Source organism: Streptomyces sp. NPDC000410, from assembly GCF_040300305.1.
Taxonomy (GTDB): domain Bacteria; phylum Actinomycetota; class Actinomycetes; order Streptomycetales; family Streptomycetaceae; genus Streptomyces.
In genome coordinates this window covers 165,682-221,684 of sequence record NZ_JBEPDM010000006.1, presented here as the reverse complement: position 1 = coordinate 221,684, position 56,003 = coordinate 165,682, and the positions used below count along the sequence as shown (strand labels likewise).

At 71.1% G+C, this 56,003-nt stretch carries 51 protein-coding genes and 2 pseudogenes (2 of these 53 only partly in view); 25 read left to right on the top strand and 28 right to left on the bottom strand.

All coding sequences use genetic code 11. The features are described from left to right. The 9 genes from ABT342_RS10900 to ABT342_RS10860 form a co-directional block, all read right to left on the bottom strand. Positions 1–478, bottom strand: the 5' portion of a protein-coding gene (locus tag ABT342_RS10900) for a class I SAM-dependent methyltransferase (RefSeq protein WP_351570235.1). It extends 323 nt beyond the left edge of the window; the window shows 478 of its 801 coding nt (coding positions 1–478); its start codon is at positions 476–478; its stop codon lies off the left edge, out of view. A 42-nt stretch (positions 479–520) separates the two neighbouring features. Continuing rightward, entirely contained in the window at positions 521–1,420 is a 900-nt protein-coding gene (locus ABT342_RS10895; protein WP_351570232.1) for a helix-turn-helix domain-containing protein, read from the bottom strand. A gap of 103 nt (positions 1,421–1,523) precedes the next feature. Then, the gene (locus ABT342_RS10890) at positions 1,524–2,735 is read right to left on the bottom strand and encodes a prephenate dehydrogenase (protein WP_351570350.1); all 1,212 of its coding nucleotides are present in this window, start codon (positions 2,733–2,735) and stop codon (positions 1,524–1,526) included. After that, complete coding sequence (locus ABT342_RS10885; RefSeq protein ID WP_351570230.1) at positions 2,735–3,568, bottom strand: class II aldolase/adducin family protein; 834 nt, start codon at positions 3,566–3,568, stop codon at positions 2,735–2,737. Before ABT342_RS10885 ends, ABT342_RS10890 begins: the two co-directional genes overlap by 1 nt. 40 nt (positions 3,569–3,608) lie before the next feature. Then, positions 3,609–5,156 (bottom strand): FAD/NAD(P)-binding protein, encoded by a 1,548-nt coding sequence (locus ABT342_RS10880; RefSeq protein WP_351570227.1) that lies wholly within the window; start codon positions 5,154–5,156, stop codon positions 3,609–3,611. Between the two features lie 3 nt (positions 5,157–5,159). Continuing rightward, positions 5,160–5,708 (bottom strand): flavin reductase family protein, encoded by a 549-nt coding sequence (locus ABT342_RS10875; protein WP_351570225.1) that lies wholly within the window; start codon positions 5,706–5,708, stop codon positions 5,160–5,162. A gap of 186 nt (positions 5,709–5,894) precedes the next feature. Further along, positions 5,895–7,400 (bottom strand): MFS transporter, encoded by a 1,506-nt coding sequence (locus ABT342_RS10870; protein ID WP_351570223.1) that lies wholly within the window; start codon positions 7,398–7,400, stop codon positions 5,895–5,897. Positions 7,401–7,449: 49 nt separating this feature from the next. Then, positions 7,450–8,661, bottom strand: a complete 1,212-nt coding sequence (locus tag ABT342_RS10865; RefSeq protein WP_351570220.1) for an acyl-CoA dehydrogenase family protein — start codon at positions 8,659–8,661, stop codon at positions 7,450–7,452. Between the two features lie 288 nt (positions 8,662–8,949). Further along, entirely contained in the window at positions 8,950–9,714 is a 765-nt protein-coding gene (locus ABT342_RS10860) for an SDR family oxidoreductase (RefSeq protein WP_351570217.1), read from the bottom strand. Positions 9,715–9,910: 196 nt separating this feature from the next. Between ABT342_RS10860 and ABT342_RS10855 the strand changes: the two genes are divergently transcribed. Continuing rightward, entirely contained in the window at positions 9,911–12,247 is a 2,337-nt protein-coding gene (locus tag ABT342_RS10855) for a SpoIIE family protein phosphatase (RefSeq protein ID WP_351570215.1), read from the top strand. A 119-nt stretch (positions 12,248–12,366) separates the two neighbouring features. Next, positions 12,367–12,864, top strand: a complete 498-nt coding sequence (locus ABT342_RS10850; protein WP_351570213.1) for a phosphate-starvation-inducible PsiE family protein — start codon at positions 12,367–12,369, stop codon at positions 12,862–12,864. Positions 12,865–12,881: 17 nt separating this feature from the next. Here the strand turns inward: ABT342_RS10850 and ABT342_RS10845 are convergent, their stop codons facing one another. Continuing rightward, the gene (locus tag ABT342_RS10845; RefSeq protein WP_351570211.1) at positions 12,882–13,622 is read right to left on the bottom strand and encodes a potassium channel family protein; all 741 of its coding nucleotides are present in this window, start codon (positions 13,620–13,622) and stop codon (positions 12,882–12,884) included. Continuing rightward, positions 13,615–14,976 carry a TrkH family potassium uptake protein gene (locus tag ABT342_RS10840; RefSeq protein ID WP_351570208.1) on the bottom strand — a complete coding sequence of 454 codons (1,362 nt, stop codon included), beginning with the start codon at positions 14,974–14,976 and terminating at the stop codon, positions 13,615–13,617. The genes ABT342_RS10845 and ABT342_RS10840 overlap by 8 nt, the downstream gene beginning before the upstream one ends. Before the next feature lie 161 nt (positions 14,977–15,137). Here ABT342_RS10840 and ABT342_RS10835 point away from each other — a divergent pair, with 161 nt between their 5' ends. Then, positions 15,138–16,298: a PP2C family protein-serine/threonine phosphatase gene (locus ABT342_RS10835; protein ID WP_351570205.1), complete on the top strand. Its 1,161-nt coding sequence runs from the start codon at positions 15,138–15,140 to the stop codon at positions 16,296–16,298. On the opposite strand, the gene ABT342_RS10830 is transcribed toward ABT342_RS10835, so the two are convergent. Together ABT342_RS10830 and ABT342_RS10825 are read right to left on the bottom strand one after the other, a co-directional pair. After that, a complete protein-coding gene (locus ABT342_RS10830; RefSeq protein ID WP_351570202.1) occupies positions 16,295–17,539 on the bottom strand; it encodes a PP2C family protein-serine/threonine phosphatase in 1,245 nt (414 codons plus the stop codon). The genes ABT342_RS10835 and ABT342_RS10830 overlap by 4 nt on opposite strands. A gap of 209 nt (positions 17,540–17,748) precedes the next feature. Next, a complete protein-coding gene (locus ABT342_RS10825; RefSeq protein ID WP_351570199.1) occupies positions 17,749–17,910 on the bottom strand; it encodes a hydrophobic protein in 162 nt (53 codons plus the stop codon). 171 nt (positions 17,911–18,081) lie between these two features. Between ABT342_RS10825 and ABT342_RS10820 the strand changes: the two genes are divergently transcribed. Together ABT342_RS10820 and ABT342_RS10815 are read left to right on the top strand one after the other, a co-directional pair. Further along, positions 18,082–18,597: a hypothetical protein gene (locus ABT342_RS10820; protein WP_351570196.1), complete on the top strand. Its 516-nt coding sequence runs from the start codon at positions 18,082–18,084 to the stop codon at positions 18,595–18,597. Between the two features lie 184 nt (positions 18,598–18,781). Continuing rightward, the gene (locus tag ABT342_RS10815; RefSeq protein WP_351570193.1) at positions 18,782–19,066 is read left to right on the top strand and encodes a hypothetical protein; all 285 of its coding nucleotides are present in this window, start codon (positions 18,782–18,784) and stop codon (positions 19,064–19,066) included. 81 nt (positions 19,067–19,147) lie between these two features. Here ABT342_RS10815 and ABT342_RS10810 read toward each other — a convergent pair whose 3' ends face one another. Beyond that, complete coding sequence (locus ABT342_RS10810; RefSeq protein ID WP_351570190.1) at positions 19,148–19,768, bottom strand: L-threonylcarbamoyladenylate synthase; 621 nt, start codon at positions 19,766–19,768, stop codon at positions 19,148–19,150. Positions 19,769–19,835: 67 nt separating this feature from the next. Here ABT342_RS10810 and ABT342_RS10805 point away from each other — a divergent pair, with 67 nt between their 5' ends. Continuing rightward, positions 19,836–20,621: an aminotransferase class IV family protein gene (locus tag ABT342_RS10805; protein WP_351570187.1), complete on the top strand. Its 786-nt coding sequence runs from the start codon at positions 19,836–19,838 to the stop codon at positions 20,619–20,621. 133 nt (positions 20,622–20,754) lie between these two features. Continuing rightward, positions 20,755–22,608: a molecular chaperone HtpG gene (htpG, locus tag ABT342_RS10800; RefSeq protein WP_502965508.1), complete on the top strand. Its 1,854-nt coding sequence runs from the start codon at positions 20,755–20,757 to the stop codon at positions 22,606–22,608. 71 nt (positions 22,609–22,679) lie between these two features. Here the strand turns inward: htpG and ABT342_RS10795 are convergent, their stop codons facing one another. Continuing rightward, a complete protein-coding gene (locus tag ABT342_RS10795) occupies positions 22,680–23,372 on the bottom strand; it encodes a 4'-phosphopantetheinyl transferase family protein (RefSeq protein WP_351570181.1) in 693 nt (230 codons plus the stop codon). 21 nt (positions 23,373–23,393) lie between these two features. After that, entirely contained in the window at positions 23,394–24,170 is a 777-nt protein-coding gene (locus tag ABT342_RS10790; protein ID WP_351570178.1) for a thioesterase II family protein, read from the bottom strand. Between the two features lie 350 nt (positions 24,171–24,520). Here ABT342_RS10790 and ABT342_RS10785 point away from each other — a divergent pair, with 350 nt between their 5' ends. Continuing rightward, positions 24,521–25,378 carry a class I SAM-dependent methyltransferase gene (locus tag ABT342_RS10785; RefSeq protein ID WP_351570175.1) on the top strand — a complete coding sequence of 286 codons (858 nt, stop codon included), beginning with the start codon at positions 24,521–24,523 and terminating at the stop codon, positions 25,376–25,378. A 70-nt stretch (positions 25,379–25,448) separates the two neighbouring features. Then, positions 25,449–26,165 carry a hypothetical protein gene (locus ABT342_RS10780; protein ID WP_351570172.1) on the top strand — a complete coding sequence of 239 codons (717 nt, stop codon included), beginning with the start codon at positions 25,449–25,451 and terminating at the stop codon, positions 26,163–26,165. A gap of 38 nt (positions 26,166–26,203) precedes the next feature. On the opposite strand, the pseudogene pcaD reads toward ABT342_RS10780, so the two are convergent. The 6 genes and pseudogenes from pcaD to ABT342_RS10750 all read right to left on the bottom strand — a co-directional run. Further along, positions 26,204–26,974: pseudogene (gene pcaD / locus ABT342_RS10775) on the bottom strand (3-oxoadipate enol-lactonase); the annotation flags it as partial. Positions 26,975–26,992: 18 nt separating this feature from the next. Next, positions 26,993–28,423, bottom strand: a complete 1,431-nt coding sequence (gene pcaB / locus ABT342_RS10770) for a 3-carboxy-cis,cis-muconate cycloisomerase (protein ID WP_351570169.1) — start codon at positions 28,421–28,423, stop codon at positions 26,993–26,995. Next, the gene (gene pcaG, locus ABT342_RS10765; RefSeq protein WP_351570166.1) at positions 28,420–29,028 is read right to left on the bottom strand and encodes a protocatechuate 3,4-dioxygenase subunit alpha; all 609 of its coding nucleotides are present in this window, start codon (positions 29,026–29,028) and stop codon (positions 28,420–28,422) included. Before pcaG ends, pcaB begins: the two co-directional genes overlap by 4 nt. 1 nt (position 29,029) lies before the next feature. Then, complete coding sequence (gene pcaH, locus ABT342_RS10760; protein WP_351570163.1) at positions 29,030–29,803, bottom strand: protocatechuate 3,4-dioxygenase subunit beta; 774 nt, start codon at positions 29,801–29,803, stop codon at positions 29,030–29,032. Positions 29,804–29,843: 40 nt separating this feature from the next. Further along, positions 29,844–30,509 carry a CoA transferase subunit B gene (locus ABT342_RS10755; protein ID WP_351570160.1) on the bottom strand — a complete coding sequence of 222 codons (666 nt, stop codon included), beginning with the start codon at positions 30,507–30,509 and terminating at the stop codon, positions 29,844–29,846. After that, positions 30,506–31,258, bottom strand: a complete 753-nt coding sequence (locus tag ABT342_RS10750; protein ID WP_351570157.1) for a CoA transferase subunit A — start codon at positions 31,256–31,258, stop codon at positions 30,506–30,508. The genes ABT342_RS10755 and ABT342_RS10750 overlap by 4 nt, the downstream gene beginning before the upstream one ends. Before the next feature lie 130 nt (positions 31,259–31,388). On the opposite strand from ABT342_RS10750, the gene ABT342_RS10745 reads away from it, so the two are divergent. Beyond that, entirely contained in the window at positions 31,389–31,850 is a 462-nt protein-coding gene (locus tag ABT342_RS10745; RefSeq protein ID WP_351570154.1) for a MarR family winged helix-turn-helix transcriptional regulator, read from the top strand. Between the two features lie 145 nt (positions 31,851–31,995). Here the strand turns inward: ABT342_RS10745 and ABT342_RS10740 are convergent, their stop codons facing one another. Further along, a complete protein-coding gene (locus tag ABT342_RS10740; protein ID WP_351570151.1) occupies positions 31,996–33,612 on the bottom strand; it encodes an ADP-ribosyltransferase domain-containing protein in 1,617 nt (538 codons plus the stop codon). A 310-nt stretch (positions 33,613–33,922) separates the two neighbouring features. Here ABT342_RS10740 and ABT342_RS10735 point away from each other — a divergent pair, with 310 nt between their 5' ends. The 3 genes and pseudogenes from ABT342_RS10735 to ABT342_RS10725 all read left to right on the top strand — a co-directional run bounded on the left by ABT342_RS10735 (position 33,923) and on the right by ABT342_RS10725 (position 37,687). Continuing rightward, the gene (locus ABT342_RS10735) at positions 33,923–34,600 is read left to right on the top strand and encodes a macro domain-containing protein (RefSeq protein WP_351570147.1); all 678 of its coding nucleotides are present in this window, start codon (positions 33,923–33,925) and stop codon (positions 34,598–34,600) included. A 178-nt stretch (positions 34,601–34,778) separates the two neighbouring features. After that, positions 34,779–37,119 (top strand): annotated as a pseudogene (locus tag ABT342_RS10730) (molybdopterin cofactor-binding domain-containing protein). Between the two features lie 91 nt (positions 37,120–37,210). Continuing rightward, positions 37,211–37,687 (top strand): (2Fe-2S)-binding protein, encoded by a 477-nt coding sequence (locus ABT342_RS10725; protein WP_351570144.1) that lies wholly within the window; start codon positions 37,211–37,213, stop codon positions 37,685–37,687. Between the two features lie 31 nt (positions 37,688–37,718). On the opposite strand, the gene ABT342_RS10720 is transcribed toward ABT342_RS10725, so the two are convergent. Next, entirely contained in the window at positions 37,719–38,645 is a 927-nt protein-coding gene (locus tag ABT342_RS10720) for a helix-turn-helix domain-containing protein (protein WP_351570141.1), read from the bottom strand. A gap of 98 nt (positions 38,646–38,743) precedes the next feature. Here ABT342_RS10720 and ABT342_RS10715 point away from each other — a divergent pair, with 98 nt between their 5' ends. Next, positions 38,744–39,547, top strand: coding sequence for an NAD(P)H-dependent oxidoreductase (locus ABT342_RS10715; protein ID WP_351570138.1), 804 nt, complete (start codon positions 38,744–38,746; stop codon positions 39,545–39,547). Positions 39,548–39,689: 142 nt separating this feature from the next. Next, complete coding sequence (locus ABT342_RS10710) at positions 39,690–41,585, top strand: serine/threonine-protein kinase (protein ID WP_351570135.1); 1,896 nt, start codon at positions 39,690–39,692, stop codon at positions 41,583–41,585. A 149-nt stretch (positions 41,586–41,734) separates the two neighbouring features. Here the strand turns inward: ABT342_RS10710 and ABT342_RS10705 are convergent, their stop codons facing one another. Continuing rightward, positions 41,735–42,625 (bottom strand): S1 family peptidase, encoded by an 891-nt coding sequence (locus ABT342_RS10705; RefSeq protein WP_351570132.1) that lies wholly within the window; start codon positions 42,623–42,625, stop codon positions 41,735–41,737. Between the two features lie 211 nt (positions 42,626–42,836). Between ABT342_RS10705 and ABT342_RS10700 the strand changes: the two genes are divergently transcribed. The 4 genes from ABT342_RS10700 (at position 42,837) to ABT342_RS10685 (ending at position 45,740) form a co-directional block, all read left to right on the top strand. After that, positions 42,837–43,406, top strand: coding sequence for a TetR/AcrR family transcriptional regulator (locus ABT342_RS10700; RefSeq protein ID WP_351570129.1), 570 nt, complete (start codon positions 42,837–42,839; stop codon positions 43,404–43,406). Between the two features lie 51 nt (positions 43,407–43,457). After that, the gene (locus ABT342_RS10695) at positions 43,458–44,660 is read left to right on the top strand and encodes a GDSL-type esterase/lipase family protein (protein ID WP_351570126.1); all 1,203 of its coding nucleotides are present in this window, start codon (positions 43,458–43,460) and stop codon (positions 44,658–44,660) included. A 284-nt stretch (positions 44,661–44,944) separates the two neighbouring features. Further along, entirely contained in the window at positions 44,945–45,169 is a 225-nt protein-coding gene (locus ABT342_RS10690; protein ID WP_351570123.1) for a DUF5133 domain-containing protein, read from the top strand. A gap of 43 nt (positions 45,170–45,212) precedes the next feature. Then, complete coding sequence (locus tag ABT342_RS10685) at positions 45,213–45,740, top strand: nucleoside-triphosphatase (RefSeq protein ID WP_351570120.1); 528 nt, start codon at positions 45,213–45,215, stop codon at positions 45,738–45,740. Between the two features lie 142 nt (positions 45,741–45,882). Here ABT342_RS10685 and ABT342_RS10680 read toward each other — a convergent pair whose 3' ends face one another. After that, positions 45,883–46,236, bottom strand: coding sequence for an MmcQ/YjbR family DNA-binding protein (locus tag ABT342_RS10680; RefSeq protein ID WP_351570117.1), 354 nt, complete (start codon positions 46,234–46,236; stop codon positions 45,883–45,885). Positions 46,237–46,363: 127 nt separating this feature from the next. On the opposite strand from ABT342_RS10680, the gene ABT342_RS10675 reads away from it, so the two are divergent. The 3 genes from ABT342_RS10675 (at position 46,364) to ABT342_RS10665 (ending at position 51,718) form a co-directional block, all read left to right on the top strand. Continuing rightward, entirely contained in the window at positions 46,364–48,421 is a 2,058-nt protein-coding gene (locus ABT342_RS10675) for a DUF4139 domain-containing protein (protein ID WP_351570114.1), read from the top strand. An 8-nt stretch (positions 48,422–48,429) separates the two neighbouring features. Beyond that, the gene (locus ABT342_RS10670; RefSeq protein WP_351570111.1) at positions 48,430–50,019 is read left to right on the top strand and encodes a mucoidy inhibitor MuiA family protein; all 1,590 of its coding nucleotides are present in this window, start codon (positions 48,430–48,432) and stop codon (positions 50,017–50,019) included. 475 nt (positions 50,020–50,494) lie between these two features. After that, positions 50,495–51,718: a methyltransferase domain-containing protein gene (locus ABT342_RS10665; RefSeq protein WP_351570108.1), complete on the top strand. Its 1,224-nt coding sequence runs from the start codon at positions 50,495–50,497 to the stop codon at positions 51,716–51,718. 90 nt (positions 51,719–51,808) lie between these two features. Here the strand turns inward: ABT342_RS10665 and ABT342_RS10660 are convergent, their stop codons facing one another. Continuing rightward, positions 51,809–52,390, bottom strand: a complete 582-nt coding sequence (locus tag ABT342_RS10660; RefSeq protein ID WP_351570106.1) for a hypothetical protein — start codon at positions 52,388–52,390, stop codon at positions 51,809–51,811. A 334-nt stretch (positions 52,391–52,724) separates the two neighbouring features. Here ABT342_RS10660 and ABT342_RS10655 point away from each other — a divergent pair, with 334 nt between their 5' ends. The 3 genes from ABT342_RS10655 (at position 52,725) to ABT342_RS10645 (ending at position 55,834) form a co-directional block, all read left to right on the top strand. Beyond that, positions 52,725–53,522, top strand: a complete 798-nt coding sequence (locus tag ABT342_RS10655; RefSeq protein WP_351570103.1) for a VOC family protein — start codon at positions 52,725–52,727, stop codon at positions 53,520–53,522. Between the two features lie 244 nt (positions 53,523–53,766). Next, positions 53,767–54,147, top strand: coding sequence for a VOC family protein (locus ABT342_RS10650; RefSeq protein WP_338933101.1), 381 nt, complete (start codon positions 53,767–53,769; stop codon positions 54,145–54,147). Between the two features lie 292 nt (positions 54,148–54,439). Next, a complete protein-coding gene (locus tag ABT342_RS10645; protein WP_351570099.1) occupies positions 54,440–55,834 on the top strand; it encodes an MFS transporter in 1,395 nt (464 codons plus the stop codon). 141 nt (positions 55,835–55,975) lie between these two features. Here ABT342_RS10645 and ABT342_RS10640 read toward each other — a convergent pair whose 3' ends face one another. Continuing rightward, positions 55,976–56,003: the 3' end of a helix-turn-helix domain-containing protein gene (locus ABT342_RS10640; RefSeq protein ID WP_351570096.1), read on the bottom strand. It continues 1,886 nt past the right edge of the window; only the last 28 of its 1,914 coding nucleotides appear in the window; its start codon lies off the right edge, out of view; it ends in the stop codon at positions 55,976–55,978.

The following is a 56,003-nucleotide window of genomic DNA, read 5'->3' as shown; positions in this document are numbered from 1 at the left end:
TGAGCACGCCGTCGCCTCGATGGTGGCCGACCGTGTGCGGTTGATAGCTGTCCACGAAGTTCAGCAGGTGGCCGAACTCCAGGACGACGTGGCCGCCGGGCAGCAGGAGTTCCCGTATCTTCCTCAGCACCGGCCGCAGTTGCGCCCGCCGCAGGTAATTGAGCGTCATGAACAGGCTGTAGACGAGATCGAACCGTTCCTGCGTGGTGAAGTCCTCCACGCTGCCGTGGACATAGGAGATGCCCTCTCCGCCGGCACTCCGCGCGAAGTCGATGAAACTCCCGCTCCGGTCCACGCCCACGCCCGGGAATCCCCGCGCGCCCAGGGCCCGGAGGTTGGCGCCCGTACCGCAGCCGAGATCGAGCACGCGTCCGCCGACCGAGGCGTGCGCGGCGAGGAATTCCGTTTCCGCCGCGAGGTTCCGGAAGTCCTTGCGCATGACCTCGTAATATTTTCCCGGGAACTCAAAGCTTGTCATTGCGTCACCCTTTTCCCATGCATCACATAACTCCATGGCTCATTACCCCCGTTTTCGGAACTCCCGGGGCGTGATCCCGTACCGGTCCCGGAAGAGTCGACTGAAGTGGGAGGCTCCGTAGAATCCCGATCGCTCACCGATCAGGGCGATCGGCAGATGATCGAGCCCAGGGTCGGACAATTCTGCTTTACAACGGGCCAGCCGCTCGTCCCGAATCCACCGGGCCGGGCTGGTGCCGTACTCGTGGAATATCTTCTGCAAGTAGCGCAGCGAGACCTTGTAACGCCGTGCGACGGTCATCGGGGTGAGACCGGGATCGGCCAGCCGCTCACGGACGAAGGACTGCACGTTCAGCATCAACGCCTGTTTGCCCACATCGGATTCATCAGCCACCGACCGTATCCGCTCCGCGAAGAGAGCGGCCGCGAGGCCCGCGACGCTGTCACCGAGGAGATCGATCGCCGTTTCGACCTCCTCGCCGTGCCGTTCGAGGCCGACCAGGAGTCTGGACATCAGCGCCCCGAGCCCCTGGGACCCGTGCCAGGGCTTCGCGGTCAGCGGTTCGGTGCCCTGTGACGTGAGTCCGATCAAGCGGTGCGGCAGCAGCAGTGCCACCATGCGGAAACGCTCGGGCATGACGACCTTGTAGGGCCGCGTGCTGTCGTAGCAGATCAGCTGAGAACCGCGGGCCACTCCGTGCCGGCCGTCCTGGAACACCCAGGCCTCACCGGCCAGCAGCCGGCACACCCTCAGGTATTCGCCGTCGGTCCTCTCGATGAGCCGACCCGGTCGGATCATTTCCCGCGGCCCGCCTTCAAGAAGGCAGACGCGGACTTCACCGAATTGCCTGCTCGCTGTATTTCCTTCGAGATCCCCGTCGTGATCGCGAACGATTTGCAGGCCGCCGCGGGTCGGCACATCAATGACATCGGCATACGGCATCGACTCAATCCCGTCTATCAAAATCTCACGAGCGGCCCCGCCTCATCCGAAGGCGGACCCCTCACATCCGCCAGCCATAACAACACACCCCCATCCTCGTTTCCTAGACCGATCGGAAGCTCCGATTGCTGGTTTCCCATCCATCGTTGACTTTCGCCTTCACAGGTGTCCAGGAAGGTTTAGCCGCCGAAGTCGAACGAAGTTCGGCAGGTTCCTGTGATGAATGCGTCACTGTCCGTCGCACACTCCAGCCGTATTCCGTGAGCCGCTGGATCATGCGGACGGCCGGGCCCGGTGCGACCATGAGCTCGACCAGACCGCCGTGTTCGCCCGGTGAGTGGTCGATGGACACGTCCTCGACGTTGACGCCCAGCTCGGCCACCGTCGCCAGCAGCCGGGCCAGCTCGCCCGGCTGGTCGCCGATGAGGACCTGGACGGGCGTGCACGTGGCCGGCGGCTTCCCGGGCTTGCCCGGGACGCGGCCCCGGCCCTTGATGCCGCGCCGCAGGAGATCGGTGACGAAGGCCGTGCCCCGCGCCCGCTCGTCGGCGCCGCCGGCGGCCAGGCCGCGCAGCGCGGTCACCGCCGCCGTGATGTCCTCGGCCAGTTCCCCGAGGACATCGGCGATCGCCGTGGCGTTCGCCTCGAGGATGCCGGCCCACAGTCCGGGGTCGCCCCCGGCGATGCGGATGACGTCGCGCAGGCCCTGACCGGCGAGCCGGGGGGAGTCCTCCGGCATGTGCTGCAGCCGGGCCGCCATCAGGGCGGAGAGTACGTGCGGGGTGTGGGAGACCAGCGCCACCGCCCGGTCGTGGGCGCCGCTGTCCATGACCACCGGGACGGCACCGCACAACGCGACGAGTTCCAGCGCCCGGTTGAGGGTCTCCTTCGTGGTGTCCGCCGTGGGGGTGAGGACCCAGGACCGGTCCTCGAACAGCGTGGCCGAGGCGGCCAGCGGGCCGGAGACCTCGCGTCCCGCCATCGGGTGCCCGCCGATGTAGCAGGACGGGTCGGCGACCGTGCGGACGTCCCGCTCGGGCCCGGCCTTGACGCTGGCCACGTCCGTGTAGTGGCGGGCCAGCCCGTTCGCCTGCTGCTTGGCCAGGACCTCACCGATCAGGGCGGGCGGGACGGCCAGCACGGCCATGTCGACCGGGTCCGCGGGCGCGCCGACCGTACCCGCGCCGAGGGCGGCGGCCGTGCGGGCCGCCGACTCCTGAGCGTCGATCAGGTGGACGTGCACGCCCCGGCGGGAGAGGGCGAGGGCCACCGAGGTCCCGATCAGGCCGGTGCCCACGACGGCTGCCGTGCGGATCACCGGGCCACTCCGGAGGTCTGCTCGTCCAGCAGGTCGGGCTGCTCGGCGACGATCTCCTCCCAGAGCAGCTGGAAGCTGAACCAGCCGAGCTGCGCGTCGCCGAAGCCGTCGCCGGCCGCGGTGGCCTGCTCGTGCGTGAACGTCTTCGGAGTGCCGGCGGCCCGGGCGAGCAGCTGGACCTGGGCGCAGCTGTCGTAGGTGAAGAACCAGTGCACGGCCTCGTCCAGCGAGCCGCCGACCGTGATCAGCCCGTGGTGGCGCAGCAGGATGGCGCGGTTGTCGCCGAGCTGCTCCGCGATGTCCCGGCCCTGTTCGAGGGAGACGGAGGGGCCTTCGTACTCCTCGTAGAGGACCTGTCGGCCGTAGAAGGCGGCGGACTCCTGGTCGATGGGCTCCAGCAGCCGGCCGAGGGCGCCGAGGGCGCGCGAGTGTGCGGTGTGGCCGTGGGCCGCCGCGGTCGCACCGGGCTGGAGTTCATGGATCTGCGAGTGGATGACGAAGGCGCTGGGGTTGACCCGGTGCCTGCCGTGGACGACCCGGCCGGTGGAGTCCACGCAGATCAGATCGGCCACGCGGACGTGCTTGAAGGAGATTCCGAAGGGGTTGACCCAGAACTGGTCCGGATACTCCGGGTCGCGGACGGAGATGTGCCCGGATATCCCTTCTCCGAAGCCGTACTTGCCGAAGAGCCGCAGTGCCGCGGCGAGGCGCTGTTTACGGTGGCGCCGCGCCTCCTCGGGGTCGGCGAACGCCGGCTCACCGGGGATCGGCAGACCGGTCGCGGTGTCCGCGAGGTACTCGGCGCGCGGTGCGGGGGTCGTGATGCTCATGGTGGTTCCGTTCCTCTCGAGGTGTGGTCCGGACCGGTGTTCAGGCGGTCAGCAGGACCTCTTCGGATGCGGGGCGGGCGGTCCGCCCGGTCGCGGCGTGCCGGAGGATGGCGGCGACGATGTCCTCGCTGCGGTCCACCAGGGACGGGATGCCGAAGGTGAAGAAGAGCGCTCCGGCCGCGATGTTGCCGAGCCCGTACAGGCGCGGATCCGGTACGCCGTCGGCGGTCAGCCGGCTGGTGGACCGGACGAGGTCGAGGCCGCCGTGGGGATGACGGCTGGCGGCGCGGCCTCGTGTCAGTGAGGTCACCAGGGGCAGCGCCCCGGTCGGGATACGGCCTTCGGAGGCGTTCACGGCGTTGATCACCTTGTCCGGTCCGAGGGTCGTTCCGTCGGAGGTGACCACGTCGAAGCCGGCGTCCGCGCGTGCGGAGACGCGCTGCACTCCGGAGCGGATGACCAGCCGGCCCTCGTCGGCGAGGCCGAGCAGTACGGCCGCGCTGCTCGGTGGCATGGGGCAGCACAGGCTCATGATCGTGCGGTAGTGGTCACGGAGGATCAGCGCTCTGTCCCGTTCCCGTAGCAGGGGCCAGATGTCGGGGCCGGTCTCGGGCACCGCGCGCTGCAGGACGCGCAGCCCCAGATCCGCCGAGCCGACCGCGTCGAGCTGGCGCCGCAGCCGGTCCACCGGGGGCTCCTGGTCGGCGTGGAGGATCTCGGAGAGGACCGCGTCGACGTCGGCGCCCGCCTCCCGGAGCTCGGCCCGTACGAGCCCGGCGACGTCGTCGAGCGTGACGGTGCGCCGGCGGCGGGCGAGGGACCGCATCCGTGCCGGGGTGACGTGCCGCAATTCGAAGTGGGCCGGCCGTTGCCGGACGGCGGGCAGGACGCCGCGCCGGGAGAGCAGGCTGATCCGGCCCCGATGGCCCTGGGCGGCGAGCGCGAGGATGATGTCGACCGCGGTCAGGCCGCTGCCGATGACGGCTACGTGGTCCCGCTCCCGTATCTCCTGGAGCGTGCGCGACACCGGGTAGGGGTCCGCCACGAAACCCGGTGCCCGGGCGAGCCCGTAGACGTCCTTGGGGCTGTCGCCGCCCACGCACAGGACGACGTAGTCGAAGGCGCGTGCACTGCCGTTCCCGGTCCTCAGGAGCACCCGGTCGGCGGCTCTGCGTGCGGCGGTGACGGCCGCTCCGACGAGGTCGACCCGCCAGCCCTGTGCGCGCAGTTCGCCGAGTGCGGCGTGGGCGGCCTGCTCCAGGTACTCGCCGTACACGGTCCGGGGCGCGAACCGGGCTCCGGACCAGGGGTCGACGCCGTGTCCGGGAGCGCCTCCCACGAGGCGGTCCCGGGTGTCCAGCCAGCGCTCGAAGTGGCCGGTGTCGCCGACCCGTACGGACATGTCGTCGGGGGTGGCGTTGACCTTGATGGTCTCGGTGTCGGCCTGGTACGCGCGGCCTCGCCACAGGTGGGGCGACGGCTCGAAGACCGTGATGCTGCCCGGTTCGCCCTGTGCGCGGGCCAGCGCGTCGATCAGGCAGACCGCGGCCGCGCCGCCTCCGACGACACCGATCGATGGTCCGGTCATGTGTCAGTCACCCGTCGACGTGCGCATCCGGTGGAACCCGCCCTGCACGAAGATCAGGGGTGAGCCCGAGCCGCGTACACCGAGTCCGACCACGTCGCCGATGACCATGACGTGATCGCCGGTGACGAGGTGGTCCCGGTACCGGCACTCCATCCAGGCCAGGCCGTCGAGGAGCTGGGCGCCGGTCTGTGTGCCGGTCTCGGTGGGAAGGCCGCCCAGCGCCCGCCGCCTCTCCTGCTCGGGGCCGGCGAAGATCCGGGCCAGGTCCGCCGCGTCGGCGTCGAGGATGGACGTCGCCCACACCCGGGAATCCATCAGGTCCGCGAGGAATCCGGAGTCGCCGCGGATGCTCAGCGACACGAGCGGCGGATCCAGCGATACGGAGGTGAGGGAGTTCGCGGTGATGGCGTTGTGCCGTCGCCCCGAACTCGCGTCGAAGAAGGTGGTCACGATGCATACCCCGGTGGCGAAATTGCGCATGACCGTGCGCAGGTCGCTCTGTGCATTCACAGCGGCCGAAGTCCGGTCCGCTGTCGATGCCTCGCTCTTCATTGATCGGTCCTCTCCGGGAGCTTTTCCCCCACACTAGGCAGCATCAGCGCGTGGCATTTGCCGGGCCGCGCACAGCCATTGGCCCGTATACGCCTGACCGAGGAATTGACCCACAAAGAAGAAGACCGGGACCGATCCGCACCCGAAGGGGCGGATCGGTCCCGGTCGGTGGGACCGGCGAAGGTACTACCGGCGGCTCTTCAACGGCGTCACGGTCGCCGGGGCGCTCGGCCGCCGACGCCGCGCCGAGGCGCGCAGCGCGGCGACGAGCGTGGCGATCATGGTGATGACGGAGATCCCGGTCACCACATAGAGGCCGTTGTGATAGCCGGACAGCGTTTCGGCCGTGCTCGCTCCGCCGGTGTCGTCCACCGACATCGTCGCGGTCACCACGGCGAGCACGATGGCCGCACCGACCTGGTAACCGGTCTGGAGCACGCCCGCCGCCGCGCCCTGCTCCGATTCGTCCACACCCGTGGTCGCCTGGACGTTGGCGGCGGGGAAGGAGAAGGGGAAGGCGATACCGATGAGCAGAATGCTGGGCAGGATCACCCAGACGTAGGAGGACGTCTCGTCAATACGCAGGAAAAGAAGGTAGGAAGCGGTGTAGGCGACAAATCCTGCGAAGATCATCCACTGGATGCCGAAACGCGCGATGAGTTTTCCGGCCCGTGGTGCGATCGTCGCGATGAGCAGACCGATCGGCAGGAACGCCAGGGCCATTTCCAGTGGGGACCAATTCCGCAGGGACTGCAGATAAAGGCCGCCGATGAACTGGAAGCTCATGTACGTGCCGAGGATCGACGCGGCCACCAGGCTCGCCCCGACCAGTGCGCGGTTGCGCAGCAGGCCGAGCCGCAGCAGGGGGTGCGGCGTCCGGCGCTCGATGCCGACGAAGGCGGCGAGGAGTACCGCCGCGACGGCGAACAGCAGCAGGGTCCGCGGCGCGGCCCAGCCCTGGTTGGGCGCCTCGACGATGGCGTAGACGAGGATCAGCATCGCGGCGGTGACGGTGATGGCGCCGGCCACGTCGAGCTTGCGCTCGCCCCGGGCCGCCGCGTCGTCACGCGGCACCAGCGCCAGGGCACCGACGAACGCGATGAGCGCCACGGCGACCGGGAGCAGGAAGGTCCAGCGCCAGTTGATCTCGGTGAGCGCACCGCCGACGATGACACCGGTGGAGTACCCGGCCGCGCCGCAGGCGGTGTAGATGCCGAGCGCGCGGTTGCGCTGGGCGCCTTCGGGGAAGCTGGTGACGATGATCGAGAGGCTGGCCGGGGCGGTGAACGCCGCGCCGATACCCATCACGAACCGCGCCGCGATCACGATCAGGCCGTCATCGGTGAGGCCGCCGATGAGCGATCCGACGGCGAAGATCCCCACGCCGATCAGGAACATCCGGCGGCGGCCCAGCAGGTCCGCCATGCGTCCGCCGAGCAGCAGAAAGCCGCCGAATCCGAGGACGTAGGAGCTGACGACCCATTGGACCGACTCGGTGGTCATGCCGAGGTCCGCCTGGATCGGCGGTACGGCGATGCCGACCATGATGTTGTCGAGTGCGTCCAGGAAGAACGCGGCGCAGACACTGACGAGCAGTCCCCACTGGCGTAATCCCCAGGATGTCCGCGTTCCGTCCGCCTGCCTGTCGGCTTCGGTCACCGTCTCGGCTGTGACTTCGTTCGAAGTTGCCATCAACTTTCCTGTTTCCCTAGTCGCGTGCCGGTCGTTCAGGCTGCGTCGGTCAACCCCTGAGCCCGAGCGGGAACGGCGCCTGCGGCGTCCCGCCCAGCAGATGGGCTCCCGCGGACTGCACGATCTGTTCCTGCGCGAGAATGTGCTGGCACATGGTGTGGAGATCGCGAACCCAGCGATCCAGAGGGGATGTCCGGTAGATCGAGGCGGTGCCGACGAGGTCGGCGAGCCGGGTGACGATCGACCGGGCCGTACGGAAGGCGTTGACCCGGGCCAGGGCCGCCGAGACCTGCTGGTCGGGTGTCGGCCGGGCGCCGGACACCAGTCGGTCCCACAGTTCGTCGAGGGTTCCGTAGACGGCGTAGCGGGCGGCGGCGAGTTCCATCTCGGCCTCGCCGATGGCTGTCTGGACCCGGTAACTGTCCTGCCAGGCAAGGCCCGTGGTCTTCTCCACGCGGTCGGCCGCCAGCGCACGCACATGGTCGAGTGCCGCGCGCGCGACGCCGAGCGGTACGCCGGGGACATTGCTGAGGAAGGCGTCGGGGGCGGAGTACGGCCCCGAGCCGCGCGGCCGGGTGAAGTCGAACGACCGCTCCTCGGGCACGAACAGGTCGGTGGCCCGGTAGTCCATGCTGCCGCTGCCGGCCAGCCCGGTGGTGTGCCAGGTGTCGACGAGCTCGAAGTCCTCGCGACGGGCCATCATCAGCCGCCAGTTCACCGGCGCCCCGTCCGGACCCGGCTCGGGCTCGCCGTCCCTGTGGACGATGCAGCCGCCGACGACCCAGTCGGCGTGCGACACTCCGCTGCCGAACGGCCAGCGGCCGGTGACGCGGTAGCCGCCGGGCACCCGCTCGGCACGGCCGGTCGGGAAGATCAGGCCGGCGGTGATCGCGTCCTTGTCGGACCGCATCCCCTCGGCGACCCGCTCGTCCAGGTACCCCGCGTAGATCCAGGTGTCCATGCCGATCATCGCGCACCAGCCCGCGGCGGCGTCGCCGTACGAGAGCGACTCGATCACTTCGCACTGCTGCGCGAAGGTGAGTTCCGGCCCTCCCCAGGCCTTGGGCAGGGCCACCCGGAACGCGCCCGTGTCGCGCAGCAGCCGGGCGACGTCGTCGGGCAGGCGGCGGGTCCGCTCGATCTCCTCGGAGCGCTCGCGCAGCAGCGGGGCGGCCGCCCGGACGCGCGCCAGGATCTCTTCGGCGGTGACGGGGCCGTGGTCCTGCGCTGCCGTGATGTCCAAGGTCTCCGAAACGGTCACGGGAAGTTCTCCTCTACCTGTGCGGCCCATGGGACGCGGTGATGTGCGGTGCAGAGCCCTCCTGACGGGCGTTCTCACGGTATGAACAGGGCCGCCTCATCTCTCGCGTGAATACGCACGCGATCTGACACGTTCGCACCCGACGGACTAACCAACGTCAATGACGTTAGAGGTTAGCCGCCTTCGGGCGCAACCAGTCACATTCCCGTGACGGGTTAGAAGCGGCATGCGTGCGGGACCGGTCCGCATCGGACCGGTCCCTCGGTACCCGTGGCGCGTAAGGGGAGCTCAGCGGGTGGTGAAGCCGCCGTTCACGAAGAAGACCTGCCCGTTGGCCCACCAGCCGTCGGTCAGCAGGAACTTCACCCACGGCACGATGTACTCGATCTTCGTCAGATCGCCGTTCATCGACTGGGCCTTGAGATACGCGACCGAGTCGTCGGTCTCGGCCGGGTAGAAGAACGCCGTGTCCATGGGGCCCGGGGCGATCGCGTTGACGGAGATGTTCCGGCCGAACAGCTCCTTCGACAGCGCCCGGGTGAAGTCCTCGACCGGCGCCTTGCTGCCCGCGTAGACGGAGTACAGCGGGGTGTAGGCGGCGAGGAGCGAGGTGACGATGGTCAGGATCTTGCCGCCGTCCTCGATCCGCTTGGCGGCCTCCTTCATCACGAGGAACGCGGCTTTGGAATTGACCGCGAACATACGGTCGTACTCCTCGGGCGTGACCTCGGTGACGGGCTTCTTGATCACCATGCCGGCGGTGTTGACGCTCACGTCCAGCCGGCCGAAGCGGCCCACGACCTCGTCGAGTACGCGCTCGACCTGATCGGGCCGGGTGAGGTCGCCCTGGAGGGCGAACGCCTCACCTCCCGAGGAGGTGATGTCGCTGACCACCGACTCCGCCTTGGCAGCCGACGATTCGCTGTTGTAGTGCACGGCGACACGCGCGCCCTCGGCCGCGATGGTGCGGCTGATCAGCGCACCGAGGTTGCGCGATGCGCCGCCCACGAATGCCGCCTTGCCCTGCAGAGTGCTCTCCGGACGGCTTGCCATGGTGCGTTCCCTTTCGGTCGTAGGGGCGGACACCCCCTGAAGCCCCCGGGCACGCGCGCGCAAAGTCATCACCACGTTCGGGCAGCGCGGCGTGCCGCGCAACACGAGGCCTCCGAGTGGTGGGCTCGCCACCCTGAGGGAAACTGGGAACATGCGAGGCTGCGGCGCAGACGAGGCCGGCGGCTGGGCTCCGGTCGTGGTCGACGCACGGGGCGTGGTGACCGAATGGAGCCCCGAGGCCGAGCGGCTGCTCGGCCACCCGGCCGACCAGGTCCTCGGGCGCCCGGCGGCCCAGTTGCTGGCCGGGGCCCACGAGGTGGCCGAGGCGGCCTCCGCCGCCCCCGCTCCCGACGGCGCGGCGGTCCTCGTACGGCATCGCGACGGCCACCTGCTGCCCTGCCGGCTGGCGATCCGCCCCGAGGCCGCGAGCGGCACGCGGACGCGCTGGGAGGTGCTGCTCGCCCCGGCGGACACGGCGCCGCCGCAGCCGGAACTCGACCGGGCGCTCCTGGAGGCCCTGTTCACCCAGTCCCCCGTGGGCCTGTTCCTGCTCGATCCGGGTCTGCGTCTGGTCCGGTTCAACGCCGCCGGCGAAGGCATGCACGGCGTCTCGCCCACCGAGGCACTCGGGAAACGGCCCTCGGAGGCCTGGCCCGGCTTCAGCGCGGACGTGGCGGAACGCGTCATGGGGCAGGTGCTCGCCTCGGGCCTGCCGGTGCTCCGCTTCGAGAAGCGCGGACGGCCTCCGGGCGATCCCGGCCGCGAGCACGTCTACTCGGGCTCCGCCTTCCGCCTCGAGGACGACGACGGCCGGGTCCTGGGCGTCGCCGAAGCCGTCGTCGATGTCACCGACCTCCACCTGGCGCGGGAGCGGCTGGCCCTGCTCGCCGAAGGCGGTGCCCGGATCGGATCCACCCTCGATGTGATGCGTACGGCGCAGGAGTTGGCGGAGGTCGCGGTGGAGCGGCTGGCCGACAGCGTCGCGATCGAGGTCCTCGAGCCGGTCCTCGCCGGCGAGGACCTCTCCCCCGGCCCCGTACCCCCCGGGACCGTGCTGCGACGCGCGGCCTCCGGTTCCCGCCGCCGCGACGGACCGCCCGGCGCGATCGAGGTCGGTGAGGTGAGTACGTACCCACAGGCCGCCCCCGCCTCCGCGGTGCTCGCCGACCTCCGGCCGCGCCTGGTCGGCTCGCTGCGGGCCGACAGCGACTGGGTGACCCGCGACCCGGTCCGCGGCCCGCGGATGCTGGACGAGCGCGTGCACTCGCTCATGGTCGTCCCACTGGTGGCCCAGGACCGCGCCCTGGGACTCGTCACCTTCTACCGCTGGGGCGAGGGCGGGGCCTTCCGCCAGGACGATCTGACCCTGGCCGCGGAACTGACCCGCCGCACGGCCGTCTGCCTGGACAACGCGCACCGGTACCTGCGCGAGCGCAACGCCCTCGTGGCGCTCCAGCGCAGCCTGCTTCCCGGTGAACTGCCCCATCATCACGGGATGGAGGTGGCCCACGAGTACGTGCACGCCGGCGCCGGCGGCGACTGGGTCGACGTCATACCTCTGTCGGGCGCCCGGCTGGCGCTCGTGGCCGGCAGCGTACCCGGACGCGGTATCCGCACCGCCGCCGCCATGGGACGGCTCCGCGCGGCCGTGCACACGCTGTCGGACCTCGACCTGGAGCCCGACGAACTGCTCGCCCGGCTCGACGACCTGGTACGCCGGCTCGACGCGGGCGACCGCCCCGAGGGCACCGGGACGCCGTCCTCGGGCGGGGAGGCCGGGGCCACCTGCCTGTACCTGGTCTACGACCCCGTCTCCCAGCGCTGCTCCCTGGCCAGTGCCGGCCACCCCGGCCCGGCCGTCGCCCACCCGGACGGGACGGCGAGCATCCTCGACGTCCCCACCGCCGCCGCGCTCGGCCGCCCCGGACCGCCGTTCGGGAAGGCCGAGACCGTACTGCCCGAGAACTCGACGCTCGCGCTCTACACGCCCGGACTCCTCCAGGCCCGACCCGACGCCGCGGCAGGCGCCCTGCTCCCTGACCTCCTCGCCCGCGCCCCCGGCTCCGTCCGTGAGGCGTGCCGCATGCTGTCCGAGGCGCTGCTCCCCGCCGATCCGGGCGACGACGCCGCGGTGCTCGTGGCTCGTACGCACGCTCTCGGGCCCGGCCGGGTCGCGTCCTGGGACCTGCCGAGCGACCCGGCCGTCGTCTCCACGGCCCGCTCGCTCGTCACCCGGCAGCTCGCCCTGTGGGCCCTGGACGAGGCGTCGTTCGCCACCGAACTCATCGCCAGCGAGCTCGTCACCAACGCCATCCGCTACGCCAAGGCCCCGATACACCTACGCCTGATCCGCGACCAGGTCCTGACCTGCGAGGTCTCCGACGGCAGCAGCACGTCCCCCCGGCTGCGCCATGCCCGCACCACCGACGAGGGCGGCCGGGGGCTGCTGCTCGTCGCCCAGTGCTCCGAGCGCTGGGGGACCCGCTACACGCCGGACGGCAAGACCATCTGGGCCGAGCAGCACGTCAGCTGACACACGACCGGACGACTCCTGCGACGCCGGCGATCCGTGCGTCCCCAACGACCGCCCGACCGCCCGATCGGCGGATCGCGGCGAGCCGGGCCCCGAGCGGCCGACCTAGCATGCCGTATGTGCCGGCAAACCCGGGAAGATTCGAAGGCCCCCGCGTCCAGAGCCTGCTGAAGACGGCCGAGGACGTCATCCACGTGATCGTCGCGGTTCTCCTCGTCCTGCTCGCGGCGCTGCTGCTCGTCGGGGTCGTCAGCGATGTCGTGGACGCGATCAAGGGGCCGTACCAGGAACACACCATCGTGCTGTCCGCACTGGACAACAGCCTGGTCCTGTTCATCGTGGCGGAGCTCGTGCACACCGTCCGCCTCACCATCAGGGACCAGACGCTGAACGCCGAGCCGTTCCTCGTCGTCGGTCTGATCGCGGGCATCCGGAAGGTGCTCATCGTGACGGCCGAGACGGAGAGGTCCTTCACGTGGGCCGTCCAGGGAATCGAGCTGCTCGTCCTGGCGGCGCTGATCCTCGTGATGGCCGTGGCCGTGTACATGTGGCGGCGCTCGACGCGGCCCGGGGATTTCCTCCCCGCGCTCCCCGCGAAGGACGTGCGGCCCGGCTGACGGGCCCGCTGTCCGCGTCACACCAGCTCGGCGAAGGTCTCCACGGCCTGGGTCCGCCCGGTGACGATGATGATGTCGCCGAGCTCTACGACCGTCTCGGCCGTGGCGTACGTGAAGTCCTCGCCCGCTCGCTTGATGCCGACCACCGTGATGCCGTACCTCGCCCGGACCCTGAGCTCCCCCAGGGGACGTCCCGTCGCGGAAGCCGGCACGACGGTCTTGGCCAGGGCGTAGTCGTCGTCGAACTCGATGAAGTCGAGCATCCGCCCGGTGACCAGGTGGGCCACCCGCTCCCCCATGTCGTGCTCGGGCAGCACCACATGGTGCGCGCCGACCCGCTCCAGGATCCTGCCGTGCAGGCGGCTGTCCGCCTTGGCCCAGATGTGCGCGACGCCCACGTCGGCGAGGTTGGACGTGACGAGGATGCTGGCTTCCAGATCGTCGCCGATCCCCACGACGGCCCGGGGGAACTCGGCCACCCCGAGCTGCGCCAGCACCTCGGGGTCGGTGCAGTCGGCGGCGGCCACGTGTGTCAGTTCGTCCCGCATCCGCTGCACCAGGGTGGCGTCGGAATCCACCCCCAGCACGTCCCAGCCCCTGCGCATCAGTTCGGCGGCGAGGGAGCTCCCGAAACGCCCCAGCCCGATCACCGCGACCCGGTAGTCGGCCGGCCCGCCGGGGGTGCCGGGGGTGTCTTTGCGGGACGGACGGCGAAGGCGGCGCGTGCCGCGCCGCAGGTGTTCCACGTACCTAGCCAATGACGGGTCGCTCCTCGGGCAGCTGGTAGCGGCGGCCGCGCTCACGCAGCGCGAGCGCCGAGCCCAGGGTGATCGGGCCGATGCGGCCGATGAACATCAGGACGATCAGGACGAGTTGTCCGGCCACCGGCAGATCACCGGTGATGCCCGTGGTCAGCCCACAAGTGCCGAACGCCGAAGTCGTCTCGAAGAGCACCGCCTGCGGCGACGCGTCACTGATCGTCAGCAGAACGATGCTGGCGAGCATCACCGCGCCCACACCGAGCAGCGCGACGGTCAGCGCCTGGCGCACGACGTAGGGCGTGATCCGGCGTCCCATCACCTCCACCGCGGTGTCACCGCGCGCCTCGGCGATGATCGCCGCGGCCAGCACGGCGAACGTGGTGACCTTGATCCCGCCCGCGGTGCTCGCGCTGCCGCCGCCGATGAACATCAGCACGGTGGTCCCGAGCAGGGTCGCGGGCTCCATCTCGGCGACGTGCACGCTGTTGAAGCCCGCCGTGCGGGCGGTGACGGCGTTGAAGAAGCCGTTGGTGAGTTTGTCCGGCCAGTCGAGCGGTCCGAGCGTACCCGGGTTGGTCCACTCCAGCAGGCAGGTGAACACGCCTCCGGCGGCGAGCAGGAAAGCGGTGGTGAGGAGGGTGAGCCGGGTGTGGAGCGACCACCGGCGGGCCGACCGTACGAACGTGCTGGCGCGTCTGCTGCGCAGCAGTTCGAGCAGCACCGGGAACCCGATGCCGCCGAGGATGCAGGCCACGGCGATCGGCAGCATGACCCAGGCGTCGGAGGCGTAGCCGACGAGATTGTCGGGGCGCAGCCCGAAGCCGGCGTTGTTGAACGCCGAGACCGAGTGGAACAGCCCGTGGTACACCGCTTCCACGAGGGGCTGCCCGTAGCCGAGGCGGAAGCGCAGCGCCAGCCACGCGGCGATGGTGAGTTCCACCGCGGCGGTGATGCGGGCGACGCCGATCAGGATTCTGCGGACGTCTCCGATGCCGAGGCTCTGTGTCTCCTCCTGGGCGGTCAGCTGCATGCTCAGCCGGAGCCGGCCGGAGACGAGCAGCCCGAGGAGAGAGGCGAACGTCATGATGCCGAAACCGCCGAACTGGACCAGGCCCAGGACGACGATCTCGCCGAAGGTGCTCCAGTGGCTGCCGGTGTCGACGACGGACAGCCCGCCGGACATCGCGCCGGTCGCGGTGAACAGGGCGGTCTCGGCATTCGTCGCCTGTCCGCTCTGCGCCGACACGGGGAGGACGAGCAGCGCGGTGCCGAGCGCGATGACCACGGCGAACGCGCCGACCACCACCCGCGCGGGATGGGCCAGCAGCGCTGCCCACCGCGTGCGGTCCATACCGCGTCCCCGTCCCTTCGTCGCCGGCTCCGCCATCAAAATAGTGGCGATGGGCAACAAAGGCCGTGTACGACTCTTTTACGGCAACCCGCACGCCGGACCCGCGCCGGTCCGTCCCCGCCGGCGAGGCGCACAGCCACGGGGCGGTGTATCCAGTACTCATGGGATCTGTCCGGCCGCACCGAGGTGGTAGCTGGTCATGGGAGCCACGCCATGCCCTGCTGGCGGTCCCTCTCGCGCTGATCGCGATCGTCACCGTCGTCGACATCCTGGCGCCGCCCGAGGTCCATCTCGGCCCGTTCCTGGTCGCGGCTCCCGCCGTGACGGCGTCCTTCGCCGGGCCCCGGACGACCGCAATCATCGGTGCGATAGCCGTGCTCGCGCAGGCGGTGGTCGCCGTGGTGCGCACCAGCCTCACCGACCTGAATCACACCTTCCAGATCATCGCCCTGATCCTGATCTCGGTGGCCGTCACCTTCTTCGCCCATCTCCGGGACCGGCACGAGAGGGAGCTGTCCCAGCTGCGCTCCGTCGCCAGGGCGGCGCAGGAAGTGGTGCTGCGGCCGCTCCCCCGCAGGATCGGCACGCTGCGGATCGCCTCCGTCTACCTCGCCGCCGAAGCCGAGGCGCAGATCGGCGGCGACCTGTACGCCGCCGCCCGTACGGCCCGCGGCACCCGGCTCATCATCGGGGACGTACGCGGCAAGGGCCTGGAGGCGATCGGAGACGCCGCGCTCGTACTCGGTGCCTTCCGGGCCGCCGCCCACCGGCAGGCCGAGCTGCCGGCCCTGGTGGCCTATCTCGAGGGAACCGTTTCCTCGGACCTGGACGATCCCACGGTCTCCGGCCAGGACACGACGGAGGAGTACAGCGAGGGCTTCGTCACCGCGGCCGTTCTCGACGTGCCGGACGACGCCTCGGCCGTACAGGTGATCAACTGCGGGCACCCGCCGCCGCTGCTCCTGCGCGACGGCCACGTCACCGCACTCGAAGTGCGCCGCCCGGCACCGCCGCTGGGGCTCACCGGATTCGTCGACTCCGGCATCACGGCGGAAACCTTCGCCTTCGAGACCGACGACATCGTCCTGCTCTACACAGACGGCGTCATCGAGGCCCGCGACGGCAGCGGTGCCTTCTATCCCTTGATGGAACGGGTGACCACCTGGTCCTGCAAGAGCCCTCAGGCCCTCCTGCGCCATCTGTGCGACGACCTGCTGCGCCATGCCGGCGGGCATCTGGGCGACGACGCCGCGATGGTGGCGATCGAACGTGTGCCCGTGGGGCCGGATCCCGTCACGGCGGGAGGGCCGGACACCGCCTAGGGCTGCGGCGTGACGGCCCGCAGCGCGGCGCTGCGCGCGCCGCCCTGCCACTCGAGGAAGACGACGGTGGCGTCGTCGGACAGGCTGTCGCGGTGATGCTGCACGACGGCACGCATGAGGCGGCGCAGGGTCTCGGGCACGGGCAGCCCGTCGGCGTGATGGCGGACGATGAAGTCGACGAACTGGGCGAGGCCGAACTGCAGCCCTCCCGCGTCGCGGGCCTCGGTGATGCCATCGGTGTAGAGCAGCAGCCGGTCCTCGGGTTCCAGCTGCTCGTGGCAGAGGGTGAGGGGTACGTTCAGCTCGGTCCCCATGGGGTGCGAGGGCGGGCAGTCCAGGGTGGTGGTCCAGCGTCCGCCGCGGATGAGTACGGGCGGCAGGTGCCCGCAGTTGACCCAGGTGAGCCGGCCGCTGTGGGTGTCGAGATCGGCCAGGATCCCCGTGGTGTAGCGGGTGTGATCGAACTGCTTGAGCAAGGTGCTCTCGATCGCCCTGGCCGTAGTGACCAGGTCGTGGCCCTCGCGGCGGTGGGAGCGGCACGTCGCCACGGCGAGGTTCGCCGTGAGCCCCGCGGCACTGTCGTGGCCCATGGCATCGAAGATGGCCAGGTGGGCGATGTCGCCGGCGAGGGCGTAGTCGAAGGCGTCGCCCGCGACCTCGTAGGCGGGCTCCATCGCGGCGGCGATCACCACACGGTCGTTCGCGAAGGCCGGCGGGGGCATGAGCTTCCACTGCATCTCCGCGGCCACGTGCATGGGCTCGGTCCGCACCAGGCGGGCGTGTGAATCGCTGGACGAGCGCTTGCTGACGAGCAGCAGTCCGGTGAGCGACGCCAGATGTCCGAGTGCTTCGATCGCGTTCCCGTTCTCCTCCGCGTCATCGGCGAGGTCGGCGCGCAGCACACCCAGGCGCTCGATTCCGTGCAGCACCGGCACCCAGTACCGCCGGCGGTGGCCGTCGGTGCGGCGTGCCCCGGCGATCATCCGGGTCTCGCGGTACGCGGCCCCCGCCAGGGTGCCGTCGACGGAATACTCCTCGCCGCCCATGCCCGCGTCGGGCCCGCGGCCGGTCAGCTCCCGGAGCAGCTGCTGGCGCAGATCGACGAGGTACAGGCGGGCGTTCTCGAGCCCGGCCATGGCCGCGTGGTCGGCGATCACCGCCGGCAGCTGCTCGATGCCCGCCAGGTGTCCCGCCTCCAGCAGCCCTCCGAGCATCCGGGCAACACGTTCCGGACCGTCCATCGCACCCATCCGTCCCGCGGCAGGAAGGCCGAGTTCAGCGTATGACGGGCGGCGGAACCGGGCGAGCCGGCGCCAGGGCCTGTCCGGCGGATCAGATGGGATCCGCGAGCGCTCGCCGAAGCCGACGGACGGCCTGACCGGAAAGGGGGGGACGAGGCCGGCACAGCCGCCGGCACGGCCCGGGGGTTCACCGGATGCGACAGCAGTCGCTACCAGCGGTACCAGCGTCCCCCGCCGCCCGCCGGGCGGATGGCGAAGCCGAGCAGCCAGACGACCAGCAGGAGGATGGCGATCCACCACAGGACGTCGAGGGCGAAGCCCGCTCCGAAGAGGATCAGTACGAGAAGCAGTACGAGTAGCAGGGGAACCATCTGAATCAGCCTCCGTGGGGCGTGTGCCCTGGTTTGGCTCTGCCACACACCGGGAATCGGCCGTATCCGGCATGCGCGCGTGGGTCCGTTCGCGTGGCGGGGGCGATCAGCCAGGTGAAGCATGAGGTCGGGGTTCCCGCGTGCGGGAGCCCCGAGCGATCAGGAGGAGACATGCATGCCGAGGCCCTCACGATCTACCTGAACGACCACCTGGCGGGCGCCACGACGGGCGTGGAGCTGTCGCGGAGAATCGCGCGAGCGCACCGCTCGTCAGGGCGTGCCGCGACGCTGCGTTCCCTCGCCGAGGACATCTCCCAGGACCGCCAGACCCTCCTGGACCTCATGGACGCGCTGGACGTGACCCCGCAGCGGTACAAGATCTGCGCCGGCTGGATGGCCGAGAAGGCCGCCCGGCTCAAGCCCAACGGTCGTCTCCGCCACCGGTCGGGGCTGAGCTCGCTCATCGAACTGGAAACCCTGCGGATCGGTATCCAGGGCAAATTCCAGCTGTGGCGGGCGCTGATGCCCGTAGCCGCCGAGCTCGACCGCCTCGACACGGCCCGCCTGCGGAAACTCATGGACCGCGCCCGGGACCAGATGGCCACGGTCGACGCGCTGCACGGCGCCGCGGCCACGGCGGTCCTGAGCCCCAGGACCGCTCGGCCCGGCGCGCCGGTGCCCGGATAGCCGCCGCGCACCGGGCCGTGGTCCGACGCCGCGGTCCGCGGCCGGGTCCTGCGCCGTGGCCGCCGTTCGGCTCACGAAAGGCGTCCCTTCCCGTGAATGCCGGACACCTCGCGAGCGAGGTACGTGGCGCAGGGGTACGGCGTCTCGACAGAGGACGCACCCGGAACCCACGAGGAGATCGGCCATGTACGCAGCAATCCGGCGGTACGAAGGGGTGACCGATCCGGCCGAGGCGGCACGCCTCGTGAAAGAGGGGTTCGTGCCGCTCATGCGCCAGGTCCCCGGCTTCGTCGCCTACTACTGGATCGATGCCGGGGACGGCGTGATGGTCTCGACCAGCGTCTTCCAGGACCGCGGCGGCGCCGAGGAGTCGATCGCGCGGGCGTCGGACTTCGTACGGGACCATCTCGCGTCCCTGCTCCCCAACCCTCCCCAGGTCGTCGCCGGAGAAGTGGTGGCTTCCGCGTAGCACGGGGCGGACATCACGGACCGGGTGCGCGGACGGTCACTCCGTCACCGGCCCGCACCCGGGGCGTCGCACGCGGCGCGGCTACTCGAACCGCGCCGTGTCGCCCGCCCCTCGCCGTACGATCTCCGGGCCGCCGCCGGAGAAGTCGATGACCGTGGTCGGCTCGGTGCCGCAGTCACCCGAGTCGAGCACGAGGTCCACCACGTGGTCGAGCCGTTCCTTGATCTCCCAGCCCTGAGTCAACGGCTCGTCCTCGTCGGGCAGCAGCAGCGTGCTCGAGAGCAGCGGCTCGCCGAGCTCGGCGACCAGGGCCTGGGCGACGGCGTGGTCGGGGATCCGGACTCCGACGGTCTTCTTCTTCGGGTGCAGCAGCTGGCGCGGCACCTCCTTGGTCGCGGGGAGGATGAAGGTGTAGCTGCCCGGCGTCGCTGCCTTGACCGCGCGGAACACGTCGTTGTCGATCTGCACGAACTGGCCCAGCTGCGCGAAGTTCTGGCACACCAGGGTGAAGTGGTGACGGTCGTCGAGATTCCGGATCGACCGGATCCGCTCGATGCCGTCGCGGCTCCCCAGCTGGCATCCCAGTGCGAAGCAGGAGTCCGTCGGATACGCGACGAGCGCGCCGGATCGGATACTTTCCGCCACGGTGCCGATGGTGCGCGGCTGCGGATTCTCGGGGTGCACGTCGAAGTACTTCGCCATCCGCCGAGTCTAGCCTCCGGCCCGGCCCGTCCACGGGCCCTGAGCAGCGCGGTGTCACACTTGCCGCATGGCCACTGTCAACGGAGTGCCCGCGGCGATCGAGGACGTACAGGCGCTCGCCCTGACGAACTACGGACACTTCACGACCATGCGCGTGGAGAACGGGGCGGTGCGCGGGCTCTCGTTGCACCTCGACCGCCTGGTCCGGGACTGCGACACCGTGTTCGGGGCGGAGCTCGATCCCGACCGGGTCCTGCACTGCGTCCGGCGGGAAGTCGCCGGGCGCGCCGGTGTGTTCACCGTGCGCGTCACCGTCTTCGATCCGGCGCTGGACATGCTGAGACCCGCCCTGAAGGCCGACCCGCACATTCTCGTCACGACCCGTGCCGCGGGCGCGCTGTCGCCGCCCCCGTTCAAGGTGTCGTGCGTTCCCTTCCACCGCGACACCGCCGCGGTGAAGCATGTCGCGCTGTTCGGTCAGCTCAGGGTGCGGCGTCAGGCGCAACTCGCCGGTTTCGACGACGCCCTGCTCATCGAGCCCGACGGCCGGATCTCGGAGGGCACCACGTGGAACGTCGGCTTCGTCGACGAGGCCGGCACGGTGGTGTGGCCGGAGGCCGACGTGCTGCCGGGTGTGACCATGCGACTGCTCCAGGCGGCCCACGGGCCCAGTGCCACCCGCCCGGTGCGGTTCGGTGAACTCCCGTCCATGCAGGCCGCTTTCGCCACGAACACCTCGATCGGTGTCCGTACACTGAGCGCCGTCGACGAGGTGACGTTCCCGGTCGACGAGCCCGTGCTCGCCGCGCTGCGTGAGGCGTATGCGGCCGTTCCGCCCGAACGCCTTGGTTAGGATCCCGGCACCGCACCGCACCGCACCGCACCGGACTTGATGTCATCGGCAACTTCCTCCTGAAAGGCCGCATGTGACTACCCAGATCGAAACGTTCGAGTTTCAGGTCGAGGCGCGCCAGCTCCTGCAGTTGATGATCCACTCCATCTACTCGAACAAGGACGTGTTCCTGAGGGAGCTCATTTCCAACGCCAGTGACGCCTTGGACAAGTTGCGGCTGGAAGCGCTCCGTGACACGGACCTGGATGTGGACACCTCCGACCTCCACATCCGACTCGACGTCGACAAGGAGCGTCGCACGCTCACCGTGCGCGACAACGGCATCGGCATGTCGCACGACGACGTCGTACAGCTCATCGGCACGATCGCGAATTCCGGCACGGCGAAATTCCTCCAGGAATTGAAGGAGATGAAGGACGCCGCGCCGTCGCACGACCTCATCGGGCAGTTCGGCGTCGGTTTCTACTCGACCTTCATGGTGGCCGACGAGGTCACGCTGCTGACGCGCCGCGCGGGCGAGAACGAGGGCACGCGCTGGGTCTCCAGCGGCGCGGGCACGTACACGATCGAGCAGGTCGACGACGCTCCGCAGGGCACTGCCGTCACCCTGCGGCTCAAGCCGGAGGACACCGAGGACCATCTCTTCGACTACACGTCCCCCGCGAAGCTAAGAGAGATCGTCAAGCGGTACTCGGACTTCATCACCTGGCCGGTCAAGATGGCCGTCGAGCCCACGGGTGACGACTCCGACGGCACGCCCGGCGTCGATACGGTCAACTCGATGAAGGCGTTGTGGGCCCGGTCGAGGGACGAGGTCACCGACGACGAATACCACGAGTTCTACAAGCACATCAGCCACGACTGGAACGACCCTCTCGAAACCGTGCGCATGCAGGCGGAAGGGACGTTCGAGTATCAGGCCCTGCTGTTCGTCCCCTCGCAGGCGCCCCACGACCTGTTCACACGGGAGCGCAGGCGAGGTGTCCAGCTCTATGTGAAGCGCGTGTTCATCATGGACGACTGCGAAGCGCTCATGCCGGAATACCTGCGCTTCGTCAAGGGAGTCGTCGACGCCCAGGATCTGTCGCTGAACGTGTCGCGGGAAGCGCTCCAGCAGGATCGCCAGATCCAGCTGATGCGCCGGCGGCTGACGAAGAAGATGCTCTCGACGGTGAAGGACATGATGTCCGGCGACGCCGAGCGCTACGACACGTTCTGGAAGGCGTTCGGTCCCGTCCTCAAGGAAGGGCTCCTCAGCGACTCGGAGAACCGCGACGCGATCCTCGGTGTCTCCTCGTTCGCCTCGACCGCCGATCAGGAGAAGCCGACCACTCTGCGGCAGTACGTGGACCGGATGAAGGACGGCCAGGAGCACATCTACTACATGACGGGCGAGTCGCGCTCGATCATCGAGAGCTCGCCCCATATGGAAGCCTTCCGGGCCAAGGGGCTCGAGGTCCTGGTGCTCACCGATCCGGTCGACGAGGTCTGGGTCGGCCATGTCCCCGACTTCGACGGCAGGCAGCTGCGGTCGATCGCCAAGGGGGAGGTCGACCTCGCGACCGGGGACGAGAAGGAGAAGGACGGGACGGAGCGCGAGCAGCAGCGGCAGGATTTCGCCGCGCTGCTGGCGTGGATGACCGAGCAGCTCGGCGAGAACGTGAAGGAAGTACGGCTCTCTTCGCGGCTCACCGTCTCACCGGCCTGCATGGTCGCCGACACGCACGACGTCACCCCGGCGCTGGCGAACATGTACCGGGCCATGGGGCAGGAGGTGCCGCACTTCAAGCGCATCCTCGAGCTCAATCCCGCGCACCCGCTGGTCATGGGGCTGCGGAAGGCCCACGACAAGGGTGAGGACCTGTCAGGACTCACGGAGACGGCGGAGCTCGTCCACGGGATGGCCCTCCTCGCCGAGGGCGGCGAGTTGAGCGATCCGTCGCGCTTCATCAAGCTCCTGGCAGACCGTCTGGAGCGCACGGTCTGAACCGGTCCGAGAGGTGATCAGCGGGGGGCCGCCGCATCGTCGGCCCCCCGCGGGCCCGGCCCCGGGCCTGGTCACGGCCCCTTGCTCTGGTCCCGGCCGGGCGACGGCACGGGCAGGGCGATCGCGGTCAGCAGCAGGTTCCGCCGTGCCGTCCAGTTGCCGGTGAAGCCGGTCAGTCGTATGCCTGCCACGTCGGGTCCCGGGACCAGCAGGCGGGCGTGGAACGTACCCGCCTGCGGATCGACGGTCACGAGCGCGTCCTCGAAGCCCAGCCAGCGGCCGGTGAGCGGGAACCACGCCTTGTAGACGCTCTCCTTGGCGCTGAACACCAGGCGGTCCCAGCACACATCGGGCCGCCGCGGCGCCATACCGGACAGCCACCGGCGTTCTTCGGGGAGCGTGACCAGATCCAGTGTTCCGGCGTTCGGCATCGGCTCGTTGGGCTCCGCGTCGATTCCGATGGACACCATGTCCTCGGCGCGCGCCACGGCCGCTGCCCGGTATCCGGCGCAGTGCGTCATGCTGCCCACGATCCCGTGCGGCCATCGGGGCGCGCCTCGCTCACCCCGCAGGATGGGCGCGGGCGGTACGCCCAGCCGGGCGAGCGCGGCGCGGGCGCAGCCGCGTACGGTCGCGAACTCCCTGCGGCGCTGTTCCACGCTGGTCGCGATCAGCGCCTTCTCCTCCTCGTACAGCTCGGAGTCGGCCACGTCGTCGAACGTCTCCTCGACCGCGACGGCCGCAGGCAGCAGTTCCTCGAGCATGAGACGTCCCTGTGCCTTCCGTCAGCCGGTCACGGGGCGGGGGGAGACGCGTTCCCTGATGGCCGCGAGGACGGCGGCCTGTTCCCGTTCGAGGTAGAAGTGCCCGCCGGGAAGGACCTTCAGGTCGAAGCCGGCGGTGGTGTGGTCCGCCCAGCCGCGCACGTCGTCGACCCGGGCCCTGGGGTCGTTGTCGCCCACGACGGCGAGTACCGGGCAGGTCAGCTTGGCCGGGGTGTCGCGGCGGTACGTCGCGACCGCCCGGTAGTCGCCGCGGACGGTCGGCAGGATCATCTGCCGCAGTTCGTCGTCGGCGAGCAGGCCGGAGGCGGTGCCGCCGAGTTCCTCCAGCAGGGCCACGAGGTCGTCGTCCGTGCACGCGTGGACGTCCTCCTCGCTGTGCAGGTGCGGGGCGCGCCGTCCGGAGACGATCAGTGCGGTGAGCTCGACTCCACGTGACTGGAGCCGGTCCGCCACCTCGAAGGCGACCAGCGAGCCCATGCTGTGCCCGAACAGGGCCAGGGGCCGGTCGTCGCGCGACGCGGCCGACCGGACGGTGATCCGGTCGGCGATCCGGTCGGCCAGGACGTTGATGTCCGTGATGAGCGGCTCCGTGTGGCGATCCTGACGGCCGGGGTACTGGACGGCCAGCACATCGATGTCCGGTGCGAGGGCTCGCGCCATCGGAAAGTAGTACGCGGCCGACCCGCCTGCGTGCGGCAGGCAGACGAGGCGTACGGACGCGCCGGGTGCCGGGTGGAAGTTCCGCAGCCAGAGCTGGTCGTCGGAGTGAGAAGTCATCGGTCCCCCAGGGCCTTTCACGCTTACGGTCGTGCGTACCGCCCGCTCGGCGGGCTCACGCGGGTGCGGAACACATCGGCACCGTGATCTTGCCTCGCGGATCGGGCACGTGTCCACGGTCCACTGAACCGACTCCGTCGAGCGCCGAGGGCCTCAAGGGAGCGGGAAGACCTGCGGCCGTGGCGGCACCGGCACACACCCGTCGTCGGCCGGCGCCGTCGACCGGTTGGCCTCCCGCACGGCGCGCCCTCGGCCGTGCGGGAGGGGACCGGTGGAGGATCGGTGGGGCGACGGCCGGGGGACGAGCTGTTCGGTACGGCCGGCGCTGGGAGAGAGGTTCCGGCAGCGACATGAACAGGCACCCGGGCGGCGAAGACAGTGACGGCGGTGAGGCGCGTCGCGGCGGCCACTACGGCGAGGCGGTGTTCAGGCCGGAGCAGGCGGGCGAGGACGACCGTATCGACCTCGGCGCGCTCGCCTACGACGACGTCACCCTGTCGCGTCTGATGGCGCTGGGGGCCGGGCCCGGCTGGCGCTGCCTCGACATGGGCGCGGGAACCGGCTCGGTCGCTCGCCTCCTCCTGGGCCGGGCCGGCGTCACCTCCGTACTCGCCGTCGACCGCGACGTGCGCTTCCTCACCGCCCACCCCGTGCCGGGGCTCACCACGCTCGAGGCGGACATCACCGACCCGGACTTCCTGCCCGGCCGATTCCAACTGGTCCACGCCCGGTTCGTGCTCATGCACCTGCGCTCCTGGCAGCAGATGATCGGCAGGCTCGGCTCCCTGGTCGCTCCCGGCGGCGTACTGGTCCTGAGCGATGCCGTCGACCTGACCACCGCCACGGCCCCCACCACGCCGTACACCCGGGTGATGCGCGCGATGTGGCGAGGGCTGCGGGACACCATCGGCACCGACATCTCCTGGGTGCCGGACTACCCCCGGCTCCTGCGGGCCGCGGGCCTCACGTCCGTGGCGGCCGAGATCCATGTCCCTCCGCTGCTGCCCGGCAGCGCCATCAGCCGGTTCTGGGCGGACACATGGGACCGCGCACGCGAGGCGATGGCGGCCACGGGCCTGGTCGACGACGCGACGATCGACGCGGCGATCCGCTACCTGGACTCGCCCGACTGCGCCGCCCTCTCGCCGGGCATGATCACCGCCTGGGGCATGAAGGCCCCCGGGCCCGGGGGCCCGGCGCCGGGCTGACGGACCGGACCTCGCCCGAACGGCTCACCAGCGCACGACCCGCCGAGTGGCGTCGGCTCAGGCTGAGGAGGTGAGCACCACTCCGCCCGACGCCCATGACGGCCGCTCCGCCCGGTTCTCCCGGTTCTCCCGCGCCAGGCATCCCTTCCGTGCGAGGCGATTCGACTCGGCGCATCTGTGGGTCACCACGGCGACCGGCCTGGTCGCCCTGGCCATCTCGCTCTACAACCTCGCGGAGCTGCAGCGGAAGCCGGACATCGACGTCACCCTGCCTCACATCATCCGCATCGCCCAGGGCAAGGACGTGTGGCTCTACCTTCAGCCGACCATGTCCACCCGGGTCAGGACCCAGGACGTCGAGGTGGTCATGAAGGCGGAACTTCGACTGCGGCCCACCGGCGCGATCGCCAAGTCCGACGAGCCGGAGTTCTTCTGGGACGAGACGGGCTCCTGGACCTACGACTTCGGTAAGAACTCCATCTTCTACCGGCGTGACGCCGACCCCGTGCCGCTGCTCGTCAGCCAGGACAAGCCCCAGCAACCGACGATCCTGTTCAACGCGATCGGGTGGAACTTCCGGCCCGGGCGGTACGAAGGATCGCTGAATCTGCACCGGGCGAGCGAGTCCGAGCCCTTGGTCTCCCGGTTCTGTCTGGAGGTTTCCAAGGAGTCGGTGAAGCGGTTCCGCAGCGCCGGGCAGCGAAAACAATTCAGCTTCCGTGACGATGTTCCCGGCTCCGCCGGCGGGTCGCGAAGCCCTGGTTGCTACCGTCTCTCGCCCGTTTAGGGCCGCGCCGTGGTCAGGCCCCTTTGGTCACCGCCCGTCTCCGGGCCGGGGCCCGGCGTCGCAGCGAAGTGTGCGCGCAGGGCGGCCAGCACGGCTCCGGGCTGCTCGACGGGCGCGAGGTGCGCGGCGTCCGCCAGTTCGATGAGGTCCGCGCCCGGCACGGCGTCGGCGATCTCCCGGGCGTGCTCGGGCGGTGTGGCGGGGTCCTGCCGGCCGGCGACGACGAGGGTGCGCGCGGTGATCGACGGCAGTTCGTCGCGCAGGTCGACGACGGCGAGTGCGTCGCAGCAGGCGGCGTAGGCGTCCGGGTCGGCCCTGCGGAGATCGTCGATGAGGCGGGGCTCGGAGAAGCCGGGGGTGAACCATCGGGCGGGCGCGGCGTCGGCGAGCGCGCCCGTGCCCGACTCACGTACCAGAGCGGCCCGTTCACGCCAGGGCCCGGCCGGGCCGAAGTGCGCGGAGGAGCAGATCACGGCGAGCCGGTCGATCCGGTCCGGGTGGCGCGCGGCCAGCCACAGGCCGACCGCGCCGCCGAGCGACACCCCGGCGTAGTGGAAACGGTCCAGACCGAGCGAGTCGGCCAGGTCCAGAACCAGCGCGCCGAGGTCGTCGACGGTGGCACCAGGGCCGATCAGACCGGCGGGTGATCCGCCCTGTCCCGGCAGGTCCCAGCGGACGGTACGGAAGGCCGGACTCAGCTCGGGCGCGACCGCGTCCCACACGGCGGTCGAGGTGCCCAGGGAGGGCGCGAGGAGCAGGGCGGGCCCGGTGGCGGGGCCCTCGCAGCGGTGGTGCAGCGTATCGGTCATGGCCTGCGCAATCGTGGCTCAGTACCGGCTGAGGGCGCGGTCGGTGAGCGCCCCGGCGGCGCCGGTGTAGTGGGTGGGGTCGGTGAGGGCGTCCAGGTCGAGATCCTTCAGGGCGGGGTCCACGGCCAGGGCATCGGCCAGGACGCCGGCCGGTCCGGCGCCCGTCGTACGGGCCGTGCGTGCCGCGTCCGTCAGCAGCCGCGTGGCGCGCTCGCGGTCCGTTCGGGCGGCGAGCAGCGCGGTCAGCCGTTCCGAGACGATCAGCCCCCCGGTCAGGTCCAGGTGCTCACGCATCCGCGCGGGGTGCACCCGCAGGCCTGTGACCAGTTCCGCCGCGTCCCGGGCCGCTCCCCCGACCTGCCGGAGCAGGTCCCGCAGGGGCTCCCACTCCGCGTGCCACGCTCCGGCGGGCCGCTCGTCCTCGGCCGCGACGGCGCCGTACAGCACGGCGGCCGCCGCCGGCGCCCTGCGCGCGGCGGCGGCGATGAGCGTGGCCCGTACCGGATTCGCCTTGTGCGGCATGGCGGACGACCCTCCACCGCTGCCCTCGCTCAGCTCACCGATCTCGGTACGGGAGAGTACGAGCACGTCGGCGGCGAGCTTCCCGAGCGCTCCCGCGGTGAAGGCGAGCGCACCGGCCAGGTCGGCGACGGGGGTGCGCAGGGTGTGCCAGGGCAGGGCGGGTTCGGCGAGGGCGAGTTCGCGGGCGTACGCGCTGACGAGCCGTACGCCGGTACCGGCCGCCTCCGCGTACGCGTCGAAGGCCGCCAGTGTGCCTGCCGCGCCGCCCAGTTGGACGGGCAGTGAGTCCCGTACGGCCGTCAGCCGGTCACGCGCGTCCAGTACCAGGCTCCGCCAGCCCGCCGCCTTCAGCCCGAAGGTCGTCGGGACGGCGTGCTGGGTGAGGGTGCGGCCCGGCATGGGGGTGTCACGGTGCTCCGCGGCGAGACGGGCCAGGGCGTGGGCCGTACGGTCCAGGTCGTCGAGGACCGGTGCCGCCGTCCGGGCGGCGACCAGCATCGCCGCCGTGTCGAGGATGTCCTGGCTGGTGGCCCCGCGATGGACGTACGGCGCGTACGCCTCGGGCAGCGCGGCCGTGAGATCGGCGACCAGGGGGATGACCGGGTTGCCGCCACGGCGTGCCCGCAGCGCCAGGTCGCGCAGGTCGAACCGGTCGGCGCGGGCGGCGCCGGTGACGGCGTCGGCGGCCTGCGCGGGAGCCAGGCCGAGCGCGGCCTGGGCCCGGGTGAGTGCGGCCTCGGCATCCAGCATCGCCTGAAGGAACGCGACGTCGGAGGTGGCGGCCTCGGCGACCGACCCGGCCCGGCCGGGGGCGAGCAGTCCGACGTCGCGACCGTCGTAGGGTGCGGCGGATCCGTCGTCGTACGGTGCGGCGGCACCGGCGTCACGGGCCCTGCACGGCCCGGCGGAACCGGCGTCGTCTCTCATACGAACTCCAGGAACACGGTCTCCGCCTCGCCCTGCAGCCGGATGTCGAAGCGATAGCCCGCTCGCGGCTCCGCGGCCGCCACCAGCGTCGCGCGCCGCTCGGGCGGGAGCGAGGCCAGCAGCGGGTCGGCGGCCAACGTGTCGCCCGGCTCGGGCAGATAGACCCGGGTGAACAGGTGGTGGAGCAGGCCTCTGGCAAAGACGCAGACGCTGAGGTACGGGGCGTTGCCGCCACGGGCGCCGGGGCGCAGCGTGCGTACCGACCAGTGGCCGTCCGAGTCGGTGGGGACGCGGCAGAAGCCGGTGAAGTCGCCGACCGGGCCGGCGAAGCCGCCGGTCACCGGGTCGCGGCGCAACGATCCTGCGGCACTGGGCAGTTGACCTTCGGGGCCGGGGCCCCAGAACTCCAGGAGCGCGTCAGGGACGGGCGCGCCCCTCCCGTCCGACACGCGGCCGTGGACGGTGATCGCGTCGGGATGGCCTGCCGGGGCCGTCTCCGCGCCGCCGGGGAACGGCAGGGCGTATCCGTAGAAGGGCCCCACGGTGTGGGAGGGCGTGGGAAGCACAGGGGAGGTCGGGGTCGTGGAGGTCGTGGAGGTCGTCATATCAGCGGCCTTCCTCGATCCAGGTGGCGGCGGGACCGTCGAGCACGATGTCCCAACGGTAGCCGAGGGACCGTTCCGGCTTCGACAGGTCGTGGTCGTACGCGGCGACCAGCCGCCCGCGCGCGGCGTCGTCGGTGACGGACTGGAGGATGGGGTCGTGGGCGAGGAGCGGGTCGCCCGGGAAGTACATCTGCGTGATCAGCCGCTGAGTGAAGGCGGCTCCGAAGAACGAGAAGTGGATGTGCGCGGGCCGCCAGGCGTTGGTGTGGTTCCGCCACGGATAGGCGCCGGGCTTGATCGTGGTGAAGGTGTAGCCGCCGTCGTCGCCGGTCAACGTCCTTCCCGCACCGGTGAAGTGGGGGTCGAGCGGCGCGGGGTGCTGATCGTGCCCGTGGGCGTACCGGCCGGATGCGTTGGCCTGCCAGATCTCGATCAGCTGGCCCCGGACGGGCCGGCCGGCACGGTCGAGGACCCGGCCGCTGACTGTGATCCGCTCGCCGAGCGGCTCGCCGTGGTGGTGACGGGTGAGGTCGTTGTCGAGCTCGGTGATGTCGGTTTCACCGAAGGCGGGCGAGGCCAGCTCGACGGCCTCGGGGTTCTGGCGTGCCCCGAGGGAAACCAGGGCCTGCTTGGGGTGACGCAGCGCGCTGGAGCGGTACGGGGCGTAGTCCCGCGCCGGGTGATGGGCGCGCGGGGCTCCTGCCGCGACGGACTTCTCGTACGCCTCGCGCAGCCGCTCCATCTCGCGGTCGATGTCGTTCTGAGTGGGTGTCATGAGCCGGTGAACTCCCCTGTCCTGGAGCCTGTCCGGTGGATCAGGCCGGACCGCGGCCTGATGAGCGGGCTCCTTCCGCGATGATCAGCTTCGCCGCCGTCCGCGACACGATCTCGTCGGCCGATACGCCCGGCGCGCGCTCCACCAGCACCAGCCCCTCCTCGGTGACGTCCAGTACGCCGAGGTCCGTGATGATCCGGTCGACGCAGCGGCGGCCGGTGAGCGGCAGGTCGCACTCCTCGACGATCTTCGGGCTGCCGTCCTTGGTGGTGTGGGTCATCGTCACGATGACCCGGCGCGCCCCCCGCACGAGGTCCATGGCGCCGCCGATGCCGGTGACCAGCTTGCCGGGGACGGCCCAGTTGGCCAGGTCGCCGGAGGCCGAGACCTGCATGGCACCGAGTACGGCGACATCGATGTGGCCGCCGCGGATCATCCCGAAGGACAGCGCCGAGTCGAAGAAGGAGGCGCCGGGCAGCACGGTGACGGTCTCCTTGCCCGCGTTGATCAGGTCGGGGTCGACCTCGTCCTCGTAGGGGAAGGGACCAGTGCCGAGGATGCCGTTCTCCGATTCGAGGACGACGTGCACGCCCTCGGGGAGGTGGCCCGGGATCAGGGTCGGCAGTCCGATGCCGAGGTTGACGTACTCGCCGTCGCGCAGTTGGGCGGCCGCGCGGGCAGCCATGTCGTCCCGGCTCCAGCTCATCGGGTCGTCCTCTTCTCGATCCGCTTGTCGGCGGCCTGCTCCGGCGTGAGCGCGACGACCCGCTGAACGAAGATGCCCGGCAGATGGACGTGGTCGGGGTCGATCTCGCCGGGCTCGACCAGCTCCTCCACCTCGGCGACGGTGATCCTGCCCGCCATGGCCGCCAGGGGGTTGAAGTTCCGGGCGGCTTTGGCGAAGACGAGGTTGCCGTGCCGGTCGCCCTTCGCGGCCCGTACGAGCGCGAAGTCGGTGCGTATCCCCCGCTCGAGGACGTACTCCTCACCGTCGAACTCCCTTACCTCCTTGGGTGGTGAGGCCAGCGCGACCGCCCCCTGCCCGTCGTACCGCCAGGGCAGCCCGCCCTCGGCGACCTGGGTGCCGACCCCGGCCGGGGTGTAGAAGGCGGGGATGCCGCAGCCGCCCGCGCGCAGCCGCTCGGCAAGCGTGCCCTGCGGGATCAGTTCGACTTCCAGTTCACCGGCGAGGTACTGGCGGGCGAACTCCTTGTTGGCGCCGATGTAGGAGCCGGTGACGCGGGCGATCCGGCCGGCGGCGAGCAGGACGGCCAGACCGGAGTCCATCGCGCCGCAGTTGTTCGACACGATGCCGAGGCCGCGGGCCCCGGTCGCGTACACCGCCTGGATCAGCACGTTCGGCACTCCGCCGAGACCGAAACCGCCGACCGCGAGCGACGTGCCGTCGCGGACACCGGCCACGGCCTCGGCGGCCGAGGAGACCACTTTGTCCATCCGTCCGCTCCTCCCTCTCCCCCGAGATACTCAGTACACTGACTATCTGTTGCAGGGCTGGAAGCGTGACATCATGGCAGTTCCGGGTCAAGACCCTCAGTGCAAGGACGATCTGCCGAAAGGACGTACCGTGCCCGCGCTCGACCTCGGCACCCATCCCGGCCATCTGGCCCGGCGCCTCCAGCAGGCGCATACCCTGCTGTGGAGCACGCTCGTCTCGGAGGAGGTCACCTCCCCGCAGTTCGCCGTGCTCAACACCCTGGTCGGCGAGGACGGTCTGGACCAGCGCACCGTGGGCGAGCGGGTCGGTCTCGACCGGTCCACCATCGCCGAGGTGGTCCGCCGCCTGGTCGGCCGCGGCCTGGTCGACAAGGTCCGCGACGCGAAGGACGGTCGCCGGTCCGTCCTTCGCGCCACCGAGAAGGGCGCGCGGGTGCACCGCAAGCTGTCCGGCCGGACCGCTCGCATGAACCAGATCTTCCTCGCGCCGCTGGACCCCCAGGAGCAGTCCACGTTCCTGGAGTTGCTGCGGCGGGTCGCCGACGCGGCCGAGGGGCTGCGCAACCCCACCGTGCATCGACGCCGGCACTGAGCAGCGGAGTGGCGCTCAGCCCCCTCGCACCGAGCGCCGTCACGGCCACGGCGAGCGCCGATCCGGCGTGGTCGACGGCGTCGTCCTCGGCGAGGGTCACGACGACGGCGGTCAGCGCGATCGCACCAGCCGTACGGGCGCTTGCTCAGGACACGAGGGGCTGCTCCTCCAGTTCGGTCAGCCTCACGGTGCACAAGCCGCCGCGCTCGGTCTTCACGTCCGTCACCTTGAGCTGCGTGCCCGGCGCGAGGATGAACTCCTCCTCGTCCGTGAACGCCGAGAAGTCACGGATGCCCACCGCCCGTACGGGGACCACCTCGAACAGCGTCCGCTTGCCACGGCTGCCGAGGAAGGCCCGCGCCACGCCGAGCTTGGGCGTGCACGAGGACACGCCCCACCAGGTCACGGTCCGGCCGAGCGGGTACTGCGCGCGAAGGTCCAGCGACACGCCGCGCCACAGCGGTTCCGTACGGGCGGGCAGACCCGACACCGCGGAGAACAGCAGCCGGAGGTACGGGAGGTACGGGACGGCCCTGGACCGGTCCGGGGAGCGCAGGACGGCGTTGATCTCCCGGTAGAACGCGGACTCGCAGGTGTAGAGGTGGAGCGCGGCGATCGCGTCGGCGGACAGGCCGCCGACCGCTTCGTCCGCCCGCCTCTTGCCGAACTCGTGCGACCGGGTGACATGCCGGTCGAGCCCGGACAGCAGCCGGCCGACCGGGGCGACGGCGTCGTGGAAGCTCATGAGCGGCGTGTCGAACACACCGGTGATCTCCGGAAGGACGAGGCCCTCGTCCTTGACGCTCGCGAGCCGCTCGAGATACAGCTGGTGCAACTCCATGGTGGACGCGATGAAAGCGCCCATGCGTTCGGCGACGTCGCCGTCCGCGCCACCGGTCTCCGCGGACGGCTTGTTCCACCCCTTGCTCGGCAGCCAGTCGATCTCGTCGGTGCCCAGCGACGCCAGCGCCTCGTTCACCATCGCGAAGTGGTCGCCCTCGCAGAAGATGTCTCCCTGCGCCGCGGGGTTGGGGTGGTCGATGTGCCGGACCTCGACCTCGGGATACTTCTTCTGGAGCCGGAGGACGACCTTCTTCAGGTTGCGCGCATGGGCCCCCCACCACGCGAAGACGACACCGCGGTCCTCCTCGTCGGCGTCCTGCTTGGCCTTGAGGATCTCCTCGACGATCCGCTCGGCGACCGGACGCCAGAACACGGTGTGCCGGTCGCTCCCCCGGGCGTCGTCGGTGCCGGCGGTGAGCGCCGCGTTCAGCAGCAGCACGCCCTGGGTGAGCATCGCCTGGAACCACTCCGGCGGCTGGACGGTGTCCCGCTCCTTCAGGAGCGCACGGATGTCGGCGATCGGGGTCTTCTTGGGGATGCCGTACTTCCACATCGCCGCCGCCTTGATGATGCAGCGTATGCTCACGACCCGGCCGAACTGGCTGTCCTTCCAGTCGTGGAAGGTGTTGTCGAACATGGCGATGCCGGTGGCGCTCTCGGGCCGCGGGTACGGGTTCTGGCCGAAGACGACGACCTTCCACTTGTGCGGCGGGTTGGGCTTGAGCGCCTGGAAGGTCAGTTCGCGAACGGGAACGACGTCCGGCCCGCGCCCAGGGCCGATGAACGTGGCCGCGTCCGGCTGGGCCTCGATGACCGGCTTCAACAGCGGAAGCCACGGTTCGCCGCCGCCCTTGAACAGTTCCGAGAGGGCCAGCGGGTCGTTCGGGTCGGGCTGGGCCTGCGTGTTGGCATCGCTCATGTGTGGTGGCACTCCGAGAGATCACACCATGCCGACAAGGGCATGGCTGGCGAGGTTGTCGATGTGTGGTCGCTGTCCACGCGAAAGCCGTGAACCGACGAAACGGACCCGGAAAACCATGCGGCGGGGCTGGTGGGGGCACACGTCGCCGAGGGCTTGATCAGCGGGAATCCGGCGGCAGGCTAACACCGGACCGGTGCCCTGGCAATCGTGACGGTCAGTCACCGATGCGAGCTGACGGGGCCGTTGTCAGTGGGTCCCGGTAGCGTCGTGATCGGTGGGAAGACCTCTTGTCGACGGGAGTCGAATCATGACCATGAACCGTGTGCAGCCGCAGCTCAGGGTGGTACTGACGGACATCAACACGCAGGTGGTGGAGTCGTGGCGGGCGGCGTTCGCCGACACTCCGGAGATCGAGATCCGCAAGGGTTCAATCCTCGACGAGAAGGTCGATGCCTGGGTCAGCCCGACCAATTCCCGGGGCCGGATGGACGGCGGCCTCGACGCGATCGTCAAGCGGCACCTCGGCGCGGGCATCCAGCTTCGCGTACAGCGGGCGATCCGCGACCGGTTCGCGGGCAGTCTGCCGGTCGGCAGCGCGGTGTGCGTTCCCTCCGGGGCGGTCGAACCGAAGTTCCTGATCTCGACGCCGACGATGGAAACGTCCTCGCAGAACGTGAGTGAGACGCTGAACGTCGCCCTGGCGTGCGCTGCCGCGTTCCAGGCGATCCACCAGCAGAACCAGGAGCGGCCGGGCAGCATCGAGTCCGTGGCGCTGGTCGGTATGGGCGCGCGGACCGGCCGGGTGCCGGCACGGGTGTGCGCCAACCTGATGTGGACGGGCTACACGTTGTTCAACGACTACACCTTCGAGGACTACGACGACCTGCGCGCCACTATCGTGGCGCAACTCGACGACATCGAGAACGCGCCCGCCGAGAAGCGGATACGCATCGCGCCGCCCGAGCGCGCCGCCTCCCGTCGCTGACCGAGGCCTGTCGCTGACCGAGGCCTGTCGGTCCTGGGCTTCCGCCCGCCGTGAGAGCTGTGCCCGCTGAGGTTCGGCGTCCGTGTTCTGGCGCACCTGCGGTGGGGTGTGGTCCACTCCGCTTCGGGCCGGAGTGCGATCCGTGTCCGCCGGGCCCGGGGAGTCGAGAGGACAGCTGATGGGAGCTCACAGCGGCGCACAGGACCCGGAGGCGGGCGGCGGGCCGGGCGGGATGGGACGGCGGCGGTTCCTGGGGTACGTCCTGGCAGGATCGACGCTGACGGTGGCCGCGCACGTCGGCGAGGCGGTCCTGGCCCCCTCCCAGGCGACCGCGAAGACCCCCGCGCTCGTCCCGTCCGTGCCGGGCCCGTCCGAGATCTACGATCTCAACGACATGCTGACCCACGCCGCCCTGCCGACGGCGAACTTGATCAGCATCCGGATCGATGCGGACGGCACGGCGTCCCTGGCCCTGCCCCGGGCCGAGGTCGGGCAGGGCATCACCACCTCCAGCGCGATGCTGATCGCCGAGGAGCTGGACCTGCCGCTCGACAAGGTCCGGGTGACGCTCGCCGACGCACGGCCGGAGCTCCTGTTCAACCAGCTCACCGGTGGTTCCAACACCACCATCTCGACCTTCACCCCGATCCGGGTGGCGGCGGCCATCGCCCGTGGCCGCTTGCTGGAGGCCGCGGCCCTGGAGCTGGGGGAGGCGATCGGCACCCTCACCGCCGCTGCCGGGGTCATCACGTCGGCGACCGGGCGGCGCCGCACCTACGGCGAGCTGGCGGTCAAGGCCGCCGGTGTGGCGACCAGCCGGGTCTCCGTCATGCTCAAGGAACCCTCCGAGTTCACGGTCATCGGGACCGGGCAGCGCAGGATCGACGCGCTGGACGCGGTGACGGGCCGCAAGACGTTCGCGATGGATGTGCGGGTGCCGGACGCGCTGCCGACGATGGTGTGCCGACCGCCGACCATCAACGGCACGATCCGCTCGGTGCGGAACCTGGACGCGGTGCGAGCCATGCCCGGCATCACCCATGCGGTACGGATCTCCACCGGTGTCGCCGTCCGGGGCCGCACCTTCGGCCAGTGCATCGACGCGATCCGTGCCCTGCAGGTCGACTGGGGGCCGGGAACGGCGGCACACCACCGTTCTGCAGAAGCTGCGACGCGCCGAACTTCCTCTGGTCGTACCACCGTTGCCGTTGCTCACCAAGGCGGTCGACGCCCGCTTCACCTTCCATTTCGCCAGCAACAGCGCTCTGGAGACCAACTGCGCGATCGCGGACGTCCGAGCCGACTCGGCCGAGATCTGGGCGAGTCTGAAGTCGCCGATCGTCGCCCAGGAGCAGATCGCCCTCCGGCTCGGCCTTCCGCCCACCGCCGTGAAGGTCCATGTCACCCAGGGCGGCGGCTCGTTCGGACGCAAGCTCTTCCACGACGCCGCCGCCGAGGCCGCCGAGGCCTCACACGCGATGGGCAAGCCGGTGAAGCTGATGTGGCACCGGACCGATGACTTCCGTCAGGGCCGTACGCACCCGATGTCGACCTCCAGGGTCCGGGCCACGTACGCGCTCGGTGAGGTCCTCACGTACGAGCAGCGCCACACGTCCGTCGCCACCGACTTCGGACACGGGCTGGGCGAGATCATCACCTCCGAGGCGGCCCGGCTGCCCGTGGGCGACCTGGCCTTCTCCGAGACGATCTTCCAGCTCACCCAGCAGAGCCCGTACCACTTCGGTGTCACCACCCAGCTGCTCGGCGAGACCGACAAGGGGTTCAACACCGGTTCCATGCGGGGCATCTACTCCCCCAACGTGCGCTGCGCGCAGGAGCTCGTGGTCGACGAGCTGGCCAAGCGCATGGGCAAGGACGCCTACGCGTTCCGCCGGCAGTTCCTCAAGGACGAGCGGGCCCGTGCCGTTCTCGACAAGGTCGCCGAGGTGGGCGGCTGGGGGCGTGCCATGCCGGCCGGCATGGCACAAGGCATCGCGCTCCACCCCGAGTACCACGCCTTCGTGGCCGTGCTCGCGGAGATCGACTGCCGGCCGGAGACGACCGGACGGAAGATCCGCGACGCGTACACGGGACCGCGCGTCACGAAGGTCGTCTGCGCCGTCGACACCGGTCTCGCCGTCAACCCGCGCGGTCTGGAGGCGCAGATGACGGGCGGCATCATCGACGGCATCGCCCTCACCCTGACCTCGGGACTCCACCTGAAGGACGGGCATTTCCTCGAGAGCAGCTGGGACAACTACTTCTACACCCGGCAGTGGAACACCCCGCCGGAGGTCGAGATCGTCGTGATGCCGCCGACCACCGGCAAGCCGGGCGGCGCCGGGGAACTGGCGGTGGCCGCCGCGATGGCCGCCGTGGCCTGCGCCTACGGCCGCGCCACCGGCTCCATGCCGACGGCCTTCCCGATCAACCACGGCGAGCCGCTGAGCTTCGCACCACTGCCCACCACCCCTCCGATCCCCGCCTCGCCCACCGACGGCCTCGACCGCGCGCGCTAGACCGCGTCCGCCGGAACGAACCCGCCGGACCGAACCCGCCAGGCCGAACGCCAGACCGAACCCGCTGGTCCGCGCCCGCTAGGAGCCATCCGTGCCGCACCACACCTTCATCCTCAACGGCAAGCCGGTGACCGTCGACATCGAGGGCGATGTCCGGCTGCTGTGGGTGCTCCGGGACGTCCTGGGCGTCACCGGTCCTAAGTACGGCTGCGGGGTCGGTGTCTGCCGGTCCTGCACGAGCCACATCAACGGCAAGGCGTTCACCCCCTGCACCGTTCCGGTCGAGGACATCGGACCGGCGGACGAGGTGACCACCATCGAGGGCCTGCCCGCCACGGTCGGCAAGGAGCTGCACCCGATGCAGGAGGCCTGGCTGGAGTACGACGTCGTCCAGTGCGGCTACTGCCAGCCCGGCCAGATCATGGCCGCGGTCGCCAAGGTCCGGGAGGCACGCGAGGCGGGCCGGGAGATCACCGAGGCCGACCTCGACGAGCTCCGCAACATCTGCCGGTGCGGCACCTACAACCGTATCCGCGAGGCCGTGGCCGAGGGTGCGACGAAGTTCTAGGGGTGTCTGGTGGATCAGGCCGACGGTGACATCAGCGGCTGCCGGCGGCCGTGGCCAGCCGGGCGAGGGCGGCGGCCTCCCGGGTGCCCTCCTCGGCGCTGAACACGTGCACCACCAGGCCCGTCTCGCCGGGCGACGCAGGCACGTGCAACGTCTCGAAGTCCAGGGTGAGCAGCCCGGCCACCGGGTGCCGCAGCCGCTTGCGTCCCGCCACGCACATCACGACCTCGCCGGTGGCCCAGATCCGCCGGAACTCGGAGCTGCGCGAGGACAGTTCGGTGATGAGCGCGGCCAGTTCGGCGTCGTCGGGATAGCGTCCCGCGGCGACCCTCAGCTGGCCCACGACCTCTGCCGCGCGCGCCTCCCAGTCGGGGTGGACGTCGCGGGAGGCGGGGTCGAGGAAGAGGTATCTGGCGTTGTTCCGGTCACGGCGGCCCGGGTCGGCCAGGCCGCCGACCAGTTCGGCGCCCGGGGCGTTCCAGGCCACCACGTCGAGGCGGTGGTTCGTCGCGAAGGCCGGGAAGTGGGTCATGGCGTCCAGCATCCGCTGGAGCAGCGGGCTGACGCGGGCCCTGGGGGCGGGGCCGCGCCTGGCGCCGGCCAGGGTGGCGAGGTGTCCGCGCTCCGCCTCGTCGAGGCCGAGTGCCGTGGCGAGCGCGTCGAGCACCTCGGAGGACGGCTGCGTGGCCCGGCCCTGTTCGAGACGTACGTAGTAGTCCACGCTGATCCCGGCGAGCTGGGCCAACTCCTCGCGGCGCAGCCCGCGCACGCGGCGGCGGCCACCGCCGACGAGCCCGACGTGCTCCGGGGCGACGCGGCCCCGGCGGGCGCGCAGGAAGCCGCCGAGCGCCCGCCGGGTGTCATCGACCCCGTCGATGCGGTCGGCCCCGTCGATGCGGCCGACGCGACCGATGCGGCCTGATCCGTCTGTGCGCCCGATGCGTTCCACGCCCTCCATGCGTTCAAGTATGCGTGGCCCTCGCAGTACCAGGATCGCCGGTCCGCCGGTTGAACAGGGTGCTGGCTGCCCGGCCGCGCCCGGGAGAACGTAGCGGCATGATCGAAGCCACGCCGCAGCAGGAACAGCAGCAGAAGAAGATCCTCGTCGTCAGCGCCCACCCGGAACCCCGTTCGCTCAACGCCGCCCTCACCACCTTCGCGGTCGAGCACTTGCGCGCGGCGGGGCACGACGTACGGGTCTCCGACCTCTACGCGATGAAGTGGAAGGCGACAGTGGATGCCGACGACTTCCCGGACCATGTCGCGGACCGGCGGCTCAAGGTGATGGACGTCTCGGAGCGGGCCACGCTCGCGGGGCGGCTGTCGCCGGACGTCGCGGCGGAGCAGGAGAAGGTCCGCTGGTCGGACGCGGTGATCCTGCAGTTCCCGATGTGGTGGTTCTCGGTACCCGCGATCCTGAAGGGCTGGATCGACCGGGTGTTCACCAGCGGCTTCGGCTACGGCAAGGCAGTCCCCCCGCCGTACAGCGAGGGCGCCTTGGCGGGGCGGCGTGCCCTGGTGTCGGTGACGGCCGGCGCACGGGAGTGGTCGTTCTCCGACCGGGGCATCCACGGGCGGCTGACGGATGTGCTCCACCCGGTGCAGCACGGACTGTTCTGGTTCACCGGCATGGCGCCGCTCGAGCCGTTCGCGGTGTACGACGCGAACGACCTGCCGGATGAGCCGTTCGAGGCGGCGAAGCGCGCGTACGGGCTCCGGCTCGACGGGCTCTTCACGGACGAGCCGGTCGCGTTCCGGTCGCTCGTGGGCGGCGACTACGACCGCGACATGCGGCTGCTGCCGGGCGTGGAGGAGCCGGGGACCGGCGGACCGGACCTCCACGTGCGCCCGCGCGGCTGAGCGGCGGCAAGCGTCCGCGCCGGGAGTCGACGTCCTGTCGTCGCTCACCGGCGAGCTCCGCCACCGGGCTGCCATCCGTCATCGGACTCGCTCGAAACCCCGATAGTGTCTCGGCCAGTTACATGACAAGCATCAAGGCGCCATGGGAGTCGGGAACGTGCAGACGGGTGCGGGGACGGGGACAGGTGCGGGCACGGGGACGTTCCAGCCGCTCGAGGACGACGACCCGCGCACCGTCGGTCATTACCGTCTGGTGGCGCGGCTCGGGGCCGGGGGCATGGGACGTGTCTACCTCTCCTACACCCCCGGCGGACGACCTGTCGCCGTGAAGGTGATCCGCCCCCAACTCGCCGACGACTCCGACTTCCGCCTCCGGTTCCGCCAGGAGTTCGCCAACGCCCGCCGTGTCCAGGGCGTGTGCACCGCGCCGGTCCTCGACAGCGACACCGAAGGGGCCGTGCCGTGGCTCGCCACCGCATACGTTCCCGGTCCGTCCCTCGCGGAGGCCGTCAAGGCACACGGACCGCTGCCCAAGGAGACGGTGCTGCTGTTGACAGCGGGGGTGGCCGAGGCGCTGCAGGACATCCACCGTGCCGGGATCGTGCACCGCGACCTGAAGCCGTCGAATGTGCTGCTCGCTCTCGACGGGCCCCGCGTCATCGACTTCGGAGTGGCGCGCGCCGTGGACGCCACCGCCCTCACCCAGAGCGGTTCCGCCATCGGGACGCCCGCGTTCATGGCGCCCGAGCAGGCACTCGGTGGGGAGATCACCGGCGCGGCGGACGTGTTCGCGCTCGGGCAGGTCACCGCCTTCGCCGCGACAGGTGCGGGCATGTTCGGCGACGGGCCCTCGCACGGGGTGCTGTACCGCATCGTGCACGAGGAGCCGCGACTCGGTGAACTTCCGGACTACCTGGCGGAGTTGGTGGCGGGCTGCCTGCGGAAGGATCCGGCGCGGCGGCTGACCCCGGCCGACGTCATACGCCTGTGCGCCGCCGCCGATCCGCAGGGGCGTCTGCGCCGCTCCGAGAGCTGGCTGCCGACATCGGTGGCGGGTCAGCTCGCGCAGCACGCGGTGCGCGAACCGCAGTCGCCGTCGCAGCCCCAGGCCGAGGCGCAGGACCAGGACCAGACCCAGGACAAGCCGCAGCCGCAGCCGCGAGCGTCCCGGGCGGACACGATGGCCCTGCGCGTTCCGCGACCGGCCGACCTGAGTCAGCAGGGCGCACCGCACTCCGCGCCGACCCTCCCCACCCGCGGGGAGCCCGCGCCGCGCCGCCGTACCCAGCGGTGGTGGGGGCTGGTCGCTGGTGGGGCGGTCGTCCTGACCGCGGCCACGGTGACCGGCGCCCTGTTCCTGTCCGGGGCCTTGAACTCCGGCGAGCGGGCGGGCGGCGCGAACGGACGGGCAGGGCAGCCTCCGAGCCCCACGGCGGGGCAGCCCACCACCGGTTCCGCTCACCCGTCCACATCGGCGTCGCCATCGCCGTCACCGTCGAAGAAGCCCACGGAGGGGGCGTCCCCTTCCTCGTCCCCCACCCGTGGTGCCCCGTCCGCCTCCGCCGAACCGACCACGCCACGGACGCCGGCCGCGTCCGACAAGCCGGCCGGGACGGCCGACGCCCAGCCGGCCTCCGTCACCTACGTCGGCATGCGTATGACGGGCGCGCACGACCTGTACCTGAGCGACCGCCCCGTCCGCGCCAAGGCGGATACGGGCACGAGCGACGAGGACTTCACGTACGCCGTGTACAAGTCCGGCGCCGTCGTGGCCCCCGGATCCACCAGCCGGAGCCAGCTGACCCGCCTGGCGCCCCGTGCGGCGGGGACGCTGGATTCGTGCCTCGCGCAGAGCGGCAGCGAAAAGTACGTGTGGGTGAGGGACCTCGCTGTCGGCGACCGGCTGTGTGTGATCAGCGGAAGCGGCCACGTCGGCCTCATCACCTTCCGCGGCACGGCGCCCTCGCCGGACACGACGGACCACATCACGGTGGACGTCAGGGTCTGGCGCGACGCGACGAACCCGGTGGGCGGCTGACCGGCCGACCGGTCCCCCGGGCACGCGCCCGTGCGCATCGGACCGCGGTGGCCGCATCCGGTCCCGGGAGGAACCCGGAGGCGGCCACCGCGCCGCGTGCTCGACCTCACCTCACGCGCATCAGAAGTGACGCGACGTCAGGGTCGGTGTCAGCGGCCGAGCTTCTTCTTGAGCCGCTTGCCCTCGGGTGACTCGGCGAGGGTGTTCCACAGCTTGGCCGAGCTGGTGGAGGCGTACACGCCCGGGGCACCCTGCTCGGCGCAGCCCTCGCCGTACGACACGATGCCGATCTGGTACGTACGGCCCGACACCTTGCGGAACAGCGGACCACCGCTGTCACCCTGGCAGGAGTCCTTGCCCTCGACACCGGCGCAGACGTTGACGGCCTTGTTGTATTCCGGGTAGGTCGCCGTGCACTCGGGGTGCGAAAGCAGCGGCACGTTCACGCCGCGCAGCCGGTCGGGGAAGGTGGGCAGCTCGGTGTTCGTGTTGCCCCAGCCGATGACCGTGGCCTGGGCGCCGGGACGCAGGAGGGCGTCGGTACCCAGGGTCGGCAGCTTGACGGCGGCAATGCCCGTGACCGGCTTGGCCAGTTCGAGCAGAGCCAGGTCGTACGCCTCGTCCCCCTTGAGGTAGCGGGGGTGCGAGACGATGGTGTTCACGTTACGGAGCTGTCCCTGGCGCTTGTTGGACAGCACGGTGCGGCCGACGGTGACTTCGATGTCCTTCGCGTCGGTGCCCGTCACACAGTGGGCGGCGGTCAGGATGATGTCGGGGCTGAGCAGGCTGCCGCCGCAGAACTGGCGCTTCTGGGCGCTGCCGGGGCCCTTGGTCAGCAGGGCCGCCATCCAGGGGTAGGCGTTGTCGGGCTGCTGAACGCCACCGATGATCCTGGCGCCGGGCTTGGCCCGCTCGTCGGACGACGCCGCCTGGGCCGTGGCTGTGGTGACGGCCGACGCGACCAGCGCCAGTGCCGCGCTCGACGCGAGGCCGACGGAGGTTATCCGGCGGGCACGGCGACGGGGCAGGGAAACTCTCATGGGGGGTTGGTCTCCACTTCTCGGAATGACGCCAAAGGTCCGGACTTTTGGGGTCGTTGGCCCTTCGGCACTTGCCGTGCTTCCAGACCGGGAAACGACCGCGAAGGTTCACTCGCCGCCGGAAATTGGTTCAGCGCGTGGCGCCGGACACAGATTTGCCTAAAGGTATTAGGTAAATGCATAATCGACTCCGGCGAACGGGAGGAGGGCCATGGCACGCGTAGGACTGACCGTGGAGCGCCTGACCCGGGCCGGGGCTGAACTGGCCGACGAGGTCGGCTTTGACCAGGTGACCGTCTCGGCGCTCGCCAGGCGCTTCGACGTCAAGGTCGCGAGTCTGTACTCGCACCTGAAGAACTCCCAGGACCTCAAGACCAAGATCGCCCTGTTCGCCCTGGAGGAGCTGGCCGACCGGGGCGCCGCCGCCCTGGCCGGGCGGGCCGGCAAGGACGCCCTGGCCGCCTTCGCCGACGTCTACCGCGACTACGCCCGGGAGCATCCCGGCCGCTACGCGGCGGCTCAGCTGAGGCTCACCCCGGAGGCGGCGGCCGCGAGCGCCGGTGTCAGGCACGCACAGATGACGCGGGCGATCCTGCGCGGCTACGACCTCACGGAGCCGGACCAGACGCACGCGGTCCGGCTGCTGGGCAGCGTCTTCCACGGCTACGTCAGCCTGGAGATGGGGGGAGGGTTCAGCCACAGCGCCCCCGACACCCAGGAAACCTGGTCGCGGATCGTGGACGCCCTCGACGCCCTGCTGCGGAACTGGCCCGCGCCCTGAACCGGCCGGTCAGCAACCCCTGCTCAACGGATGAGGACAAGCCCTAAGGCCATGAACCCCAGGAATGCCACGCACACCACGCACCACTGGATCACCACGCCCATCAGCTCGGACATCCTGCGCGGCGCCCTCGACCTGGAACACACCGCGCACGGCGTGCTGCCGCACCGGCTGCCCGCGCGGGCCCGCGCCCAGTGCAGCGACGGGCAGCTCGCCATGGCGGAGGCCCAGCCCTCCGGTGTACGGCTGGCCTTCCGCACCCGGGCCACCGCCGTGGAAGTGGACACGCTGCCCACCAAGCGGATCTACGTCGGCGCCCCGGCCCGCCCCGACGGCATGTACGACCTGCTCGTAGACGGCCGCCCGGCCGGCCGGGCAGGCGTGGCCGGCGGCAACACCCTGACCATCGACATGACCACCGGGACCGCCGAGCACCGGCCCGGCCCTCCCGGCACCCTCCGCTTCACCAGCCTGCCCGACCGTGTGAAGGACGTCGAGATCTGGCTGCCGCACAACGAGACCACCGAACTCGTCGCCCTGCGCACCGACGCGCCCGTCGAGGCCGTGCCGGACCGGGGCCGCAAGGTATGGCTGCATCACGGCAGTTCGATCAGCCAAGGCTCCGACGCCGCGAGCCCCACCACCACCTGGCCCGCACTCGCCGCCTCCCTCGGCGGCGTGGAACTGATCAACCTGGGTCTGGGCGGCAGCGCCCTGCTCGACCCGTTCACCGCCCGCGCGCTGCGGGACACCCCCGCCGACCTGATCAGCATCAAGATCGGCATCAACCTGGTCAACACCGACCTGATGCGCCTGCGCGCCTTCACTCCCGCCGTCCACGGCTTCCTCGACACCATCCGCGACGGCCACCCCTCCACTCCGTTGCTGGTCGTCTCGCCCATCCTGTGCCCCATCCACGAGGACACACCGGGTCCCAGCGTCCCGGACCTCACCGCCCTGAGCACCGGCCGGCTGCGGTTCCGGGCCGCGGGCGACCCGGCGGAACGCGCGAGCGGGAAACTGACCCTGGGCGTCATCCGGGACGCGCTGGCGCGGATCGTGGAGCAACGGGCGCCCGAGGACCCGAACCTGCACCATCTCGACGGCCGCGACCTCTACGGCGAGGCCGACTTCGCCGAAATGCCGCTGCCCGACCAACTCCACCCGGACGCCGCCACCCACCGCCGCATCGGCGAACGCTTCGCCGAGCTGGCCTTCACCGCCAACGGCCCCTTCACGGACCACAGTTCCTGAATCCCGCGGTGCGGCCCCTCAGCTGTCGCGGGCCCGGGGTCAGCGGTCGGCGATGTCCTCGCGAAGGCGGCCGTGTACGGCGGCGGGCCGGTCGGGCTCATGGCCGCCCACTCGGCTCTGCTGCCCTGCGCGAAGAAGGTGTTCGTCGTCGATGGTTGATTCGCCAACAAGCGTGACGGAAGGCGGGGACCAACAATGGTGAGGCGCGGCCTCCGCCATTCGGGTGCCGCGCGTTCTCGCCCTTGTCTGCTGTCGTACCGACACCTCTCAGGGGAGGTAGGGACATGCTGATGCCCAGTGCGTCCGAGGTGACCAAGGTTCTTCGCAGATACCGGCGGCAGGAGTGCCGGATGCTGCGTGATCCGGCCAACCCCAAGATCAGCGCGTCCTTCAGGGACACCGCCTACACCTTGTGCGTCCTGATGGACCGGCGAACGGCGCTGGAGGCCGTCTGGCGGGCGGAGGAATATCTCAGGGAACTCCGTACAAGGCCGGCGGCAGCCGAATGAACACCCGGCGCACTTGCCACCGGGGTGGTGCCGAGGTCGGAACATGGCGACGAGGATCCTGCTCGAAGGGCGCCCTGGCGTGGGCAAGACGACCGCTGTGCGGCGGCTGGCCTCCCTGCTGCGCACCCGTATGCCCGTCGGTTTCACGACGGAGGAGATCCGGGAGGGCACCGCCCGGGTCGGCTTCGCGCTGGAGACGCTGGACGGCAGGCGGGCCGTGCTCGCACATGTCGCCTTTCCCGGACCGCCGCGCGTCGGCCGCTACGGTGTCGATCCGCGCGTCATGGACGAGCTCGCGCTGTCGGCCCTCGCCCCGCTGTCACGGAATCCGGCGCCGGGGGACCTCGCGCTCGTCGACGAGTTGGGCCGGATGGAGCTGTCCAGCTCCGCGTTCCGGGAGACCGTGGGGGAACTGCTCGCGGCCGACATCGACGTCGTCGCCACCGTGCACGCGCACCACGACCCGTTCACCGACGCCCTCAAGCGGCGCGCCGACATCGAACTGGTCCAGGTGACGGTCCAGAACCGCGACGCGCTGCCCGGGGAACTGGCGGCGCGGCTGGAGTCGTGAGGCTCTCGTCGCGCGCGACCGAGGGCACCGGACCGGTGCCGAGGAACCCGATGTGGCGAGCCTCGACACCGCTCCCCCACGGATACGGGGAGGTGCGGTCGCGCCCGGCTCCGAGACATGAGCCGGAACGCGGAGGGCCCCGCTATGCCGGGGGCCCGAGGTCCGGGTGGGCCTTGAGCAACCCTGGCGGAGCCGCCTGGCGCCAGGAGTCGACGACGATCGCACGGAGTTCGTCCGCGTCGTCGAGGGCGGCCAGGCGCACCCGCACCCAGGCGGAGGACGCCTCGTGGTCCGCGACCCAGAACTTCTCGGGCTCGGCGAGGACCAGCTCGTCGCGCTCCTGCTTCGGGCAGCGGACGGCCATCGACATCTCGTCGTCGGGCAGGGTCAGGAACATCTTCCCGGCGACCCTGAAGGTGGGCATGGACCAGGCCTCCTTCTCGGTCGTGTCGGGCAGGGCGAGGGCGAGTTCACGGACTTCGTCGGACGTACACACACCCCGACCGTACGACAGGCCACTGACATCGGGCCGCGATGCGGACGCAATGCGGATGCGACGGGGATGCGCCGACCGCTCGGGCGTAGGCTTCGCTCAGCACGGACGCGGCCGGGGGGCGGAGCACATGACGGCGGAGACAGCACAGAGGTGGGGATCGACCCTCGATTCGGTCGTGGTGTACGCGCAGGGCGCCCTCTGCCGCCGCCTGGCCCGGGGCAGCGTGCCGCCGGACGGCCGGGTGCGGGTGACGGGACTGCCCCGCTCGCTGGACCCGGGATCGCTCCGGGCCCGGGTGCTACGCGCCCCCGGGGTGCGCGTCACCCAGGCCCGGGTGGAGGTCGAGGCGGAGCCGCTCGACACCGGCGCCCCCGAATCGTTGCAGCGCGAGGTCGAGCGGCTGCGCGACGAGTACGCGGCGGCGCAGGGCCGCCGGGACCGGCAACTGAGCCTGATCGAGGAGGTCAGGGCACTGCACCCGGTCCCGCCCGCCCGCAAACGCGAGGACCCGCACCGCCGCACCCCGGTCGACGCCTGGCTGGAACTCGCCGACTTCGTCGACGAGCGGCTGACGGGACTGCACACCCGTCTCGTCGAGCTGGAGGAGGCGCTGCGCCGCGTCGGGCACGAACTCGACGTCGCCACGGACCGGCTCGCCCGCGCCTCCACCGACGCCCCGTCAGCGCACGTCGGGACCACGGTCTGCGCGGTCCTGACCCTCGACGGCACCGGTGCCCCGGAGGTTGAGCTGGAGCTGGAGTACGGGGTGCCGGGTGCCGTTTGGGTGCCGGCGTACCGTCTCACCCACCGTCAGGGCGACGGCACCGGCCGCCTGGTGCTGCGCGCCTCGGTCGCCCAGCGCACCGGCGAGGACTGGACCGGCGTGCGCATCGCGCTGGCCACCGCCGACCTGCGGCGCCGCACCGACCTGCCGAGGCTCCGCTCGATCCGGATCGGACGCCGTCAGGCCGCCCCCGCACCGTCCGGCTGGCGCGAGCCCCCGGCGGGGCTCGCCGGCCTGTTCGCGGGGTACGACGCGGCAGGTCCTCGCCCTGACACGACCGTGGCACCCGCGGCTGTCGCGGTCGGTTCCGCGCCCGTGGCTGCCCCCAGCGGCCCCCTTCCGCCACCGCCACCACCCCCGGCGGTACCGCAGGGCTACGGCGGGCCGCCCCCTGCGCGCCCGACACCCGGCCTCGCACCGCCGGCCCCCTCGCAGCCGTCGGGCAGGCCGCGTACCCGCGGCGGGTTCGCGGGTGCCCCCGCCGCCATGGCACCCGCGGCTCCCGGCGGGGCTGCGCCGCCACCGCCGGCTCCGGGAGGGGCGGCTCCGGCACCGGTGGCCGGTCCGCCGCAGCCGAGCGGCGCCGAGCTCGACTACGCCGCCCTCGTCCTGCGCGGCCCCGACGAGCAGATCGGTCGCCGAGGGCGGCTGTTTCCCGACGCCGCCTTCGATCCGGTGGCGGCCGAGCATCGCCGCCGTGCCGAGACGGTGGCCTCGCTGCCGTTGCCCGGGCACGCCGTGCGGCCCCGCGAGTCGGCGGGTTCCTTCGACCACCGCTTCGATGCCGCCGCGCGCGCCGACATTCCGTCGGACGGCACCTGGCACACCGTCACCGTCGCCGAGATCCCGGTCGGCCTGCGCACCCAGTACCTGTGCGTGCCGTCCGTGGAGCAGACCGTGTACGCGACGCTGGTGCTCTCCAACGCCACCGACCAGGCCCTGCTGGCCGGCCCGGTGGAGGTCACCGTCGACGACGACTTCCTGCTGACCGCCGCACTGCCCACGCTCGCGCCCGGCGGTGTCCGCCGGGTAGGGCTCGGGCCGGCCGAGAGCGTCCGGGTCACCCGCCGTACGAACCTCCACGAGTCGACCTCCGGCCTGCGCGGCAACACCACCGTGCTCGACCACCGCGTCCACGTGGAGCTGGCCAACCGGCTCGCGAGGCCCGTCACCGTCGAGGTCCGCGAGCGGGTGCCGGTCACCTCCGAACCGGACGTCCGGATCGAGGAACGGGCCGACTGGACGGCACCCGAGGACGGCGCGGGATCCGAACACCATGCCCCGGGCACCCGCGTCTGGCGGGTGGACCTGCCCGCCGGCGGCACCGCCGCCCTCGACGGCGGCTACGAGATCCGCATCCCGGCCGGCAAGGCCCTGGTCGGCGGCAACCGCAGGAGCTGACACACGCCATGTCCACCGCCCCGTCCACCGCCCCGGAGCTGATCGCCCCGAAGCCGATCGCCCTGCCCGTCACCGCCGTTACCTGCCTGGAGGATCGCGCCCATGTCGAGCGCGCCGTCGTGCTCGACCTGGAGGCCGGGGTCCAGCGGCTGCGTCTCGGGCCGGTCAGTGCGCTGGCCGTCGACCGTACGCTCCACGCCGAGCTGACCGCCGATCACCCGGCGACCGTGCTCGACGTGCGGATCGTCCGCAGCTGGACACCGCGCGGGCCGCTGCCGCCCACCGACGACGACTCCGCCCTGCGTCGGCGCGTGCACGCCCTCGAAGAGGAGCGGGTCGTCCTGGGGCAGCGCCGCGACCGGCTGCGCGCCCGCCTCGACGTGCTCGGCCGCCTCGCCGCCGATCTGCTGCGGGAGATCGGCGAAGGCGCCGGCTCCGGGGAGACCGAAGGGCCCCGCTGGGCCCGCGAACTGGACCGGGTCGACGAGGAGCGCGACACGTACGGCGAGCAGCTGCGGTCCGCGGAGGCCCGGTTGGCCGCCCTCACCGTCGAACTCGGCGAGGCCCAGCGGGCCATGGGCCTCTCCGAGGACGAGCCCGCCGAGCTGGTCGGCCACATCGAGCTGACCGTGGAGGCGGCAGTCGCCGGGCCGGTCGGGCTGCGCCTGAGCCACCTCACCCCGTGTGCGCTGTGGCGGCCCGCCTACCGCGCCGTGCTCGACGGGGACTCCCTGACGCTGGAGACCGACGCGATGGTCTGGCAGCGCACCGGCGAGGACTGGTCGGACGTACGGCTGACGTTGTCGACGGCCCGGTCGGCGCTGGCCACCGATCCACCGCGGCTGGGTGAGGACCTGCTGACGCTGAAGGACCGCTCCGCCGCGGAGCGCCGCACGGTCGACGTCGAGCTGCGCGAGGAGGAGATCGGAGATCTCGGCCCCGCCCCGGTGCTCGGCCTGCCGGGGGTGGACGACGGCGGCGAGGCACGGGTACTCGTCTCGCCCCGGCCGGTCTCCGTGCCGGGGGACGGCCGCGCCCACCGGGTGCCGCTCTCCTCCAGCACCTCGGCCGCGAGCAGCGAGTACGCCTGCTCACCCGAGCTGTCCCCGCTGGTCACGGAGGTGGTGCGGTTCACCAACGTGTCCGGCCACGCACTGCTCGCCGGGCCCGTGGACCTGGTCCGCGGCAGCGGATTCAGCGGCCACGGCACGCTGGACTTCGCCGCCCCCGGCGCCCCTGTCGAGCTCGCCTTCGGCAGCCGCGACGACTATCGGGTGGTCCGGCATGCCGAGGAGTCCCGCCACTCCGCCGGGATCACCCAGCGGACCGTGGTCACCCGCACGGTCCGGCTGCATCTGTCCCGGTTCTCCGCTCCCGGGGAGCAGGGCGAACGGGTGGTGGTCCTCCGGGAGCGAATCCCGGTCTCCGAGGTCTCGGCGGTGGAGATACGCCTGCGCGAGGAAGCCTGCTCCCCGGCACCCGACGCGCTCGATGCCGAGGGCATCGCCCGGTGGGACGTCACCCTCCCGCCCGGCGGCAACCGCACGGTCACCCTGGTCTACGAGCTGTCGGCGAGTGCCAAGGTCGCCGGGCTCTGAACTCGGCACGTACCACCCACCTCACCCACAAGCCACTGAGCGAAGTGGCATAAGCGGCGCTGAACAGCCCACTCCCTCGCAGATGCAGGCCATTGTGGCGGATTCACCTCTTGGATGATTAACTGCATCCACGCAGGCCGCACTGGCCTGTTTCCGTGCCCGGAACCAGTCGCCCCGCCGGGCGATCCTTGGTTGACTGGCACACGCACCGGCCCCGGGGCGGAGGAGTGGCTCTCGCCGCCCCAGGACGACCGGCAGATGGCCCCTGCGCGCCGATTGCGGTTTCGGCACGCAGGGGCTTGCGCGCTCCCCGGCCTCCCGCGTCCCACCCGCCCGCCTGCCCACCCACCCAGGCGTTGCGCCGACGCGGCATCCCACAGAGGGATACGGTCTGGCATATGCACCCCCCATGGGCGCATCCTTACGTATATGCCATCCGAAACGGCCAGGATGGCTCGAATGCGAGGAGCGAGAGATGCCGGTTGTCATCGTGCGGGACGCTTCTGCGGAGACTCCGCCCACCGTGCGCAAGGTGCTCGCCTCGGCAGGTCTGGCAACCCGCACGGTCCTGCTCACGGACAGCGAGGTTCCGAGCGCCGACCTCAGCGGGGTCGAGGGCCTGATCATCCTGGGCGCCCCCCGGTCCGCCCCACCGGACGGCGCCCTGACCGCGGGAACCCCCGACCCGGGTCTCGTGCGGGACGCCCTCGCCGCCGAGGTGCCCGTGCTGGCCCTCGGCTCCGGTGCACGGCTGCTGGCCGAAGGCGCGGGCACAGCCACGTACTCCCGCTCCGGCGCACCCGCCGCCGGCCGGACGGTGGAGCTCACCCCCGCCGCCCGCACCGACCCGATCTTCGGCGGGACCTCTCGGCTCTCCCCCTCGCTGCGGCCGGCGGCCGGTCCCCTGGAGCTGCCCGCCGGCGCGGTCGTGCTGGCCTCCTGCGACGGGTACCCGGAGCAGGCGTTCCGCATCGGCGTCAGCGCCTGGGGCGTGCGATTCCTCCCGCAGGACGGCAGCACGGAAGAGGAGTCGCCGACAGGGCCCGCTCTCGGCCCCTGGGGCGAGGAACTGCTCGGCCGGTTCGCGGCACTCGTCGCCACCCGCGCCGAACACACCACCACCCGGGCCTTCTTCACCCGTCGGGCGGACGCCTGGGAGGAGCGGTTCGCCTACCAGACCCCGGCTTACGAGGCCGCGGTCTCGCGCCTGGGACTGGCCCCCGGCGGGCGGGCGGTAGACCTCGGCTGCGGGACGGGACGGGCCATGCCCGCGCTCCGGGCGCAGGTCGGGCCCTCGGGTGGGGTCCTCGGCATCGACGTCACCCCGGCCATGCTGACGGCCGCCACCCGGCACGGCCGCACCCGCCACGGCCATCTGCTCGCCGCCGACTGCACCCGGCTCCCGCTGCCCGGCGCGTCCGTGGACGGCATCTTCTCGGCCGGGCTCCTCGACCACCTGCCGGACCCGCACACCGCCCTGCGGGAATGGGCCCGGGTCACCGTCCCGGGCGGCGTCCTGCTCCTCTTCCACCCCTCCGGCCGGGTCGAACGCGCCGCACGCCACGGCCGCCCCCTCGACCCCGACGACCTGCTCGCCGAGAGCAATCTCGCTCCCGCTCTCGAATCGACCGGCTGGCGCCTGGACGAGTACGAGGACGCCTCCGGCCACTTCCTGACCCGCGCCGTCGCGCGCGACTGACCTCCACCACAGTGGGGCGCGGGTCGAGAGAGGCACCGGTGAGGTTCCAGGGCCCGAAGTCCTGGAACCTCACGCCTTTACGGCCGCGCCTTACGACTCGATGGTGCGCTCGACCTTGGTGAGGCGGCACGTGCCGCCGCTGCCGTCGCCGGACCGGGGGACGTAGACGGCGGAGACGTCGAGGGTCTCCGTGGTGGCGGGACCGACCCACGGGATGGTGGAGTTGCTCTCCCGGAGCAGCGTGCCCTCGGGGTCCGTGAACTTCACGCTGAACTTGTACGTGTACCGCTCGGTGTCGCTGCTGTTGCGGGCGCTCACCGTGGCGACCATGCCGCGCGACGGGTCGTAGACGCAGGACTCGATCTTCACGTCATCCTCGGCGCGGGTCTTGGACTTGCCGCCGCCGGTACCGGAGATCGTGCCCGAGCTGGAGCTCGAACCGGAGGTGGAGCTGGAACCGCTCGTCGTGTCCCCCGAGCCCCCGGTGTACCCGGTGTCCCCGGTGGTCGAGCCACTGCTGCTCGAACCGTCGCTGCTGCCACCGCTCGACGAGGAGGAGGACGAGGACGACGAGCCGTTGTCGCAGCCACCACCGCTGGAGCCGCGGGCTCCGGTCAGGGCGACGACAGCGATACCGAAGACGGCAATGGCGCGGACATGACGAATCTTCACGTTTCAACCCCCGTTGAAAGTGTGGGTATGCAGGGAATGCGCCCGACGGATCTTGACGAGCGCACGTCACCCTAGCAGCGCGAGGCGCATCCTCTGTCCCCTGGTCCAGCCGTCCAGGCCGCTTCCGGAGGGCTGTCCGCATCCGGGCCACGGCCGCCCGCATGGTGGCGGACTCCGAGGTCGGTGGCGGGGCGATGAGTTTCGGGGGCGTGCGGAGTCCAACCGTTGAAGAGTCGGCCGTACGAGCCGACGGGCCTGCCCATCCGGCCGTCGTGCGCGACCGGCGGCCCGGTGTCAGGCTGACGTGACACGGACCTTCGAAGGGGAAATCCTCATGATCACCACCGACCCCGTTCCCGGCGCCCCGTGCTGGCTCGACCTCGGCGCACCCGACGTACAGGCCGCGGCGGCGTTCTACGGCGCCGTACTCGGCTGGGAGTACGAGCCCATGGAGGGCGGCGAGGACATGGAAGGCGGGATGTTCCGCAAGGACGGCAAGATCGTCGCCGGGCTCGGCAAGCTCACCGAGGAGGGCGCGCGCTCGGCATGGATGATCTACTACAGCGTCACCGACGCGGACGCCACCACCCGGGCGGTCGAACAGGCGGGCGGCACGGTCCGGGTGGCTCCCATGGACCTCGACGAGTGGGGCCGGATGGCGCAGTACAGCGACCCCCTGGGCGGCCAGTTCGCCGCCTGGCAGCCGGGCACCAACACGGGCGTGGAGCTGATGGACGCGCCGGGCTCGCTGTCCTGGACGGAGCTGTACACGAGCGATGTCGCGGGCGCGAAGAAGTTCTACGGCGATGTCTTCGGCTGGTGGTACAGCGACATGGAACTGCCGGGCGGCGGTGGCACGTACTCCCTGGTCACCCCGGCCGGGGCGCCCGAGGAGCGGATGCAGGGCGGCATCATGGGCCTGCCGAAGGAGAACCTCGCCCTGACGAACGGGCGGCCGTACTGGCACCCGGTCTTCCACGTCGAGGACTGCGACGCCGCGGTCGCCAAGGTCACCGGGAACGGGGGCAACGTGCAGATGGGGCCGGAGGACGCGGAGGGAGTCGGCCGGCTCGCCGTCTGTGTCGACCCGTCGAACGCGGACTTCGTGGTGCTCACCCCGGTCAAGAGCTGAACCGGGCGGTTCGTTGCGCGGCTCCGCTCCGCTCCACCATGCCGGCGGGGCGGGCCGCGCACCCCCTCGACGAGGTGTGCCCTCCACACGAGGTGTGCCCTGAAAGAAGCGAGGCGTGCCCTGAAAGCGCTTCGCCCGTCCTCGCCTCGTCCGGTACGGTCACGGGATTGTCCGCACTGCCGGGAGCCCATGGGGTTCGCGTGTGGTCTTCCGGGGAATTCCCAGGCCGAGAGCAGGTTTCGTTATGGCATGTCGTATCAGTGAGCTCGTGCTCGGTTGCCGAGACCCTGAGCTGCTGGCACGGTTCTGGTGCGAGGTCCTGGACTTCGTCGTGCTCGATCGCGAGGACGACGGCACGCTGGAGATCGGGCCGCGCGAAGGGTTCGGTGGTCCGCAGCCGACGATCATCCTCAGTCGCAGGGATGAGCCGGAGAAGGGGAAGTCCCGGCTCCACATCGACGTCAACGCCACCGACCGCGACCAGGACGCCGAGCTCGAACGCCTTCTGAAGCTCGGTGCGCGCCCGGCCGACATCGGCCAGACGGGGCAGGAGCAGTGGCATGTCCTGACCGACCCCGAAGGCAATGAGTTCTGCCTGCTCAAGGCCCGCCTCAACCCGCTCTGATCCCACCGGGGACCTCGTGGCCGTCCGGGCGGTGACGAGGCGGCCCGACCCGACCGATGAGCAAGGGGCGCGGCTGGAACCGCTGTTGCCCGCGCCCAGGCGATCGGGTCGGCCGTCGGTGTGGACTCAACGACCGCCCAGGCGGACCAGGCCGCGTGGAGGGGCTGCATGGGGGCCGCACGCACAGCCGTGCCCAGAACTATGGTGTCCCACCACATACGACCCTGACCAGCGCGTTTCTACGGTGTGGCGACACGCAATCGTCCCCGCCGACCGCCTGGAAGTGGTGTTCATGGCCGCCCCCGCAACCGCTGCCCCACCCCCGTCCAACCTCCGCCGTATCGTCGCCGCGAGTCTCATCGGCACCACCATCGAGTGGTACGACTTCTTCCTCTACGGATCGGCCGCGGCTCTGGTCTTCAACAAGCTGTTCTTTCCCGAATCCGACCCGCTCGTCGGGACGTTGCTGTCGTTCCTGACCTACGCCGTCGGGTTCGCCGCGCGGCCGCTCGGGGCGTTGGTGTTCGGGCACTACGGGGACCGGCTCGGGCGCAAGAAGCTGCTGGTGCTGAGTCTGTTGCTGATGGGTGGAGCGACGTTCGCGATCGGGCTGCTGCCGACGCACGCGACGATCGGGACGGCCGCTCCCGTCCTGCTGACCGTGCTCCGGCTGGTGCAGGGGTTCGCGCTCGGCGGGGAGTGGGGCGGGGCCGTACTTCTGGTGTCGGAGCACGGGGACGCCCGGCGGCGTGGGTTCTGGGCGTCGTGGCCGCAGACCGGGGCGCCGGCCGGGCAGTTGCTGGCGACCGGGGTGCTGTCCGCGCTGACGGCGCTGCTGTCGGACGCGGCGTTCACGTCGTGGGGGTGGCGCATACCGTTCCTGCTGTCCGGGGTGCTGGTGATCGTCGGGTTGTGGATTCGTCTCTCTGTCGATGAATCGCCGGTGTTCAAGGCGGCGCTCGCGCACGCCGCCGAGCGCGAGGCGGCGTCCGGTCAGGCCGAGAAGGCACCCCTGGTCGCCGTCCTGCGGCACCACTGGCGCGACGTGCTGGTCGCGATGGGCGCGCGGATGGCGGAGAACATCAGCTACTACGTGATCACCGCCTTCATCCTGGTGTACGCGACCACCTCCGCCGGGCTCAGCAAGCAGACCGCGCTCAACGCCGTACTCATCGCGTCCGCCGTGCACTTCGCGGTCATTCCGGCGTGGGGAGCGCTGTCGGACCGGATCGGGCGCCGGCCGGTGTATCTGATCGGTGCGGTCGGTGTGGGTCTGTGGATGTTCCCCTTCTTCGCGCTCATCGACGGCAGGTCGTTCGGAGGTCTGCTCCTGGCCGTCACCGTGGGCCTGATCCTGCACGGTGCGATGTACGCGCCGCAGGCCGCGTTCTTCTCGGAGATGTTCGCGACGCGCGTGCGGTACTCCGGCGCCTCGATCGGGGCCCAGTTCTCCTCGGTGGCGGCCGGTGCTCCGGCGCCGCTGATCGCGACCGCGCTGTTCGTCGACTACGGGAGCTCGACACCGATCGCCCTGTACGTCATCGCCGCCGCGCTGCTGACGGTCGTGGCCATCGGCTGCGCCCGGGAGACCCGGGACCGGGACCTGACCGAGGTCGCGGCGGGCCGGAACGGGGCGGACAAGGGCGGCGACGCGGTGGCCGCCGAGGACGTGCCGACGACCGCCTGACGCGCCGGTGGGGCCACAGGGGCCGCGTGGACCGTGCAGGACGGTCCACGCGGCCCCGCCCCGTTCCGTGCGGTCACACTCCCGGTCGTACGCGAGGTGTTCGTGGGCGTTCACGAGGGTGTTCGTAGGGCGTTCGTCCGGTCAGCGGGCGACCGCCCCGGATATCGCG

Excerpts from the sequence above, each read along its gene's own strand:
- ABT342_RS10895 (WP_351570232.1), bottom strand. The coding sequence starts at position 1,420 with ATGCCGTATGCCGATGTCATTGATGTGCCGACCCGCGGCGGCCTGCAA.
- ABT342_RS10885 (WP_351570230.1), bottom strand. The coding sequence starts at position 3,568 with ATGAGCATCACGACCCCCGCACCGCGCGCCGAGTACCTCGCGGACACC.
- ABT342_RS10880 (WP_351570227.1), bottom strand. The coding sequence starts at position 5,156 with ATGACCGGACCATCGATCGGTGTCGTCGGAGGCGGCGCGGCCGCGGTC.
- ABT342_RS10875 (WP_351570225.1), bottom strand. The coding sequence starts at position 5,708 with ATGAAGAGCGAGGCATCGACAGCGGACCGGACTTCGGCCGCTGTGAAT.
- ABT342_RS10870 (WP_351570223.1), bottom strand. The coding sequence starts at position 7,400 with ATGGCAACTTCGAACGAAGTCACAGCCGAGACGGTGACCGAAGCCGAC.
- ABT342_RS10860 (WP_351570217.1), bottom strand. The coding sequence starts at position 9,714 with ATGGCAAGCCGTCCGGAGAGCACTCTGCAGGGCAAGGCGGCATTCGTG.
- ABT342_RS10840 (WP_351570208.1), bottom strand. The coding sequence starts at position 14,976 with ATGGACCGCACGCGGTGGGCAGCGCTGCTGGCCCATCCCGCGCGGGTG.
- ABT342_RS10835 (WP_351570205.1), top strand. The coding sequence starts at position 15,138 with ATGGGATCTGTCCGGCCGCACCGAGGTGGTAGCTGGTCATGGGAGCCA.
- ABT342_RS10830 (WP_351570202.1), bottom strand. The coding sequence starts at position 17,539 with ATGGACGGTCCGGAACGTGTTGCCCGGATGCTCGGAGGGCTGCTGGAG.
- ABT342_RS10825 (WP_351570199.1), bottom strand. The coding sequence starts at position 17,910 with ATGGTTCCCCTGCTACTCGTACTGCTTCTCGTACTGATCCTCTTCGGA.
- ABT342_RS10820 (WP_351570196.1), top strand. The coding sequence starts at position 18,082 with ATGCATGCCGAGGCCCTCACGATCTACCTGAACGACCACCTGGCGGGC.
- ABT342_RS10815 (WP_351570193.1), top strand. The coding sequence starts at position 18,782 with ATGTACGCAGCAATCCGGCGGTACGAAGGGGTGACCGATCCGGCCGAG.
- ABT342_RS10810 (WP_351570190.1), bottom strand. The coding sequence starts at position 19,768 with ATGGCGAAGTACTTCGACGTGCACCCCGAGAATCCGCAGCCGCGCACC.
- ABT342_RS10805 (WP_351570187.1), top strand. The coding sequence starts at position 19,836 with ATGGCCACTGTCAACGGAGTGCCCGCGGCGATCGAGGACGTACAGGCG.
- htpG (WP_502965508.1), top strand. The coding sequence starts at position 20,755 with ATGATCCACTCCATCTACTCGAACAAGGACGTGTTCCTGAGGGAGCTC.
- ABT342_RS10795 (WP_351570181.1), bottom strand. The coding sequence starts at position 23,372 with ATGCTCGAGGAACTGCTGCCTGCGGCCGTCGCGGTCGAGGAGACGTTC.
- ABT342_RS10790 (WP_351570178.1), bottom strand. The coding sequence starts at position 24,170 with ATGACTTCTCACTCCGACGACCAGCTCTGGCTGCGGAACTTCCACCCG.
- ABT342_RS10785 (WP_351570175.1), top strand. The coding sequence starts at position 24,521 with ATGAACAGGCACCCGGGCGGCGAAGACAGTGACGGCGGTGAGGCGCGT.
- pcaB (WP_351570169.1), bottom strand. The coding sequence starts at position 28,423 with ATGAGAGACGACGCCGGTTCCGCCGGGCCGTGCAGGGCCCGTGACGCC.
- pcaG (WP_351570166.1), bottom strand. The coding sequence starts at position 29,028 with ATGACGACCTCCACGACCTCCACGACCCCGACCTCCCCTGTGCTTCCC.
- pcaH (WP_351570163.1), bottom strand. The coding sequence starts at position 29,803 with ATGACACCCACTCAGAACGACATCGACCGCGAGATGGAGCGGCTGCGC.
- ABT342_RS10755 (WP_351570160.1), bottom strand. The coding sequence starts at position 30,509 with ATGAGCTGGAGCCGGGACGACATGGCTGCCCGCGCGGCCGCCCAACTG.
- ABT342_RS10750 (WP_351570157.1), bottom strand. The coding sequence starts at position 31,258 with ATGGACAAAGTGGTCTCCTCGGCCGCCGAGGCCGTGGCCGGTGTCCGC.
- ABT342_RS10740 (WP_351570151.1), bottom strand. The coding sequence starts at position 33,612 with ATGAGCGATGCCAACACGCAGGCCCAGCCCGACCCGAACGACCCGCTG.
- ABT342_RS10735 (WP_351570147.1), top strand. The coding sequence starts at position 33,923 with ATGACCATGAACCGTGTGCAGCCGCAGCTCAGGGTGGTACTGACGGAC.
- ABT342_RS10720 (WP_351570141.1), bottom strand. The coding sequence starts at position 38,645 with ATGGAGGGCGTGGAACGCATCGGGCGCACAGACGGATCAGGCCGCATC.
- ABT342_RS10715 (WP_351570138.1), top strand. The coding sequence starts at position 38,744 with ATGATCGAAGCCACGCCGCAGCAGGAACAGCAGCAGAAGAAGATCCTC.
- ABT342_RS10710 (WP_351570135.1), top strand. The coding sequence starts at position 39,690 with ATGGGAGTCGGGAACGTGCAGACGGGTGCGGGGACGGGGACAGGTGCG.
- ABT342_RS10705 (WP_351570132.1), bottom strand. The coding sequence starts at position 42,625 with ATGAGAGTTTCCCTGCCCCGTCGCCGTGCCCGCCGGATAACCTCCGTC.
- ABT342_RS10700 (WP_351570129.1), top strand. The coding sequence starts at position 42,837 with ATGGCACGCGTAGGACTGACCGTGGAGCGCCTGACCCGGGCCGGGGCT.
- ABT342_RS10695 (WP_351570126.1), top strand. The coding sequence starts at position 43,458 with ATGAACCCCAGGAATGCCACGCACACCACGCACCACTGGATCACCACG.
- ABT342_RS10690 (WP_351570123.1), top strand. The coding sequence starts at position 44,945 with ATGCTGATGCCCAGTGCGTCCGAGGTGACCAAGGTTCTTCGCAGATAC.
- ABT342_RS10685 (WP_351570120.1), top strand. The coding sequence starts at position 45,213 with ATGGCGACGAGGATCCTGCTCGAAGGGCGCCCTGGCGTGGGCAAGACG.
- ABT342_RS10675 (WP_351570114.1), top strand. The coding sequence starts at position 46,364 with ATGACGGCGGAGACAGCACAGAGGTGGGGATCGACCCTCGATTCGGTC.
- ABT342_RS10670 (WP_351570111.1), top strand. The coding sequence starts at position 48,430 with ATGTCCACCGCCCCGTCCACCGCCCCGGAGCTGATCGCCCCGAAGCCG.
- ABT342_RS10665 (WP_351570108.1), top strand. The coding sequence starts at position 50,495 with ATGCCGGTTGTCATCGTGCGGGACGCTTCTGCGGAGACTCCGCCCACC.
- ABT342_RS10655 (WP_351570103.1), top strand. The coding sequence starts at position 52,725 with ATGATCACCACCGACCCCGTTCCCGGCGCCCCGTGCTGGCTCGACCTC.
- ABT342_RS10650 (WP_338933101.1), top strand. The coding sequence starts at position 53,767 with ATGGCATGTCGTATCAGTGAGCTCGTGCTCGGTTGCCGAGACCCTGAG.
- ABT342_RS10645 (WP_351570099.1), top strand. The coding sequence starts at position 54,440 with ATGGCCGCCCCCGCAACCGCTGCCCCACCCCCGTCCAACCTCCGCCGT.